Source organism: Nitrospira sp. (genome assembly GCA_037045225.1).
In the GTDB taxonomy this organism is placed as follows: domain Bacteria; phylum Nitrospirota; class Nitrospiria; order Nitrospirales; family Nitrospiraceae; genus Nitrospira_A.
The window spans coordinates 3,381,681-3,439,351 of sequence record JBAOHZ010000009.1 but is presented as its reverse complement, the minus strand read 5'-3'; the positions used below and the strand labels follow the sequence as shown (position 1 = coordinate 3,439,351).

Genomic DNA, 57,671 nt, shown 5'->3' with positions numbered 1-57,671 from the left:
GAGGGTCAGTAGGATTCCCCCCATCACGTCATGCGGCTTGAAATCTTTCTTTGGACTATTGGGGTGCGCATTATGGCAACTTACGCAGGTCTGGGACAGGGCCCTGTCCGGGTACAGCGCCTGGAAGACGGGCTTGCCCCCCTCGGTCGTCACACCGGTATGGGGACGATCGGGATTAACCAGGATCTCGGTCAGACCGGCCCGCTCGAAGTCGGTGACCGGCCGATTCGTTTTGTTGATCGCCCAATTACTGATCAGCCGGAATCGAACTCCATTGTGTCGCTGGGCGACGAGCCGACCCGATTCAATCAGGAATTGAGCAGGAAGGGGGAGCCTCGATGTCTCTCTCCAATTTTCTGCGGCGAAGACAATCCCCCGCAACTGCATCCGCTCCACGATGTCGGTAGCGTAGAACTCCCGATCGGCCTGGATCACGCTATGCACATAATCAGCGACGATGTCGGCCGGCAAACAGGGGACCGCCTTCGCCTCCTTGCTCGCAGCACTGAACACCCACTGACTCAACAGGATGGTTGTCAGGATGCCGACTACGAGGCCGGTGAAAAAGCCTTTACCAGTCATGCTGCACCCACCTTTCTTGTCCCCACCCCTGTGGTTGCCTCACTCCTCGAACACAGCCAAACGCCTCCCGGCCGGAACCTGCGCGTCGCCGCACGAAAAAGCATACGCCTACAAAACAGATAAATCGAGATCATGGACCGGCCTGCGTGCAAATCGTTACAATGTTCGTGACGATGGCGTCTGAACAACGTGATTCCACTCCGTCGGGAGCGGATTCAGCACTCGCTTCTTCGGGAGATGCAGGCCATGACGGGCAGACTTGATCCGGGATCCCATCAGTGGGCCAGGCATGAGCGGGTCATTGTATTCGACGGTGTGTGTAATTGGTGCAATGCCTGGGTGAACTTTGTGATCGCGCACGATCCCCACGGGCAGTTCAAGTTCGGCACCCTTCAATCCGACCAGGGGCAGCAGATTCTGCATACGCTGCAGCTTTCAACCGAAGACTTTTCCACCTTCCTCCTACTGGAGCAGACTCACGTCTACACCAAATCCACGGCTGCGCTGAGAATTGTCCGACACCTCTCAGGCGTTTGGCCCCTATTCTCGCTCGGCATGCTGATTCCACGCCCCCTGCGTGATGCCCTGTACGACTATGTTGCGCGTCATCGTTACGAGTGGATGGGGAAGACCGACGCATGCCGGCCCCCCTCCACCGATGAGCGCGGACGGTTCGTCTAAGAGCTGAGCAGGAAATTTCGCCGCACGCAGCACACAGCCGTAGCTTGAACCATTCACGGGAACCGCGTAGACTTTTCCTTGTGATGATCATACCGGCGCAGATACTCACCCCTACTCTCAGATGCCATACAAGGAACCACCCTATGAACCGCATGGTTTCAGCATCCATATTCGTCGCAATCGCGACGGCCCTATCCGTTCCATCATCGGCGGTCGCGCAAACCTTTCCAGCGTCGGTCACAGAAAAGATTCAAGCGGCACAGAAACAGGTCAAAACGATCGGCATGGAGGAGTATCGAAAAGTCGTCGCGAGTCCCGGCGAGGCATTAATCATAGATGTGCGCGAGCCGCAGGAATTCGCGGCCGGACATGTGCCGGGCGCGGTCAACATTCCCCGGGGACTGCTCGAATTCCAAATCTGGAAACAGGTCGGGTTTCCGGACCACCTCGACACAAACAAACCTGTCTACCTGCAATGCCAAAGCGGCAATCGGGCCTCCCTTGCGGCCCAATCCCTTGCGGAGTTGGGGTTCACCCATACCACAGCCGTCGTAATGGGGCTGGATGATTGGCAAAAGGCCGGCCATCCCTTAGTGAAGTAAGCCGTTTCTCCGCCAACACTTCACCTGTCACTGTCCAGGCTGACGCCGCACCCATAGCTGACTCACTCGTCGTTCCAGCCTCGCGTTGTCTGCTTCAGACACATCAACAGGGCTTCGTCATGCCGCTGTTGATCTTGTGGTCCATCCTGATCTGGGGCTGGGTTCTAATGCATCACGTGTGACGCCTGCCATCTAATCCCTGTTCTAGGTCTCGCCGCGAAACCTGAACCATCCTCTACCGGGGCATGCTCATTTCAAACCTTCATTCTCGATTTTCGCACCTCTGCGGTATGCTCTCTTGTGAGAAACGGGACGCCATGGTTGGCATGGCCCCCCCCCCACAGCCATCGATGAGAAAGGGGTACATGTTATGCGATTCGTGAAAGTGAAGGATGAAGAGCGTACCGGTGAGGTGGCAATCAATCTCGATCTCGTCCGGGAAGCGCATTTCGGAGGGGGCTTGCTACATATCTATTTCGAGCGCAGCTCTTCCGCACAGGACGACATGACGTTTACCGGGGAAAATGCTCAGAAAATTTGGGCGGCCATGGGATAGCGCAAGCAAGAGTGCCTATGCGACGACACATGTTCGAGGCTCACTCGCCCCACAGCACCCCGGAAATATTGGTCCCTGCAATCACGGTAAACGTCTGATTGCCGAGCGTATAGGCTCCGGCCGGAAGGAGGCCTGAGAAGGAACCGCTCTCAAGGATTTGTGCGCGCGCATGTTCAATGCTCGCTCGCTGGTCCCCGGCAAACGGCATCGCCGACGGAACCAGCTCCGGGCCGAACGGTTCGCCTTCCTTGCCTTTCCCTGATCGCTTTGACCGTGGAGCGATACTGACTGCCCCATAGGTCTTGTCGATCGCCGTGAGTTCATCGTCCACCGCTTGCAACTGTGGATCGTCTGCCGTCGAACCGGCCGCCATCAGCGCCGTTCTCGCACGTTGCGCCAATGATTTGTACCGGCGGATATCACCCAGGTTGCGGGCTGCCTGCGCGCCGAGAAAGTGAAGATTCGCGGGATTCGGCGCAAACACGAATGCCTCCTCTCCCAGCGTTTCAATCTTGCGATAGGCTCGCTATCCACTCCCGACCAGGCATTTTTCGCAGCAAGCAGGTTCATCTCTTCGGTGAGGCGTTGAACCTCGGCACGCACCGCATCGGCATTGTCCCCCTTGCTCCTGAACAAACGAGGCACAGACCCGGCTCCCCCGAGGCGATACTGGGCCACGTGCGCCAATTCGTGAGCGAGAAGCGCGCGACCAGCCGATGTCTGAGGCGCATAGACACCTCGATCAAACACAATTTTCTCCCCGATTGAAAAAGCGCGTGCGTTGACCGAGATCGCAGCGTTCTCCGCGCGAGCGTCCGCGACAATTCTTACTCGCCCGAAGTCCATGCCGAAACGCGGCTCAAACAGCGCCTTGGTCGCCTGAGTCCAGAGGGTCGCCTCCTGAACGCGAGACCTGCTTCACCGCCACGGAGGGTCCTACCCGCACCACATCCTGTAACGATCCCTGCCCACGCATTCTGTCCCTCACGCCACGACCAAGACCAGACATCTCCTGCGGCCCCTGTGCGAGATGGCGCGCGACCTGTTCGGCCTCCTGTTCAGCAAGGCCGGTCGGGCTACCGACGAACAGAGGCTCCCCCGCAGCAGCAGGACGATGAGGAAACACCGGTATCCGGCCGAGGTCATGGTGAAGCCGAGGCCGGTCTTGCCGGACAACATTCCTTTCTCCCGGAGGTGGATTCGCTTCAGCGCGTGAGGAAGGAGGTCGTCCGATCACCTGACCGGTGTCGTCTCCCCGCTGCTGCAACTGTTGATGGCCGGGCCCTGCCAGCAATGCCCCCTCTTTGACAAGCTGCGCCACTGAATCCACGTGGCACAAGACTCACAATGCCCAGCGTGGGAGCTCGCCGCAGTTCTTTCCCTCCCACGACCCGTCCTGGAATTCCTTCAAGACGATTCCAGCCATCTGTTCCAACTGCCCCGGCGTTTGTCCATTCGTCGGATCCTGCTCATCCACAAAAAGTTCCTGGCCGGGATCCCATTTGTAGATTCTGGCTGGTTTCGCACGATCGTGCGGCTGAAAGGACACGACATCGCATCCGGAATCATACCGTATGTCGTGAGTCTTACCCAATCGCCCCTGAGACTCTTCCACGATGTGTTCCGGCGAGGGATCCACGGCTTCCGGCTTTGCGCTTGCCGCTCGACTCGCCGCCGGTACCGTTTCCCCCCTGACGCTGCCCTGGCCTTGCAGATCGAGAGTCTCCTCTTCTCCGCACATGTTCACCACAGTCATCAGCCTCGGAGTAATCTCCAGAATTCTCCATGGGCCGATCCAGAAGTCATGCTGCCGCTGGTCGCCGTACTCGCAATCGGGACGCCCTTCAATCAGATGATCGGCTCGAAAGACGCCGAAGACGATTGGGATCGCTTCTCAGGCTGACCTGCGCAAAACAACAGGCGGGGCTTTGCGGATGGTAAATGGCATCGAGCCAAAACAGCTGCGCAAAAGGGATACGGCAATCCGGCGCGGGCAATCCGGCGGCAAGGTCACCGGACGGGTGGGATATCCCGCTCTGTGTCGACTCGGCAATTTTGACCTCGCCAAATCCCGCACGCTGTAAAATCGGGGCACCGGCCGAGGCGCCGCCGCCACGACTTTGTTGCACCACATGCGTCAATTCATGAGCCAGCAATCCTCGCCCTATCCTGGTCTCCGGCGAGAACTGCCCGTTGCCCATCACGACGTCCCGACCAACCGTATAGGCCCGCGCCTGAACCGCCGTAGCGGAAGCCGCCGCCTTCCCATCGTGATGCACACGCACCTTCCCAAAATCATGCCCGAAACGTGACTCCATCTGCGCACGTAGTCCGGCCTCCAGCGGCTCCCCCGGCAACGCGAGCACCTCGTCGACGACGGGTGGGATGGCGCCAGTCCAGCTGTGCGGGAACCTGTCTGTCACCTGTCTGGCTCGACAATCCTGACAGGTGTTGCCGCAGGAGCAGGATCGATCACCGCGCCGCCCGTCCGACAATACCGCACTTCTACTGGAGACACTCCCGGAAGGACGTGACTGAGTTTGCATCCCGGTCATCCCGCACCTCCGATGTCACGGATCGAATCTGAACTGGCGCGCATACCAGCCGAGATAAAACTCGATCCCATTCTGTTCGATCATCAGATCGATCCGCGCGCGCTCCATCCCGGCTTCTTCCAGCTCCCAATACCTGAGAGCTGCATCTCGCGGCAGGTCTTCAGGAGTAATCTCATCGAAGAAGATCGGCTCTCCGCCCGTCGGCTGTACGTAGTATTGTTCGCGATCCAGATCCACCCCATATTCCACTTCTCGCCACGTGCCGTCCGGTGCCTGGGAATGAATCCATTTCTGGATTCTCGCCTTCGCCCGACCCCGGCCTCCGCGTGTGCTCAATTGCATGTCCTTACCCGATGGATTCACATAGCCAGGCTGAGCCGCTGCGCCAGGATGGCTGTGGGCCACCATGATCCACGGCTGGCTGGTATCCCCCGGATAGACGAACTCACCCCCCCCACCCACAACCACCACGTAGGTCCCTTCCGGATAATCCGATGTGCCTCTGCTCCGGAGCAACGCCACCTCGACATTGGCGCCCGCTCTGTTTTCCGCCCAACCGAAATAGACTTCGCGCAGGCTGCTCTTCCGAGACGCAAACGCCACCACCGTCCCAGGCGCCTGATGTCCCGGCTCTTGGATCAGGACGGTACAATTCGTCGGCTTATCCGAGAACCGGCACCAGGTGCCATTGGGCTGTTCTCTCCAGGTGTGGCCATTGCCCAAATCCACCTCATTGACATACTTTCCATCGCCCCCGCTGGTGGGCCGCTTCGTAGAACGTTTCACGACGGCCAGTTCCTGATCGGCCAAGTCCTGCGGGAGGGCATCGGGAAACTCAACCTGATTGCCGGTTCTGGCCAACAGCGCCTGTTCCTCGCGCGTGAGGTTGGGCAACCCCTGAGGGAGTCGTGCTGCGACCGAGGGACTTGAGTTGGTGGACGCATCCGGAACTGCAACATGGCCCGGTGCCTGATCGGGAAGCCGCGTCGCTGAAGGTGTGGATGTGTCGGGCAAATCAGGAAAGACCAGCGCGAAATCGCGGAGCATCCCAGCCACACGAGGAACCTGCCTCATCGCAGCCAACGACTTTTGCATTATTGCCATGGGACCGATTTCAATGCCGACCAACGCGAGCAGGAGCTCGATAATCGTGGGGCCAATCAACTTGCCGACCTCATAGGCGAAGATCGGCAGGCTCTGCTGCAGAAGTGTATCGAGGACATCCGCCTGGCTTCGCCCGAACTCCTCCCCCAACGAAGCGGCCAATTCCTCTCCGTCCGGATCGCTCAGCAGCAGAATCGTCTCGCGCGCCGCCGCTTCGATGGCCACCCACTGTTGGGGATTCAGCCATTGCACGAGCTCAAGCATTTCATCGACCAGTCCACGAACGGCCCCGATGGCAAACGGGGTCGGGAAAACCATATTGAGGGCGGCCATACGACGAAGCCGGGCCGCCAAGGCTGTAAAATTCGCCCTCTCCAGCCCCACAAGCATGCCGTTCACAAAGGCCGACGCGTTCTGAACCTTCGACACCAAGGGATCTTCAAATTCTCCGCCGGTGTGGGAGAAGAGTTTACCTGCGCCAGGCGGTGACAGAACCCCGCCGTCCTCCGTCACAAACGCTTCGACTTCCGTCCGGCCTTGCACGTTGGAGACGGAATAGTTGCCTCGCTCGTTCGTCCCCTCGTGAAATAGGGTCTCGGCGTTGGTGAATCGGGAATAGCGGCCGGAGAGCCCTTCCCATTCCAGCCGATACAGCCAGAGACGACCATATTCATGGAGAATGACAATCGGCTCGCGCCGCGCAATGGCCTCCACAATCGCGTGGCTACGTTGTGTGTCAGGCACACTCACCGCAAGCCGCTCGCGCGCGATCAAACTCGCCGGCCACGAATTTCCCCAGGTGCCCACCTCTTGGCCTGCAAAGAGCGGTGGACGATCCGCGAGAAACTCTTCGGAACCTGGTTCCTCGTCGGTGTAGAACATCGGCGCAATGGTCGAATGGGTCTGCACCTGAATAGAGGCGCCGGCCGCAAACAGGCTCGCGACACGACCGGCTTCGGCTTCCGCCGGATCGCGACGGGACGCCAGTCCTCGCCGCTCAGCGATAGGTGCTGGAGTCTGACGATATTGCAGGATATGCGCGACTTCGTGCGCCACCACACGCGGGGAAGGATTCGGTGAAACGAAGACCAGCGTTTCCGGCCAGGCAGCAGCTCGGGCACCGGAGTCTCTCAGGAGAGCGGAGGCGCCACAGTAGGCCCGTACACCGGACAGATCGGCGGAGAAGGCTCGCTCCATGCCGATCCGGTAGGGAACCGGGCCTGACGCCCCACGTGGATATATTCCGAATCGGCTCGGGTGGTACGTAAACCGAGGTGAGAGGGAACCGGACGCTCGTGTGCCTGCGTCAGAAGTCTCGTCGAACGCAGGAGAGGCCACCGGGGCATTCCGGCGCAGCGTCGCCCCGCCTTCCTGCTGCACGGACGCTGCTCGTGCCTGATTGACCCGCTCCATCGATGTCTCAGACGCGGACGGCCACAGCCGTTACTTACCACGCCCCTTCCCCCGTATCGGGCTCGGAGGCGTGGGGTGCTCGCCGAATCGCTTGTTATCTTCCGCAATGAGTTTTTCCAGGGCCGTGATTTCAGACTGATACCCGGCCACCTGTTGATCGATTTGCCTAGTGATGGTCGCCTTGGCCTCTGTCAGGTTGGCCACCCGCGACTTCAATTCCGCCACCGTGCTCTCCCGGGCAGCAATGGTCGCGGCCTGCGTCGGGGGCTTTTGGAACGCTGCCTCCAGCGAGGACTTGGCTTCGCCGATGAGTTTCGCCTGCTCCGCCAGCATCTGAGTTAAGGTCGCCATATGAGTTCTCCTTTACCCCACAGGTGTTATGGTCGATTAAAGCCTGAAATTGAGGATGGAACGCCGCCGAAATTCGCCGGGTTGGCTTGAGCCAGGTTGCCCATATAGACCGCGTCTTTTATCCCGTGAAAATCCACGGACGGAATCGGCACATTCGTCTTGATATGGTTGCCCATCACGATGGCGCTCCGTGCCGCGACGGACACCGTCGCCGTCCCCTGCGCGGCCACGCTGGCATGCCAACAGAAATTGTTGCTGAAGAACAGTCGTTCGAAACGGCGGAACACATTGTCGATTACGGCCAGTTGAGCGATTTCGACCAACGCCGACCGGCCCGGCCCAATAAACTTATTATCCAGAACCTGAGCGCTGAATCCGAAAATCACCTGCCCCGCGCCGAAGGTGATCACCTGCTCCCACCAGCCACGCATCCAGAGCGCGCGATGTTCCTGATTCGCATCCAACAGTGCCGCGTTGGCATAGGTGACCAGATTGCTCTGCACGCGTGCCTCCAGAATCAGGTCCGCAAAGATTCCCCAGGCCAGCGGGCTTACCGTCGCATTATCCGGCGACACCCCGGTGTCCATCACCTCGCACGATTCCACACACAATTCTCCGATCTGCAAGGACGCCCCGATGCCGATGGACGGCGTTTCCTGATACCCGCAATGAAGCACGCGATTTTCGGTCACGGCGCATTTGGCAAATCCGATCAGGCTGATGATGCCCCACTGCCGCATGTCTTCGATGCGATTCTGGCTGCAGGTCAGGGAGGTGTGAAAGAGCACCGTGATACCGCCGTCGCCGCGCACGAGACTGTTCTCGACGAGGACGTTCGCCGTGCCGCCGCTGGCCGCGATGGGCCATAACGTGTTGGTGACACGATTGCCATGCAGGCGGACACGACTCGAAAACGCCAGGAGAATACCGAACCGAACCTCCTGCCCGTCACTTTCCACCCGGTTGTCCAGCACCTCAGCCCCCTCGTTGCCGATCACCGTGATGCCGTCCTGCACGCCCAGGACCAGGTTTGCGGCAATTCGTCCGCCGACGGAGCCGAGGCTACCGTTCTCCCCGAGGCGAGCCAGCAGGAGCGCGATCGGCCGAACCGAGCCCGCCTCTTTCAAGAGGGAGCGAAGTTGGTTGCGCTCGACGACCGGGTTCCTCCCGCTGACAGCGATACCGCCATACTCAGGTGAGTTGTAGAGCAGAATATTATCGCTGATCACGCAGTCATCGGCGGCCACGTCGATCCCGAAGGCCTTCACGGTACCGGCTTTCGCTTGCGTACCGAATCGGACGATGGAGTTACCCGCAATCGTAGACCCCGCAGCGAGCGACACCGGCACGCCGGTGAACAGGCCGTCGTTCAGCGCGATGCCGAACACAAATCCCAGGACGCGATTCTGTTCGATTCTCGCCGGGAAGGACAGGTCCTGCAGCAACAACCCCACGATTCCACCGTCGTTCTTCTGCCTGTTCGTGGCATCGAAGCGGTTTCCCACGACCGTGAGGCCCGTCGTATCGACAGCCGTCCAGAGACCGTAGTGCACATTGTCGACCAGACAGTTCATCACGCTCACGTCGTTGCAGCGGGCGATGATAATTCCGGCGATCGGACTCAACACCTGCGCATGGAGGACGCAGCGTTCGACGGTCGTATTTCGGCAACGATTCATTTCCACCAGGGCCTGCACACCCTGCCCCTGACTCCCCTTCGTCTCCAGTTCGAAGGAAATACCGCTCACCGTGACATGGTCCAAGAACAGGGCGTCAGGATGGGCGATACGCAACACTTCCGGGCCGTTCGTTCGCACGACCCGCGCGCCCAATGTTTCACCATGCAAGGAGACGTGTGATCCTTCGATGCGGATCGGCACCTGGATCTCGTGATCTCCGACCTTGAGGCAGACACAGCCGCCTTCATCGGGCAGCGAATCGATGGCCGCCTGAATATCTTCACCGGGCCGCACCACCACCGTGCAACAGCCAGGTGCCAGCTCCGTGAGCGGCGGAAAGACCGTCCGGCAGTCATGGATCTCACCGTTCGGTTCAATGATGGCGAGGTGCGCGTGGTGATGATGAATGCCGAGCGGTGGTGCTTGATTCAGGCGCTCGATGTCGGCATCCGCCGTCCTGGCCACAAAGCACCAGTAGTCGCCGCTGTGGACCGTGCCGCCTGCGACGACCGACAGGGTAGCTTGCACGCCATGTTCCAACACAAAACTTGGATTCGTTGTGGACAGTTCGATCAACCCGTCGGTGGTGAGGTCCAGGTTGACCAGCTGCGACCCGTCAGGTTTCCGTACGATGCCGGACTGGTCCCACCGAATCACGCGCAGATGTTTGGCGGCATCGACGACACCTTGCGGGAAGTCGGCCGCCGGCAGCGCAGGACTGAAGGTCAGTGTCTGGTTGGCATCATCCACCGTCACCTTGCGCATCTCGCCGGGAAGACCGGCGAACTCACGCTGGTCGCTCGTCAATTCCACCCAATCTCCCGTCTTGATCCGCAGGACATCGTCGCGCCCGAGGCTCTCCACCCGCACGGTCGTGCGTCCGGCGAGAATCTCCAGTAGCGTGGTGGCTACATGGGCGTTTTCACGCGACCATTTGACCTTGGCGGTAGTCGTCGTCGCGCTGTGCACCTCCACACGGTAGAGATGGTTCTCCAGGCCTCGGTACCCGCCGGTCGGCGGCACAAGACAGGGATCCGGCTCCGTGGTCACAGCCACCGTCGTGGTGGTCAGCCTTGCCGACGAGGAACGGTTGCCGGCCGGCCAGCCCGGAATGTCGCTGAGCGGGGTTTCGCACGTGATGTCCGGCGGAATCTTGGCCAATAACCTCACTTGCCAGGCGGTCTGATGACGCGTCGTCGAATCGACGTTGACGGCCGGCTCGATCAGGTCCGGTGCCTGGAGGTGGGTCACTTCCCGCCGCCAGACATCCAGATAGACCAACGACCGTGTCTGAGGCGGCACCGTGACCGGCCCGCCATAGGGCTGATCCTTCACGGGCAACGCGGCGGTTCCATACCCTTCTTCGAGAGTCGGGTCGAATGTCGAGGCAGTTCCATGGTTCTCCGCCACATATCCGTCGACATACATGCGTCCCTGGCCGACCGTGAGTTCGCCGCTGCTCACCGCGATCTTGAAGCCGTCGGGCGTCTCAGCGGGCACACCGGAGCGGCCCACGACATCGATCGTTTCCGCTCGCCACCGGCGGTCCTGGAGATCGACGTACTCGTTCCAATCGGCATCGAGGTCGACCCGCCCCTGTTGCCGCAGCACGCCCTGGTAATGTTTCTCAGGGTTGAATCGTTTACGGCTGTAATCACCACTCATGTGTGCGCTCCTGCTCAATAATACGGTTTACGTCAATGGCTCAGGACCCGGTGGGAAGACTGGCCCCCCACCCCCTTGCACAACTTGCTTCGTCAAGTGGCGTGGAAGAGTCCCGCCTCCAGCCCGAACCTGAGATACTCCTGCAAGCGGATCGTGAGATTGTCTTCACGCTGAGGCCCGAACACATCGTGAAACACGCCCATCTCGGACTCGTCGTCCGCTCCACGACTGATTTCTTCGGGACAATGCCCGGCCAACTGACCATAGGCCGGTTGCCCGTATCGACGGACCGTGAAAGCCGGCCTCACGCGAGCCTGCGTCGCCACAGTAACCGCGAGTGTTTCCGGATCGGTGAGGCTGCCTTTGGGCTGATCGGCCTCCTGCAACACCGCATCCACGGCAAGATCCGGCTGACAGCGATACCGGCGCGGCACAATGGAATTCAACGGCACGAAGGAAAAACGGCAGCAGCCCTGCTGGTTTTGATCGGACAGCACTGGGTGGGCCCAGACATCGCTCGCAGCCAGCGCTGCGGCAAAGATCGTGTTGGAGGCAAGATCGAGACGCACCGTATGAACTTTCCCGATCACCGTGGTATTGACGATGGTTAACACCCCGCCGGCAGCCAGACCGTCAGGCGCCGCAAACGCCACGCTGGTCGGCTCTGTCGCATCAACCAACGTATTCGTGATGGAGACTTCCGTGCTGTCCACCGAGACCAGGCCTCCGGTCAGACAATGGTCGATCTCGACCTGTGTGCCGGCCCGCTCGACAACCAGGGAAGGTTCAGCGGGCGACACGGGTTCTCCCTCTCGCGTAAGGCCGAGTCCCGGGACGAGCGTGCAGTGGCGCAACCGCAGGATGCGCGTGCCGACGCCGCCGGCCGCAGTCACCCGCACCCGCCCCCCGGTAATGAGGAGCCCGTTCAGCGTCAATTCTGAACCGGGCGCCAGGCTGATCGACCAATCGCCCCCGAGAACGACGGTCGGCCGATGTTCATTGGCCGCGCGCACCTCCACCTTGGCAGCGGCTGAGACCGCCATCGTCAGAGTTTCCTGATAACGTCCACTGTCGTCGATTTCCACGATCCCACCGGCTTGAGCTGCCGTGAGTGCGACTTGCAAACTCTGCCCCTGTGTCACCACGGCAAACCCGCCGCCCAGCGCAAAGGTCTTGCTGCGTTCATATGACCCGCCGCCGGTCGGCATGCTGAAGCCATAGTGATAGGTCACCCGCAGGTTGACCGGCGCCGTGCCGGGAGGGAACGCGATCCGCCCGAGCACCGGATCGATCGACACCTTGCTCACCGGAAGATGCGCCCAACTCACACCGTCGTCGGACAGATTGCACACCTGTACATCGCCGACTGCCGTCGCCATGTTGTCCGCCTCGACGAACAGGCTCAACTGCGGCCCATAATACAGATCGAGATACCGGTCCAATACCCTGCGACTGATCGGCTCCGGCACATTGAGCGGTTCGGCAATGTGGGTAATGTCGGCCTCCGATTGAGGCCGCGTGAACAATTGGACGTTGCTCCCCAACGGACTGAACAGAAATCGTTCGTCATCGACACGAAAGGCCGGCGAACGACGGAGCGAAAAGGCGTCCAGGCGCCAGAGAAATAACCCGATGTTGGGAATGTTGTACCGTCCCTGTTGGGTGTCAATCCTCCGTACGTCCACGGAATGCGCTAGGCTGTTAAAGGCCGTGTCGCGCCGCTCCAAGGCCTCCCAGTGACGCAGATCGGGCGTGACAACATTGGTCGGCCGAACATGGTTCATATATTGGCTGGTCTCGAGCCACTGAAAAAATTCGACGACCCGAGCATTCCACCCCGTGACATCCCGCGCCAACTGTTCGAGCACCGTCGCCGTGCCCTTGCGACGCCGATAGGCGATCGTGTTTGCGACTTCCGCGCGGACGCTCCTGGTACGTGCGGTCACGCCATGCAGCGTCCGATAGCCGATCAGGTCGCCGATATACGGCGCCACCCAGTCGGCGCAGGTTTCGATGAACTGGTCGTCGTAGAGCCGGTCGAGATTCTCGCGGAGGACGGCGATATCTTCCGCCAGCACTGCGCACAAGGCGCGCAGGGGTCCGCCCTGTTCCGAGTCGCGAATACGATAAAGCGCCGGAAGCAGTTGGTACAATTTGTCGACTTCAGGATTCATTGGATCGCCTTCAGTTTTGTCAGTGACGCAGGATCGAGCAACAACAATTCCGCAGCCGGCACCAGACCATCTGCACCCATGGCAGGACGGTCCGCGATCAGGCGTGGTTGAATGGCAGGTGCCGACACGTCATTGCGAGTGAACGTATCGATGTCGACCGCGACCACTCCCGCGATGGACTGAATCGCCGCAATCGCCTCACTCAACGCCACCGGCTGGCCGAACGCTCTCGCTTCAAAGGCGTACCGTCGCTGCAAATCAGCCGACACCTCCGCCAACACGGTCTCGCTCACGTAGTCCGGATGCACCGTCACGGTCCCCGCGAGTTCGAACCAGGCCTGCCGGTAACTCTTGATCGTAAAGGGAACATAGGGGTCGCCATACGCACGGAGCGCATCCTGAAGCTTCGTGATGACAGACCCGTCTTCGGCGAGTACCTCTCCGCCAGGCCCGGCGACGGTCAGGAAAATACTGCGTTTCCGTCCATCCCACACCCACACGGCCTGCGCTTTGGCGACGCCCGAGAAGGTCCTGGCGAAGTCCTCATAGTCCTGCAGCGACACCGCACGCTCCAAGGTCAAGACGGTCAGTGGGGCATTCGTGCGCGCGTCGTCCCGCGACTCCGGGTCCTCGGCCCCTTGCGCCGCCTCCGGATTCACCACGCCCTTCAGCCCCAGCGGCCGGCTCATCAAGAGACTCAATTGGCCGGCCTGCACCAGCCCGCCCAACCCCGTACCTTTCCGATATTCCGCCCGCACATTGTTCTGACCGGTCGGCAGCCGCGCCCCGCTGAGTCCGTCACCAAAGCGGATCGTCGTGCGTCCCTCATCATCCTGCCTGGTGATATAGATGCGTTCCGTAGGACCATGGCCGTAGAAGAACGGCACCTCCTGCCACAGCACCTCGTTCACATAGACCTTGAGCGTCGAGGCCGAACCATCTGGCGTGTCGGCGCCGATATAGGTCACGGGTGGTTGTCGTAGCGTAAAGTGCTGATAGGGAACCGCTGCATCGCCACTGCCCAGCGGCTCCCTCACCGTCTCGCCATGCGTCGCGGCGGCCACGTTAGCATTGATGTGCACCGTCGTCCGCTCGTAGACATATGTCAGCGAGGTTGCCAGCTGGAGGGTCGTCCGGTCGCGATCATGGATGATGCTGGTCCCGATGGCGTCGTCGATGAAGACGATTTCTGAAACAGACTCGTCGTTCGCGTCAGCTGCGACCAGCTCGATGTCGCCCGCGCTGATATCGAGCAGACCCGTCAAGCCGTCACGATCCATCAAGGGCAGGCGCAACAGCGGCGGCACGCCGTCGATCAAGGCCGCGCCGAACTCCGCCGGTGTCATGGGCACAAATTCCAGCCCGATCCGCTGCGAAGGCCCGCCGAGCACATGCAGCACATCGCCGGGTGACAGCGTGACCGACCCGCCGTCATCCAACAGCAACATCGGAGGGAGCGGCGGCGTACCGATCGGTACCCTGGGTCCTCCAAACGGCACCGGACGGGGATGTCTGATTCGGATCGCCTGACGCTTCCCGCTCACGGCGAGCGGACGACCCGGCGCAAGTCCTTCGACGAGTTGCTCCAGCGACAGGGTCTCGCCATAGACCGGATAGGGCAGCGGCTTTTCCGCCAACGCGAGTTCCTCGCTCTGGGCCGTGACCGTCATGGTGCGCAATAGGTCCAACTTGGAGTCGACGCCTTTCGCCCAACCGGTACTGAGGTCGAGTCTGGTGCCGCTTCCGGCAAGGCCATAACGAGCCACCGACCGATGTGTGACCTCCGTCACCGTGCTGAACGTCCAGAGACGCGAGCCGTCATCCGGATTGTCCTGTTCGATCACGACGAAACTGTTCTTGAGAATCTTGTCGTTGCGGCTGCTGAGGGTAATGGCGCTCTGCACTTCGCCGCTATCCAGGGCCCACTCGCTGAACGTTCCCTGAAACACCCCGCTGCTGTACTGGGGCTGCAAGGGAGCATTGTGCCCGAAGGGCGAGGCCGCGCTCCGCATGACGTAGACGCCGGGCTTGCTTGCGGAGAGACTCCCCGCACTGGTCGAGATCGTGGCGAGTAAGACCCGTGTGCGGTCCGCCTCGCGAGTGGATTCCACGCCGGTCACCTTTCGGATCGACGCGTCATAACCGCCGCTATTCGAGGCGACGATCAGCAACAGATCGCCGACCGTCAGCGTCACGTTCGCGCCGGCAAGCCAGAGTTCCGTCATGTTCCAGACGAGTGTCTGTGCCTCAGTCAGCTGGGCACGGAATGCATTCCATGCCGGGCTCGCCTCGATGGCCTCGATCGTCTCAAAGGTTTGCGGCTGTTCATCGGGTCCCGGAATACTTTGCACCTTCGTTCCGATCGCCAGCGTCATCGGCTGAGCCGCTAACTCCGGCAAGCCCGGCGCCTCCTCCATGGTGAAGGCGAGATGCGTCGACGCGGCCAGTCCTGGTCCGAGCTGATACCCAAGCAACCGCGATTGTTCCAGGATCGACAGCCGTTCCGTTGCCGTGCGGAGATAGGACTCGTTGGCGATCCGCTCCTGATAGAAGGACACAATGTCGCCGGTCATTGCCCAGGCATCCAGCAGTGCTACCGTGAAATCGTCGTCATCGCGCGTCCGCAATCCACGCAGCACCGGCCAACGGCTGTCGGAAAGCCTGGCCTGGAGGCTCCGGCGAAACGTTTGATAGCTTCCGACACGATAGGCGATTGCTGAAAGACCCGGTCTGTTGATGAGCAGGGCGGGAGTTTCAGCGGCGATACCGGCACAGCAGCCGCATTCGTTCTGTGGCGATAGACTCATTTCCCGCCTCCCAGCATAATCGTCAGCCGACCGTGCTCCGCAAAATTGCGGTCGTTGTCCAGACGGGCGATTTCCAGCCGTCCGATGTCCAGACGGCCACTGTCCAACGCCGAACTTTCCGGCCGGCCCTGTCGTTGGAATGTGCGCACCTCCACCGACTCGACTCCTGCCACCTGATGAGCCGCCGCATACACCGAACTGAGATAGACCGGTTGCGCAAAGGTAAAGTTGTCGGGATGAAAGAGCCCGCGGCGGCCGTCTGGCAGGTCGTGATTACTGAGGACCTCGATCAGTTCGCGCTCCACGTCGCTGCGGAAATGTTCGGCCGCCACACAGACGTGCAGATCGAGCTCCAGCGAGACGAACTGGGGTCCATCGATTTCCACATCGTGACCAGCCATGCGATACCGCTCGATGTGTGTGCGGATGTCCGTCTTGAACGCGTCCGTCACGGCGGCACCGCCCCCGCGATCGGCCGTGACGAAGACCGTGTGCCAACTGCCGGTCCAGCGAAACGTGGCGGCAGCCCGTTGCACATCGGCGCGACGTTCGGTCACCTCGGCATAATCCGCCGGTGTCACCGCTCGCTCCTGGATGCGATACGCCACCGGCGCGCGCTGACGCACATCCTGCAAGGATTCCGGCTCCTGCCCGCCCAGGGCCGGCAAGGGATTCCGCACCTGTCTGATCTCCGGAATGCCGATCGCGACATGGACCAATGAGTCCGCCCCGATATGACCGGCGCGACCGTTGCCCACTCGATAGCGGGCGGTGAAGGCGGTCCCTGGCTCAGGCCGCCGGCCATGCACATCGTCGCCGAAGCGAATCACGCCGCTGCCGTCGTTCTCGATCTCAACCACATACTCGTCCGCCGCCGCATCACTATTCAGCAGGTCCCGCCGCGCCGTCCAGTTGGTGGTCTCCGACCCCTTGGTCCCGGTCAGGACGATCGCCGGTTGCGCCGCGCGTAAATCCCATTGCCTAGCGGACTGCGCCGACTGTGTATGGTCGTAGACAGGCCCTGCCTGCGTCAGGGGAACCTTGGTCAAACCTGGGCTGAAACGGGGTGGAATCATTTCCGGAGACAGAGACGCACAACGGTCGCCCTCCTTCGAACGCGGCATGGAGAGGAACGGCTCCGGGACCACCCCCAGTGCTTCTTCCGCCAGCGTTACGCCATGGTCGGCCAGCAGCAGATTCCCGCGCACTACGCTGACGCCGTCCCGGTATCCGGCGCTGGTCGCCGCTGAGAGACAGAAGGGAAACGGCAGCGCATCGCCGTCATGCCACGTAATCTCCGTGATGGGTTGGGCAGTGACAGGATCGGTCAGCGGCGTTCCACCGCTCGCCGTTGCGACAACACGATCGAGCCTCACCACATGACGCCGCGCGGGATTCGCATCGGCTGCCAACCCGGTTTCCGGGCCAAGCACTTCTTCGAACAACAGGATGGTTCCCGGCGTCAGATGAGGATAATGACCGGCCAGCGTGGCCGAGACTGCCCCTGCCGGCAGGCAACAACGTTGATCGCTCCAGGTATAAAACGCCAACTCATTGTGATCGGCATACAATGACTGGAGCGGCTCCATGGCTTCGAAAATCGTCTCGGCGCGTTCATAGATACGAGGATCGTCGGCGATGACCGTGAGTTGCCCGGGAATACGGGTGGTGAACCTGGTACCGACTGGAATCGCAGGATCGGCAGGATCGCCCCGAACCACATCTACCGACACCTGCAGCTGCAGCCAGGCCCTGGCGTTGCAGCCCTCACTCATGAAGTAATCCATGAGACGAGCGTGGCGGCGGACCGAGACACGTCGGCGGGCCGTCCCCAGATAGGCCTCGGTGGCGACCGCATCCTGCTGGTAACTCAGCTGGTCGGCGGTATAGGCCAACGCTTCCACCAACATCACGCCGACATCGGCCGGGTTACGCTCGGTCCATTGCGGCATGAGCGCAGCCATCCGATCGAGCATGACACGCCTGAAACTGGCATAGTCCTTCGCCAGGTAGTCGATGACCGGCAGGGGGCCGAGTTCTTCCGGACAACGATGCTGCGGTGCACAATCGAAGGGACTGGGACATTCGACCTTGAAGGAGAACTCGATGGCCGCCAGTTGCGGGTCGATCCCAGGAGGAACCGCGTCATTCAGCGTATCGGTCACCAGCCGCAGGGTGTAGCGGGAGAAATCGCCGGCTTGATCCACCTCGACGGTCAAGACGTCGGCGGAGGAGCCGCTCCCGGCGACCACCGTCAGAACCTGAATACCGACCACACGCTCCCCGCCGTCAATTCGAATGTTGGTTGCGGTCAGTGTCAACGCACCCAACGGTTTCACAAAATGCAGTTCGAGTTTCCGCTGTCGCTCAGCTTCCGTCGGCGCGGCACGGTCGATGACCTCGAGAAAATCGATCCCGTTCAGCGTCGGATGGTCACGGACGACCTGACGCCGCAATTCGTCACAACAGGAATACGTCACGCTACGCCTCCTTGCACGAAGGTCCCGGTGACGCGCGCGCCGGTGCGCCGGATGACGTATTGCACCGTGACCCGCAACGTCGACTCCACCGCCTCTACCCTCACGCCCTCCACCAGGATCACCTCACCCAGCCAGCGTTGCAAGGCGCTCTGCACCAACATCTGAGTCGTGGCGGCCAGGACGTCGCTATTGGGTGCGAACACCAGCTGGAGGAGGCCGCTTCCGAAGTCCGGCCGCATCACGCGTTCACCGGGGCTGGTGAACAGCACCTGCTCGATCAAATCGCGAATGTGATCGGCTTCGTCGGTACCGGCGGTGCGCCCTCGGGCATCGAACCGATAGGGAAAGTCCACCTGCATCATCCTCACACCCCCATAACCCTGGTTTGGGTGACTGATGCGAGCAGCGGCGTGCCGGACGGCGCACAAATCGCCTGACTGTCGATCAGGAGCAACGGCAAGCCGTTGCTGGTCACGCGTGTGGCCGCGGTAATGTACTGCGCGGTGACGCAGGGACCGTTCGCGGCGGGCGGCGGCGGCAACGTGCAGCCGGCCACGACATACAGGCTGTTCATCGGCACAGTCGGCTGCCCACTCACCAGCACACGCGGATTCGGCGCCACCGGTGTCGCCTGACCGGCATGGGCGCACATCACCGTCGCCCCGAGATGCAGCAAAAATCCTGGCATTGGCTCACCCTCCATCAATGGTTCGCAGGCTGCACACAACTATTTGCGCACACACGCCACAATGATTCGCTTCGGGCCGGAAGCGGCACATCCTTCCGCATGATGCTCAAAACGACTGTCCAGCAAGGCCGCAGTCAGTGAAGGCCCGAGGCGTACCCTTGCGGTACGTTGAGGGCCTGAACGCAACGAGAACGCCGCTGGCGGGCGTTTTCAGCATCATGCTAAATGATCGTGAGGGCGCCATTGTTGATGGTGACCGCAGGCCCCACCAAGGTGACCATCGCGCCCTTGCCGTTTTGAATGTAAATGCCGGTGTCGTTGACGATCAGCGTGGCGCCGGTCGCACTCTTGAGCATGATGCCGCCGGTCGGGCCTGGCACGTCGCTGATCACAATGGCGTTTTGAGCCGTCGTTTGAAGCACGATGTTCGGACTCGCGGGAATCCCGGCCAGCCCCAGCACCGGCACCTCGGCGGCGCTGCCGTACCAACAGCCGCTCCAGATGGGGTAATCCATGTTGCCCTGTTCGAACTCAACCCACACGCCTGCACCGATCTGCGGCAGCATGTACGCGCCCATTTGTTTGCCGCTGGCGGGAAAACAGGGCATGGCCCAGGAAGTCGGAATCAGTCCGGCGACGTCGGGCACCTGCACCAGCAATCGCCCCATCTGCATCGGATCGATGTTGTTCAACACCGTGCCACGATACTTGCCGTAATATTTCTGAGCATCACTCATACCGGCACCATCGGCGTAATGGAGACAAGCCCGTTGCGCGTGAGGCGAAAGCTCTGTTTACAGGCTCCGCGTTTGATCGTGGTGGTCACGCTGTCCACGTAATACAACCCGTCAAATGCCAATCCCGCGCCGCGTACACCGACCAGACCACGTGCCTTGAGGAGCCGGCCATACCTCGCGACATCCAGCGCCCCACTTCCCGTAACGGCCTCCATCGATTCACTCGATGCCTTCAACCCTTCGTTGAGCGCTGCGGGAGCGGAAAGTTTCCCCGTCGCCTTCAGCATCGATAATTTCGTCACCGGCGGCCCAACCAAACCCAGAGGCGGTTGCAGGGGATTGATGTCGGGGATCGGAATGGGAATAGGCACCTTCGTCAGCGCGTTATGAATCATCACGATCGGCAAGTCTTTCTTGGTCGAGTTGAATTGAAAGTTGAGCGACTCCACATTGCGATCGAAGTCCATATCGACGTTTAATGCCGGCTGGGGGATGCCCACCTTGAGCTGAGGCCCCCAATAGGCCGTGTTGGTGCCAGGAAGCGGGCCCGGATCAACGTAGAAGACATACCCTGCGTCTTCCGCCAGCTTGAGGATGTAATTGAGATCGGTGCCCTGCTGGGACGGAATCCGGATCGTGGGAATCGGAACATCGAAACCGATCGGTGGAATCGCCAGTGGGATCACGCCGAAGACCGCATATTTCGCGAGAATCGCCGTCACCCGCAGGTTGGCGGGCATGGCGGGAAAGGGCAACCCATCGAACGTTTGAAGGTCCATTATCTTGGTCAGATCTTCGCCGGTAATCGTCAGTGTCGATTCACCCGGTTGCTCGCCGGAGGTAATTTCCTGGTTTGTAATCACGCCGTCCATCAGCACGTGGGGGATCAAATTGATAGTCGCCACCAGAATCACGCGCATCAACGGCGTTCGCGTCGCGGCCACGAGAAAGGCCTGCTGCAGCGGCGACCGATTCCGAATCGTAAAGCGCAGCTGGAATCCGCCGGCCGTACCGGTCGCGCTGGTCACCTGTACTTCGGTCAGGGCGTCCAGTACCGGTTGGGGAACCGGAAACGGGATGACCGGCCCGGCCAGCAATGTCAGATGGACGCCTTTAAGCACCGGGAACTCCTGTCGCATCTTGCGGCAGCGCGATATCGATCACGCTGTCCAACCGTTCCATGAGCGCATCCGGACGCACCGCATCGTTGGCATCGCACAGCCGCCAGTATTGCTCAGGATCACCCAGATAGGTCGCAGCCAAGTGATCGATCCGCTCACCGGCCGCCACCCGGTGTTCCTGCACGACGGTGAACCGATCGCTCGCCGGCACAAAGCGTCGCCGCAAATAGACCTGCATCGTGCCGTCGGGAGCGAGTCGCGACGTGGTCGTGACATTGTAATAACGACTCGTCGGCGGAAAGGGATTCGGCTTCAGCGCACTGTCCAATAGAGCCTGTAATAGATCGCTCATTGTGACCTCCAAGTAACCGTCAGGTATCAGTTGTCAGGAATCAGCTTTTAGTTTTCAGCTTCGTCATGAACGAAGAAGCCATTTTCCTGACTTCGATGACGTGTCGTTCCAAGTCTGCACAGCTGACTTCATCAAGAATCCCAAGATCTCCCGCCAACAGTATCTGGTATTGCAATTCACTCGCCGAGCCTGCCGCGATAGACAGAAACCGAGCCATTTCCAGGTTGCTTTCTCTCCCGCAACCTTCAGCGATATTCGAGGCGATCGAGACACTGGCCCGTCTCATCTGACTGACGAGCCCGTAGGCTTCATCCTTCGAGAAAGATGCACAGTCTTTATAGACGTTCAGGGTCAATTGATGCGCCGTCTTCCATACAGTCAGCGTTTTGAAATCTCGCATGACATTAGGCTTCTAACGGTTAGAGTCTGAGTCCTCGTCATACCTGATGGCTGACCACTGAATCCTGATCGCTATCTTTACTGAATCCCCGTCAGGCCGAGCGCTCCCAGCGTGCCGCTCTGCGCTTTCGCGCGCAGGCCTTCCTTCTGTTGCAGATAACTCATGAATAAACTGCCCGCTTTGTGCGTGAACCCGACATCATCGATAGACAACACACGCATCCCCAGGCTGACTTTGGCACGAGTGGGATTCAGGTTGGGATCGAACGCTTCCTCGGTGACGCTGAAATCGGTCAACCGCACCGGGATGACCCGGTTCTGCCCAAAGACGAACAACGGCAAGGCGGTCTCCATCGGAAGAATTTCCAAGGTACCGAGACTGGACAGGGTGTGGTTCGTCGTCAATTGTCCCGAACTCGGATAAAGCAAGGTCTCCAATGCGGCCAATTGAGGGGCAATCCCCACCTCACCGACGACCGCCTCCCCCTGCTCCATTTCGTCCGTCGCATCGATTTCCGCCTCCAGCTTAATGGTCTCCACGGCCGGGCCTTTCAGCCGCAACGCCTCCGATCGATCGCCTCCCTCGCCGGCCCCCTGCACCTGCAGCGTGCGACTCAGCGAGTCCGGGTTGTATTGGAGCACGATGATCCGTTGCACCCGCGCCGTGGCGGGATCGATTAAGACGATGCCGCCTTTGAGGAGTTTGGGTGAGTTGGGAAAGGTCGTCATGTGATCGTTCCTCGGATTGAGCAGACTACGATGCAACTCAGCATCTACAGAGTAAACACTTTCGCGAACAAGACTTCGAATCCTTTGGCACCGACTTTCTCAATCAGATATGGCGCGTAGCCTCGCCCAACCACGTAGCTCCGCCAACTTTGATTGACGACGGTCTCTAAGGCCACTCGTGTCGAAGTCGCCCCTGCCGCACGAGCGGCAGCGATCGCCGCTTGTTCGAATCCGGCATGAACCAGTCGTCCTTGTCCCGCGACTGCTGATACGTTTTGTATGCCCAACCTCCGAACCAACAGCTCGCCGCCTTTGAGCGCCACTCTGACGTTGGTAAACGTGACGCCTTCGACCGTCATCGTTTCAACGGCTCCCGTTTCGAGCAAGCTGGCAAATTTGCTCGTCAGCTGTGCTTCGGCTGCGGCCACGACCGACGTACCTGCACGGCCGGCCGCACCGGCGGCTCCGCGTTTCCCCGCCTCCTTAGCCGTTCCGCTGAGCGCGCCGCCAGCAGTCAGAAAACTCGCCAGGGTTACGATGAGGCCCAACTTTTCCAACGTCTGAACGGCTCCCTCCGCCATGGCGTCAAAGGACTTCGTATATTGGGCTTCGGCTTCATTTAGAATCGTGCACAGGTTTGGGGCCGTAAGGGTATTCACTTCAGTGGGAACAATCTTGCCGCTCTTTCCTTCCACCCTGAACTGCACGGTCTGCGTCGTGAGATCCAAAACCTCCTTGAAGGTGGCGGTTGGCGGCACCACCGCCTGCCTGCCTCGTGGGATGAACTTGAAGGTGGCGGGGGTTTCGGTGGCTACAGGTAGATGCTCCTCAGGAGAGGTTCGATAATCCACGCCCTCGATTGGCTTTTCGATCCACTCCGGGATGAGGCCCAATCTGAGTGTACTCCCGTCCTGATAGTGAACAATGGCCAGTTCCGCCTGGTAAAAGTCGATGCTCTTCATGTTGTTGTCGATGTAACCCTGCTCGTTCATGATATCGGCGGCGGACATCTTGGCGAGCTCCTCCTCTTTTGGCGTCCGCTGAAGAAACGGCGAACCCACCTCCTGGATTTGAGACAAGCCTGATGTCGTTCCGACTGGGCGAATGGTCGATGCTTGTTGCAGGACATGGGTCAATTCATGCGCTAAGAGCCGCTGGCCGGCATGCGAACTTGGATCGAATTGCCCGGTGCGGAACACGACATGCGACCCAACCGTATAGGCTAAGGCATTGACGGCTTGCGCTGATTCAGAAGCCAACGCATCGGCATGGACACGGACATGGCCGAAATCGTGCCCGAAGCGCGACTCAAAGAAACTGCGGGTCGGGCGATCCAGCGGACGACCCGATGACGTCAACACGTCGTGCACGATCGGAGGTGCGGCGATCGGACCGGACGAACCCGAGGCCGCCCTTCGCTGCACAACTGCCGATGGGGCGCCCGGCGGGTGCGGTGCCGACGACTTCGCGCTCTTACACTCCCGCTTGGTGAGGACGAGGAATCCATCCGGACAGTGATAGTCATAAAAACACAATGGCGTCGCGGCCGGCGGCGTTTCCGTGGAGATTTGTCGCGGTCCCATGCCGACCACGATGTCGGTTGCCCGCACAATCACTCTGACCACCAAACCATCGCTGAAATACACGAAACATCCGTAGTTGCCATTGGAGACCGGCGGCTCACAGTCGATTTTTTCCACCCTCGCCTGCGAGGGCGGCGTGATGTCGTGTTGCACATAACTTTCGGCAGCCCGTTTGCTGATGCTCTCAGAATCGTTTCGCCAGCTCGGGCAGCGACTGCCGCCTTCGTCAGCCGCAGCGGCTTTCGGAGCAGCCCCGTCGGAGGCAGGCTGCTCGCTGACCGGTGTCAATTCCTCTCCCGTCGCCCGGCTGAGCATCGTGCCATCTCCGGCCAGGCGCCGTTGCACGATTGATGCGGCGGATCCGAAGCTGGAAGGTGTTCCGACACCCGGCATCCGCAGCACCTGGTCCGCGACCCGATCGGCTTCTTGCTCGTACTCATCGCCAGGCTCATTGATTCGCAGCTTGGTCTGCAGGGATTGCCCGAGCATCTTTTTCTTCTCACACTCCGAACAGCTGCCCGACAACCCACCGGATCCGCCACAGGCGCAGGTCCGCTGCAGAAAGCCTCGCGCCGAGGGAGCGCCCACGCTTGGAAGGGGCAGCACCTGTCCTTTGGACGATTTCATGGCTGCTGGCCCGCCTTGGGCCTGACGGCGATGTGGGACAACGGTCCTCCTGCCCTCTGATATAACCGGATGGTGTCCCCCATCTGCCCGCCCGCCATCTGATCGGCTCGCGCATGGAGGACAGGTTTCGACACATCACTCGGCTTGGACAGCCAGAATGAACCGCCAGGAAGTTTGAAGGCGATGTGGCTGGGGCCCTCGGAGGTATTGCGAAAACCGCTCCCATACAGCGCGAGATGAGCAGCCGACTCCGAATCGGTGGGTGTAGCCTCGAATTGCGCCTTCATGAAGAAGTCCCAGAGCGCCGGTGGAGGGAAACTACCCTGGGCTGCCTGTCGGCCATAGACCGTATCGGGATGTTCCCCTTCAGGGATGGCAACACCCAACGAGACCAGAAATGCCTCACGCCGGTCCCAAACGGCAGAAACCGGATCTCGGAAGGAAAAGGTTCCCATCGCCCAGCCGAGGCAATTCCCCAATGCTCTGCACATGACAAGAGAGTTGGGTTCCAAAATGAAAGCGTGTGCGCCGCTACTTAACGGAGGATACCGATCGAGTTGGTCGCGGATCTCGATGTAGAAAAAGTTGCTCTGCGCCTTGATGCGCGCAAGATCGGGATTAACTAAGAGGTCGTACGGCCTGCCGTCGATAACCACCTCATGGGTGCTCCCCAGTTCCCCTGTGAGTGCGAGCTCCTTTCCGCCTCCCGGTAATTCAGGATCAGTTCCGCTCGCACGTTGGAGGATTCCTTGCTTACCTCCTTGCCCCTGTTGAACGACATGAGTAAGCTCATGGGCCAGCAACCGCCTGCCGCTTGCAGTACCTGGGACGAACCCTCCGCCCCCGAACACCAGGTCGGTGCCGACCGTGTATGCCCTAGCCTGAACAACGCTGGCAGACTGAGCGGCATCCCGGTCAGCATGCACCCGCACGGCCCCGAAATCGTGGCCGAAGCGCGGCTCGAAGAAGGCACGCGTAGCGGAGTCGAGGGGTTGACCCTGTGAGTTTAAAACGTCATGGACCATCTGTGGCGCAAAGCCAATTCCGATGCTCGATTCCAAAGCGATGTGGCGCTGTACCACAGGTGATCGTGCTGGGTCGTTCCCCTTTCGTCCTCGTCTCGCTTCGGGCATGCTCATGACCTGCTCCGCCACCCGATCCGCCTCCTGCTCGTATTCATCGCCCGGCTCATTTATGCGCAGCTTCGTTTGCAGCGGTTGCCTGAGCAGGCTTGTCTTTTCACAATCTGAACAAGCACCGGTAGACCGGCTCGATCCGCCACAGGCACACTTGCGCCGGAACAGCCCACTGGTTGTTGGCGCGATCTTGGGCAGAGTAGTTGTCGCGGCTATTTTCGTCTTTTCACTCATGTCGTTTCAGAAACGAAACTCGATCAGCGGCCCACGCCGGCCGCCCGATCCCGTCGGCGGTGCCGGCGCGGGCACCGGTTGCAGCCACGGCTCTGGTGTTGGTTTAATAATCCGGTGCAATTCTTGATCAGTGAGGCGCAGGCGAAGTTTCGAAAAGTGAAGCTGTAGAAAAGGTGCGAGGACTGCTCGGTGCGTGTCGAGAAACTGGAAGCGGCGCAGTGAACGTTGGCGCAAGAGCCCTGGAGTGTTTACATATGCCGCCACCGCTTCGGGCAAATCTTCTGACGGATGCGTCGTCATATAGAGCGTCATCGGCTGCTCGACCCAAGTAGGCTCGTTCCAATTGGCCTCGGTGATTTTGTACTTCGCCGGCGGTGTCTGCCCGCCTTCCAACGCTGTCTGCACCTCCGCCGCACCGGCATCGAAAAGCTCTGGTTTCGCGCCGCTCGTCCAACCTGCGGCGAGTCGATAGTCCCTCATAAACTGCGGGTCTGGCGCTGGGTTTTTTCCCTGAGGCGTCAGCGCAGTTTCCACCAAGCCATGTCCCAGTTCATGGGTAATGGCCCCTGTGACTCCTTGTGCTTCCGTCGAAGGATTCAGCTGCGCCCGTACGCCGTCGGTGCTTCGGCCCGCCGGAATAAGAAAATTGCCCGCTTGGTCTACCGCTGTTCGATAGATCGCCATACGGCCACCGCCAAAATCCGCCGCCACATTACGCTTGGGAGCCAGAGTGCCATCGGCCGCGAGCTCATAGTCCACGGGGAAAAATCCGATTTCAGTGACCTTGGGAACACCGCCGAAAGTGCGCGCAAAGCCGCTAAACGCCGCGACGATCCAATCATAGACTGCAGAGTCATCGCCGGGACTCCAGGCCTTCCAGGCAGCCTTAGTGAGCAAATCTCCGGGTCTCGCTCCCGCGCCAAAATAGTTCAGCCGCTCGCGCTGCTGCTCAAAAGTTGCGGTGAATATCTTCCGCACGCCGAAAAGACGCATCTCGTTTTCGAAATGGTCGCGCGTCATAGGACTGCGATAAATTCCGATGGGCGCATGCGAGATCGTGACATGCTGGCCGGACTCTGCCTGACGCGCCGCTCGCTCAGCCGGATGATCTTGCGGCACGATGCCGGCATAGGTACCGAGCGCCGGATCTTGCGCAACCACATGCGAAAGTTCATGCATCAGCAAACCCCTTCGATCTGCCTGCAGGGCTCCAGGAGCCGCATAGATATGATGCCCCACGGTCACCGCGCGCGCCCCCAAGCCGAGTGCGACCATGCCGCCGTCGCGATCATCGTGCACCCGCACATGAGCAAACGAATGGTTGAACCTTTGCTCGGCTTCACGACGCGTAGAAAACGGCAAGTCGGTTCCAAGCAATTGCTGATCGACTGACTTGCCTACCCCTGAACCGCGAGCGAATGACCAGCCAAACTTATCTGCACCACGGTCGACGGAAAAAGCCGTGGGATCCAGTGTCAATCGGCCGCTCTTCATTTCAGTAGTCCCTCGCCGACAGCGTGCCCGGTAGCCACACCAACTTGCCGTAGTTGGGCGCCGGCCGCGACACGGACATTGCCAAGGCGCAAGTTGGGGACCGAGCCGAACTCGGCCACACGCGCCGCCGCATCCGGTATCGAGAGCGCGCGACTGATTTCCTCCTGCAGCCCCTGTGCGATCGCGTGCCGGTCCTCATAACGAAACCCCTTCAACACAAGGCTGTCGATATTGACGACGATACGCCTCATACCCACCCCCTGGTCTCGGCATCCGACAGGGGCCGGTCCCGCTTGCCCGCCTCGCTCTGCGCCGCCTGCAGCAGATGTCCCATGCGCAGGGGCTGCCTGGCCTGCGCCGCGAGAAAGGCAGCGTTGAGGGCGATGTTTCGGATACTCCCGCCGGCCATGTGCAGCCGCGCGAGCTTGGCGTAATCCAGTCCTTCGACCGGTGCCGACGCGGGAAACATGGTGCGCCAAATGGCTTCCCGCTGCGCGGCATCGGGAAAGGGAAAATGGACCACGAAACGTAACCGCCGATGAAAGGCCTGGTCGAGCGACGCCTTCATATTGGTGGTCAGGATGGCCAACCCCCGATAGGCCTCCATGCGCTGGAGCAAATAGCTCACTTCGATATTGGCATAGCGATCGTGGCTGTCCTTCACTTCGCTCCGTTTGCCGAACAGGGCATCGGCTTCATCGAACAGCAGAATCGCCCCGCTTTCATCCGCCGCATCGAACAGGCGCCGCAAATTCCGTTCCGTCTCGCCGATATATTTACTGACGACGGCCGAGAGGTCGATGCGGTAGAGATCGAGATTCAACTCGTTGGCCAGCACTTCGGACGCCAGAGTCTTTCCGGTTCCGCTTTCACCTGCGAAGAGAGCCGTGATGCCGAGGCCCCTGGTGCCGTGGCTGCCGAACCCCCAGTCCTGGTATACCGTCAGCCGATGCCGTACCTGAGCCACCATGGCACGCAGGGTCGTCTGTTGCTGAGTTGACACGATCAGCGCCTCCCAATCGGCGGCCGGTTCGATCCGTTGCGCGAGGTCATCGAGTTTGGATCGGCCCGCCGTTTGGCACGCCCGCCAGAGCAGCCCTTCCGGTCGTTCGTTCCCTGCCAATCGTTTGCGCACCTGCGCACCCGTGGTCGCGATCGTCCCGGCACTCAAGCGAAACTGCCAGGAGACGCCGTCGAGGGAGCCATTGACCAACGCGGCATCCTGGCCGAGTGCCTGCTCCCACAAGGCCCGTTGCTCCACCGCCTGCGGCCGGTTGACGACGTATGAAACCGCTTGCCGCACGAGCGGCGGCAAGTCCGAGCCGATCACGAACACCAGGCCGCTGAGTTGATCGACGAACCCTCCCACCTGCTTCGGCACCTCATGTTCCGTGCATTCGACGATCAACGCCGCATGGAGCAGAAACGCTTCCCGCTGCCATAACACCCCCAGCGCCTCGATCTCCGGCGCGCCGGTCGGCACGAGTGCCGCCGGAAGTACATACAATTGCAGTCCCAGTTCCGATGCCACGGAGGCCGCGATATCACCCTGCCCTTGCAGATCGTCCCCCGTCAGAAGAACGAGACCGGACGAGGACCAGCTGCCTCCAATCGCGGACAGAATCGTAGCGGCAGTCTCTCGATGAGCGGCGGCCAGCAACTCACCGGTGTGTCTGACATGGAGGAGGGGCCGTAGCCGCGGATCGAGATAATTGACGCCGGCCAGGTAGTGCAACACGCGCTCGTCGATACGGAGACGCGCATTCGCCACTCCCATGCTCTCATCGAGTTCTACCAGCCGCCAGCGACGCAACGGACTGACCGGGGTCAACGCGCTCCAATGCGGCTCTTCAAGTGCGGCCAGAGCCAGGCCGAAGGTAACGGAGGGTCGATGGCCGGGAGCCAGCGCCTCGCCGCAGATGCGCGCGACCTCGGCATTCATCTCGACTCCTGCGCACAGCAACAGCACATCGCGCTCGAATCGACTCAGGCCGAACAGATTGGTCAGGACATCAATGGCCGCCGGGGCCGATCCCGCCGCGTCGATCTCGTCGATATTGGACCCGACGGCCTCCGCTTGCCCCCCACCCGTGAGTCTGTCCTTCAGGCGGTCGAACTCGCGGACCAAACACCGTTGGTTGGCCTGAACCCACGTGTCATATGCGACGCGAGCGCTCATGTGATCGTCACCCGATAATTGAAAAATACCGGCGGTTCGGCCGCACGATCGATCAATGGACTGTCGATCCCATCCACGCGTAACCGCGCCAAATGATCGCCGACGGGCGCCTGGTCGAGGATAAACGTCAAGGAGTTCGCCGGGCTGATCCACGCTTCAGGCACGACTTCGCGGCTTCCGAGTAAGAGTGCCACCGATTGTCCTGCTCGAACGTCCGGCGCACAGGCCAACGTAACCGTCGCGCTCCCGCCTCCGTCCCTGGGCACCGTCATGGGAAGCGCAGTCGTGATACTGGGGCCGATGATGAGCGCTAGCTGATTGCTGATCCGGGGCTCCGTCTCCGTCGGACGAACGAGTCGCACCGCGACTTGGTACACACCGATGGCCAACGACGGCGGCACGACCACCTGCAGTTGCGAGGCCGACTCCCCGGCCAAGGCCGCCACCTCCTGAACGATGTCGAATCGAGCATTCGAAAACACCACCGTGCGGGCCGTGCCGTTGAGGTGATGTCCGGTCAGTTCGACGGTTGCCCCCACCGTCGCGGCCGGTTGTCCGTCTATTGCCTGCGCCGTCTGAATGGTTGGAAACGGCGGTAGGAGGTCGGCCTGGACCACCACGCCCCGCTCGAGTTTCGTCACTGGATCCACCGGCCCGCGAGTGAGCACCGGCAAAGTGGGCTTGGTTGGTTTCGACGATTCGATCAACACGACCGTCGCCACATAGGCGGCGGTGGGTCGGTAATGGGACTGCACGGCCGTCCAGAGTTTGGACATTTCTTCGGTGCTCAGGGGATCCGGAACCAGCTTGATCTGTTCCACCTGATCGGCTAACCCGCATTCGGCCAGGGCCCGCAAGGCCGGCGGTAAATTGTTATCCACCCCAGGGGAAGGGTTCAGCGCGGTCGTAATGGCCTTTCGATCCAGCACCGGCGTCTCGTGCAGCAACTGCATGGCATAGCCGAGCAGAATTTCACTCCCCAATTCTTCGGCGCTATAGGCGCTGACCAGGTAATGGAGATCCAGCGCTAGTGGCGGGGTACTCAGCCGTTGCGTGCCCGATCCGTCGCGGGACGGTAACGCATGATTCCGCCAACCCGTATTGAATGTGACCTGATGGAGAAACAGATTCAGCTGGGTGTTTTCCGTGCCATTCGCGGGGACCACGCGATCCGGCGGAACCGCACTCACGGTCACGGTGCTGCCGAGCAACCCGCTCACATTGTGGTTGATCAGGCCGTCGTTCAGCAGATCGCGCAACACCGCGGTGACTCCGGCAATGGCCAACGCTGTGCTCATACCCGCCCCCCGTGGCGCCGAGCCAGGTAATCTTCCAACGACATCGCTGGGGGACGCCCAGGAGATTTTCGCTTGGGCGCTGGCGGCTCAGGTAGCGCGGTGACCTCGATGCGACCGATTGTCACATGCACGGGAGGCTCGGAAGACGGCACCCCTGCAGCATCGCCGCGCTGCCCCTGCTGTCCCGTTGCCATCAACGAAGACGGTGCGATGCCACGTGGCGTTGATGCCGTGTGTTGCGACTCGACCAATCGCGGCGGAGGCGTGATCGCTCGTGCGTGCCCGGCCGGTGTCTGACTGCGGCGTTCCTGCAGCCTTGCACCGTCGCGCGGGGATACGTCCGTCGGATGCCCGTCCGATTTCACGCTCTGACTGCGCAGGGGCACCGGCGGCTCCTTCGCCATGCCAACGCTTGGAACGGCCATCGACTTGACGATGGGCGATTCACCCGGCGGCTCCGACTCTCTCAACCCTGTTCCAAGCGATGTTGCAGGCGAAGCATTCACAGGCTCTTCGACGCGGCGCTGTGTATCGAGGGAGGCCGGCAATGGACGCATCGAGGTGATCGACTCCCGCGGCACGTCAGGCGATTGATGCGTCTCTCCAGACGAGGTTGCTGGTTCGATTGCCAGAAGGTCAGGCGTCGGCGAGTCCGGCCGGTCTCCCGCGGGGGCAAACATGGAACGGGTGCGCGGTTGAATCGTGGCGAGCGTTCCGCTCTGTCGTTGGACGAGCCTGGTGAGGAAATCACTCATGAGAGTGCCATCCCCACATAGAGGCTTCGCCGTTGATCGGTCATGCCGAGGATCTCGCCCTCCGTCCAGCCATAGACGCGCGCCAACAGATCGACCTCCTGCAACAACCGCCGGCTTCGCAGGTGGATCTCGTTCCAGAAAAAGTTCGCGATATCGAAGACCGTCTGCCACGCGTGCCCGCAGGCCGCGCACCTCAGATCGATGAGGATCTCGGCCAACGGATCGAGCTCGCTCAGTCGTGCCGCCAGGGCTACCTGCAACTCGTCTGTCCAATCAGGTTCGTCCACCGCTGCCGTTCCATTGCGTACACAACGCGAAAGAATGACACGGCGCGCCCGATCTACGTCCGGGGCGGCGACGGCGGCGGCAAGATCACGGCTGTTCGGACCGCGCAGGTCCCACGAGTAACCCGCCTGCTCCACCTTGTGCCAGGTCGAGTCCGTCGTCGAGGCCAATCTCAGCAACCCCTCGCAGGACAGTTCGAATTCGAGACCGTTGCCACAGACCGGACAGGCTGCATACCCTTCGATACAGTCGCCGAAGGTGCTGCTGCGGGCCGCCAACAAGCGCGCATCGCGCTTCCCCACCGTCCACTCACACAGGGTTTCGAACAGTTCGTCGGGACAGGCGTGCCGCAGCAGCAACAACGCCTGGTCGAGGGGATGCCGACCCGCCCCCTGCTCCCAGATGTCGATCACTGCCGCTGCGGAGAGTCCGGCGTGGAAACTGTGCGCCATCATCACGGCTCCGTAAAGGTCGGCTCCGACGGTTCTGTCACTTCGTAGTCGCGTTCCCAGCCTTCGTTTTCGAGCTTGAGCGTCTGGATCGCGACGGCGTTGGCATTCGCATCGAGATCCGGCTGGGCCTGATACTCCGAGACCCAACAACGGAACACCTTGTAGGCGATGGCCAACTGTCCGGACTCGTTATACAGTTCAATGATGAGGTCCTTCCGGAAGTCTTTGAGCGAGACTTCCGCACCCAACCCGGAGCCGAAATTCCAGACCTTGTTGGCCCACTGTTCGAAGGCCGTATCGTGCGTGACGCCCCGTTCGAGCGTAATCGCTTCATACTTGGTGCGGCCCGGCGATTTGCGACTGGTGCTGGGGTCGCCACCTTCGCGATGTTCGACCACCTCGGTGGAACGCTTCAGGGACCCGACCTTGCTGACGCCGGCAACGTAGCGCCCGTCCCATTTGACGCGAAACTTGAAATTCTTATAGGGATCGAATCGATGCGTGTTCACGGTAAACTGCGCCATGTTGTCTCCTTCTGTTAGGTCGCAATCTGGCCGGCCATCTGCTGGAACTTGATGATGACGAACTCAGCAGGTTTGAGCGGGGCGAATCCGACGACGATGTTGACAATGCCAAGATTGATATCGTTTTGTGTGGTCGTTTCCTTGTCGCACTTCACGAAGTAGGCGTCCCGCGGCGTGCTGCCTTGAAAGGCCCCCTGCCGAAACAAGTTGTGCATGAACGCGCCCAGGTTCAGCCTGATTTGCGCCCAGAGGGGCTCGTCGTTCGGCTCGAACACCACCCACTGCGTGCCGCGATAGAGACTTTCTTCGAGGAACAGGGCCAGGCGCCGGACCGGCACGTATTTGTATTCATCCGCCGCGGCATCGGCACCGCGCATCGTCCGGGAACCCCATACCACGCGACCGTGGACCGGGAACGTCCGAAGACAGTTGATGCCCAGCGGATTCAAAAGACCGTTCTCTGCGTCGGTCATATCGAGCTGCAGCCCGGCGACGCCGCCCAACGAGGCATCGAGCCCAGCCGGCGCCTTCCACACCCCGCGTTGACTGTCCGTCCTCGCCATCACACCGGCTATCACTCCACAGGGCACGAATGTCTCCACTTGTCCCCCCAGTTGTGAATCCGCCTGCTTGATCCGTGGGAAATAGATCGCCGCATTCCGCGCCATGTCGCCGTTCAGATTCATGCCTGCCACCCCTGCTGCGATAGTGCTCACCGCCCAAGCCGCCTTAGGGTCGACAATCAACAGGGCACGACGCTTGACGCAGTATCCGAGCGCCTCCTGATACACGTCATCCGGCACGTCTCCTCCGCGCGCATCGGGCAGGATGCAGAGCAGGTTGAAGAGATCGATCTTTTCCAACTGATAGAGTCCGGTTTTGCCGGATTGGCTTCCTTTGTAGGCCGCCCCATCGAGCGCTGCGCTATCGACGGCAATGTCCGCCGGAGCCGCATTCTTCGCGGGCGTCGATTTCGTTGTGGAAGTCCAGACGTCGGCATCCGCCAGACTGCCTGCATGCGCGGATGGTGATGAATTCGACGGCAAGACGATCGTCACGCGAACGAGGCTCGACTCAGCCGCAAGCACGCGATCGGCACGACGTGCGCTTTCTTTGGTCGTGAGATTCAGAAACGTTTCCGTGATCCCGGTGCTCCCGTCGCGCACAATCAAGTCAAACAGGTCGGCAGGTGCCACTCCGAGCCGGGTGGCAACGGCGATCAGATTCGCATCGGTCACAACTTTCTTCTCAACTCGCGCGCGGACCTGCATGCCCCACGCGCCTTCGGATGCGGCCTGTAACGTCAGGTTCGGCACCTCATAGGTCGCCTTCGCGGCACTCCCCACGACTGCCTTGTACAGCCGCACGACCACAGCCTGCCCGCCACCGTTCAGAAAGAAGTCACGCACGGCGTAGCTCAGGGTCATCTCGCGATGTAGTCCGCCGAAGATCCGCTCGTAATCCGAGAAACTCGTGATCGTCACAGGTTGATCGGCCGGGCCGCGCACGGCCTTGCCTAGAAACCCTGTGATCGACGTGGCGACTCCGGTGATGGTGCGCACCCCACTCGGCAGTTCCTCGATGTACACACCCGGATAGGTCGGTTGCACTGGCATGCTCATCCTCCTCGGCTTAGGACGTTCACCTGTCGTTTCCGTCCTGTGTCAGAAATGTTCGTATCTCCTCCAGGCGCGCATGATTCAGGCTGTAGATCGGCTGGCTCGATGTCTCGCGTTTCAAGACCCAGCCTTGCGCAACCAGCTTGTTCAGCGCCTCGACCGCGAGGCGCTCCGCACCATCATCCAGGCACGGTGCGGCAATCCACCAATTCAGCACTCCTTCCTGCGTGTCCTTCGCACCAGGGTGACGAACCAGGTAGTCGAGAATGCTGCGTTTGAACTCTGCATCCTGCTCTTCCATCCGGCTTGATCCCCGGAGCCCCGTTTCATCACGGCACTCTTGGGGGAAGCAGCAAAAGCAGTGCCACTCGGATGCATGCTCGGCATAGCGTTTTAAAGGGAATCCCACTAGTGGAATTGCAGGTGCGGCATTCCAGCCGCAGCAACATGGCGGTGCGAAATTTAAAACGGCCTTCAATATCAGGACGATGGCGAGTGCGGCACAACTGCCGCGCCGATGAGGAACTTACGCGCGGCCGTCGAAGGGGGTCTGAAAGGACGGGGGACAATCATGCGATGGACCGGTCGGATCGTTCTGAAACGCTTCTCGTTCGATCCCGTATTTTCGAAGCAGTCGTTGAAAACTGCGCCGCTCCTTGCCTGCCGCTTTGGCCGCATGCGTGACATTTCCTCGAAACGTCACCAGCGTTCTGACAAGGTAGGCCCGTTCGACATCCATGGTCGCGGAGGTTTTGGCCGCGCGCAGCGACCCATCCAGACAGAGCGGCTTGGGCGTCTCCCCCGCGCACTCGATATCCTGCGCGTGAATCGTCTCGCCCGCGCACATGACGACGGCCCGCTGGAGCGTACTCTCCAACTCCCGCACATTCCCCGGCCAGGCATACGCGATCAATTTCTGGATGGCATCTTCGGACAGTCGTCGCGGGCCCTGCCCGTCCGCTCTCCGGAAACGCTGGAGAAACCGATTGGCCAACAACGGAATGTCTTCCACGCGCTCCCGCAAAGGCGGCACCACCAGCGACAACACATTGAGCCGATGAAAGAGATCTTCGCGAAACTGCCGGTCCGTCACGGCCTGCCGGAGATCATGATTCGATGCCGCAATAATCCGCACATTCGCCAACTTCGTGCGTGAACAGCCCAGCGGGCGATACTCCCGGTATTGAACGAAACGCAGCAGTTTCGCCTGCGCATATGGATTGAGCGCATCGACCTCGTCAAGAAACAGCGTTCCTCCCTCGGCCTCAAGGACCAGCCCGCCCTGCTCGCCGGCCGCGCTCGTGTACGCGCCCTTCACATGCCCGAACAATTCATTTTCAAACAACTGATCGGGGAGCGCCGCACAATTGATGGGAATGAACGCATGGTCCTTCCGGGCGCTGGAATAGTGCAGCGCACGGGCAAACACTTCCTTCCCGGTCCCGGTTTCACCTTGCAGCAGCACCGTCGCATCCACATCGGCGAAGAGGGGAATCTTCTCAACCTGTGCCTGAAACACCGCGCTCTCCCCCACCAGCGAATCAATCCTCACGCGGTGAGACCGATCGATACCACACGGTTTCGATCGCTGCCCGGCTGCGAGGACCCGCCCGATTCGCAGGGCCAATTCGTCTCCGTCGACGGGGCACAAGACAAAATCATGCAACTCCGCCGGAATGTCGTTCAAGAGTTGTGGCCATCGGCCATACTCCGCGGCGAACAATCCGAGTATCGGCACGTCCGGCCAGCGACCGACTACATCAACAAGGCACTGCGCCAATGAACGATCTGAAAGTGGTGGGTGAAACAGCACGACGTGCGGGGAATATGAAACGGTGGCCGAAGGATCCGACACCCGGTAGAACTCTACGTATCCTCCAGGCAAGAGGCGTTGCAGAACGTTGACAATGTGAGGCTCATCGAACCAGGTACGATACTCATCGTCCGAAGTGACCAAGAGGATTCTGATACAGTCCTTCATCCGACTCACCCTTATGCTGTGAGAAGCTTTTCTGCGCGCCTGCCTGGGAACAACCGACAGGAATAAACCGCCTTTCTCAGTAAATGTGCACCATTCGTACCATCCAAGATGCGCTGCGCCCACCCGCTAGATCAGAACGAGACACCATCGACAAACTCCGCGCACGATCCATATTCTGAATAGCCCAACGTTGCGAGGACGAGTGGCTTCACTCGCAGATGGCCACGCTGCCGGCACCCGCCTGTATGTGATTCGATACAGTCCCTAATGATATTGGATACAGTTCATTGCGTAGACCCGCAACGTAGGCTCTTATAACACAGGACGCCGAACCTGGCCATGCGCCATCGCCATCGGTGGGGCACATCCTGGTTACTCCGTCCCAATCCACTGTCTGGCTCTTGGGAAACATCGCGCTCTTCACCAGGCCTCTCCGACGTCGACCGCCTCACACAACCACACGCGAGTTGATCCGAGTGCATCCTTGCTCAACGACATCGGCGTTGGTTCCCTCTCTGGCTCCCTCTGCTGTCGGCCATTGCTTCTTCCCGCCCTTCCTTGACTGGGTCGGAAGCGGAGCGCGAACGTCGCGCCAAGGTCATCCATGCCGAAGGTGAATTCGAAGCCTCGCGGCGCCTGGCCGATGCCGCCGAGGTGATCAGCCGAAACCCGGCAGCCCTGCAACTCCGTTACTTGCAAACCCTGGTGGAAATCGCGGCCGAGAAAAACTCGACCACCATCTTCCCTATCCCTATCGATACGATCGCCCCGTTCTTGAAGCAGTGGGGCAAGACGATCGAGCCATAACCAGACGAGAACACCCTGGACGTCTCGTCGTATACCCAGGTTGCTCACGAGCGACAGCATCACCGTCGCCGTAATACGTGTATTCCCCTCTGCTCCTCAAGGAAGCGCTTGCCTGATTTGTGCGGTTATGGGATAAGCGCAACCAGGTCGAGACGGTCATGGTGCGAACTACCGTCTCTCGTCCCTCGTGAATCGTCGCTCGTTTCGGAATCGCGCCACGTGGCGCTTCACGAGGGACGCACGATGAACTACATGACCACATGAATCAATGACGCTCGGTCTGACGAGCACAGTGGGAGCACATCATGGCGCAAAAAAAATCCGGTGCGGTAAGCTGGTCGACGGCAGACGGCTGGGACGTTCGTGCGACGGCTCAGACTCGTGGAGGGAGAAGAGCAGCGGGCGAGGTACCCGATCCCTTTCTGGAAAATCTCACGGCGACGAAACGCTGGCAGGTCGAACAAAGCCTCACCGCCACCCCCAAAACCAGACGAGGCGAGGCGGCTCCGGCTCCCCTCACGCTGGATGTCGAAGGTGGTCCCGACGATGCCTATATCGTGATGACCCGATACGCGTCCGGAGCCATCCGTTTCCATATGCCGACGGAACCGGCCCGGCGCGGCACAGGCCGAGGAGCAAAAAGGATCTATCGGTTTTCGATTCCGGTGCCGGCCGCGCCCATCCCCGACGCAGGCGGCCGACGCGGATTCATCAGTGCGGCGATCAAAGCTGTGGTCTTAAAGGTCGCCGGGAAGATCGCCGACTTCGCCCTCTCGAAACTCGCGCTCCTCTGGGAAACGGCCACCTGGAAACTGAAAAAACAACGGGAAGGGTGGTTGTCCTTGACCGCTGAAAGTCTCGGCGGAGAGGCAAGCCTGCCGGCCGCAGACTTGAAGACGTTGAGCGCGTCGGAGCGGAATCTCCTGTTTATCCACGGCACCTTTTCCAGCACCAAAGCGGCCTTCCGCTCGCTGGCACAAACGCAAGGCCGTAACGGCAGGACCTTCTTTGACGAACTGCAGGCGCTGTACGGCAATCGCATGTATGGATTTGATCACTTTACCCTGAGTCGCACGCCGCAAGACAACGTGCAGATGTTGCTCGAAGCCCTGCCCAATCGCCCGACCACCTTCGACGTAATCACCCATTCGCGCGGAGGGTTGGTGTTACGGCATCTCGTGGAGCGCCGGGAGTTGTTCGGCTCGCTGGCCGATCGGTTTGTGATCGGCCGTGCCGTGCTCGTCGCCAGCCCGAATGAAGGCACTCCCCTGGCGTCACCGGACCATGTCACCCAATACACGAACTGGCTCTCCAACGTCCTGGAACTCTTTCCCGTCAATCCCTTCACCACCGGCGTCGAATTTGTCAGCGAAGCCCTCTCCTGGATCGCGCGCCGCCTCGTGGGCGGGTTACCTGGCCTAGCCTCAATGGACAACAAGGGCGGCATCATCCAGGCCTTACAGGCTGCGCCCAACCCGCCGAGTCAGGCCTATTCCGCGCTGGTGGCGAACTTCGAACCTGACGCCGGCACGTTGCAGCGACTCCTCGACGCGGGCGCGGATCTCTTCTTTCCAACGGCAAACGATCTCGTTGTTCCCACCGAAGGCGGCTGGCGGGTGGATGCCGGAAGCGGCGGAGGGGTCACGATACCAGGTGATCGCATCGGATGCTTCGGGTTGGGAGGAAACCTGCCGCAACAGAAGGCGGTGAACCATATGAACTTCTTCGACGATCCCGGCACGGTAGACTTCTTAGTCCGCGCCCTCCGTGGAGAAGCTCAGCCCGCCGCGCCTGTCGACATCGACCATGACCTGCCGTCCGGCAAGCGACGGGGCGCCGTTCGCGTCGAAGCGCGTCTCACCCTCGCAGCCGGTGCTGCGCATGAGCAACCGGCGACCGCCTCCCCGGCCATAACTGCGGCTCCCGCCTTACGGGCCGTCTCGCCTATGGGATCGCTGCCCCCGAACGCCGAGCCTGACGACGTGTTCCAACTCGCCCTCATCGATCCGGACCCGAACGATTCGATTGCCACGCTCATCGCCACCTTCCGCAACGCGCGAGTGATGGAAACCGTGCACATCGGGACGGGCAACCAGGCGAGTAACACCCGCACCAAGCCGGACCACGCATCGACGCAGTGGCAGGACATCGATGCCATGCAACAACACATCCACGGCTACATCGACGGCGATCCCCGTTACCCTCAACTGCCCGGAGAGAAAGACCTCCAGAAATTCGGCGGCGCCCTGTTCAACGCGCTTTTTCCGGACCAGATTCGACGTCTGTACGATGCGGCACGGTCTGAACAGGTCACGCAACGGCTGAACCTGATCTTTACCTCCGACAATCATTGGCTGGCCAGACAGGCATGGGAATTCATCCACGATCCGGATCGCAAGACCTTCCTGGCGCTTGAGGAAGTGAATTTCACACGCAACGTGCTCACATCCATTCCAGCCGAACGTATACCGGCTCGAAGCGGCCCCATGCGCATCCTGGTCGTTGTCGCACAGCCGCTGGGATTGGCTGCCTTGTCCGTCGAGGAAGAGACAGACGTCATCCGGAGCGGATTCCGCCGGCTCCTCGATGCGAAACTGGCGGACGTGGAACTCCTGCTCGATGCCACACCTGAACTGCTACATCGCGCACTCGAAAGCGCCCCCGCCCCGTTCGACATCTTGCACTTCATCGGACATGGCGACTATCGGGAGCAGGACGACTGCGGGTATCTCATCTTCCAAAATGCCGACGGCGGCGTGCAGGAACTGGATTCCACCACGCTCCGGCAGATCGTGTGCCGACGCGGCATTCGTCTGGTGTGCCTGAACGCCTGCGAAACCGGACAGGGCGGGCGCGAAGACTTCAACCGAGGCGTGGCGCAGGCGTTGATCGCCGGCGGCGTCCCTGCCGTCGTCGCCAATCAATACCCGGTACTGGACGTGTCGGCCACATCTTTTTCCCGCCATTTCTATTGGGCGCTGGCCATGGGGCAGTCCATCGGCGATGCCGCACGTGAAGCGCGTGTGGCGGTCAACTACGCGATTTCCGGAGAGGCCATCGATTGGGCCGTACCGGTCGTCTTTGCACGCAACCCAGCTCAGCGCATTTGTGTACCGAGACCGGCAGCCGAGTATGATCGCACCAGGACCGCCTCGGTGCGGCAGCGCAGACGCGCCATGCAGGACCGGATCAAAATCGGCATGTGGAATGCGCATCGCATGATCCCCCACTTGCCTGAAATTTGCGATCACCTCACAGACGTGCAGAATGTCTATTCGTTTGAAACCGTCTCGTTCCCGGCGCCGATCGGCACCTGGCGACGTGAACAGGATGAGAACCAGGCCTACGTGGTCGCCGAAACCCTCTATGAGCGGCTGAAAAACAAACCCAAAGAACTGGGCTTGGATCGACTGGTGTGCATGATCAACTTCCCGCTCAAGAGCGGGAACAAAAAACATCTCTACTATTGGCCGCTTGAACCGGGAAAGAGCGAACGCCTCTCCATTGTGTCCACGTTCGACCTCCTCGATCAGTTGACCGGTGGGGAATTTACGGTCGAACGGATGATGGCGCACCTGGCGGCTGCCGTGGTGGCGGACCTCATTCCCCATCTCCCCGACGTAGGGCCGGCCGATTGTCCGTTTTTCTATAACAAGAAGCGCGACATCAGCTCAATTGCCGGCCGCCTGCGATTCTGCGCGGCTTGTCGGCGACAGTGCAAGAAACCGGAGGACCAGGATCGCCTCAGGATCGCCGAACAGCTCCTGGCGGCTTATCCGTGAGTGTCGGGGTTATCGTGCTGGCAGGTTGAACTGACGCACCGCTTTCGCAAGATCTTCCGGCGTGCCGATGTCGATATAGGTATCATGGGGGAACATCACGCTCTGTACCAACAGCCCTGCCTGTAGGGCGGCCTGCAAGACCACCCCCATGGCTAAATCCCCGCCCGGATCATGGGCGGTATTCGCTAATTGCGCCAAATTGCGGTGCGTCTCCTCCGCGCGCAGAAAGCGGTGGAGAAATTCCGAGAAAGCCGGTGTCCAAACCGCGCAGCACCAGCCGTAGGTCAACGTCGTCGCCGCCGGTTTCATCACGATGTTCCGCACGAGGCCGTCGGGATCGCACTCCACCATATCCCAGACCCGATGGTCGTACACCCGATGCAGTCCCAAGACCACATCCGCTCCGGTTCGCTCTTGCGTCGCGATTAACTGCCGATAGGCATCGTCGGGGCCAAAGAGAATATCGGGAAAGCCGAAGGCCACACGCTTCTGCTCCAAAAATGGATACGCGCGATCGATGGTATCCGGCGGTCCCAACGACCCGGCGATCACAATGTAGGCAAGCGACACGTCGACAAACCCGCCGTCTCGAAAGTAGTTCGGGATGTCCCATTTGCCGTCTCGAATCACCAGATAGGCCTTCGTGATTCCGGCGGCACTGAACTTCTCCAACAGGTAGTGAGCCGCAACTTTCGGCCTTGGTTTCCCGGTCTGCCGATCCAGCACGAAACCGACCGGATAGACCTCCTTGCTACAAGGAAAGGGCTGCAAGCGTTTCGCCAACCCGGCCGCGGGCACCAGACCGACCACTTCCTGTACGGCCGATGACGACGCGTCCGGCCGGTCGATCGCAGGCGTCATCACAGGGACTCCTTCCCGCCGACAGGCTGTTCTCCGGTAATTTCCTGATAGTAGGTTTCCAGCACAGCAGCGCGGGCCGGCTCAATCACGACCAATTGACGCTGGTCGAAGCTGTTGGCGCAATAGAGATAGACGAACAGCCCTGCACGCCCCCACTCCACATGCAACTGCCGCCCGTCCGGCTCGGTGCGGGTGACCTGGCTGGTCACGTGTTTCGCCGGGAGCGAGAGCCACGCCTGCTCCGCCGAACTCTGATGGTTTTCATAGAGCGGTTGGTCGTCTTGTGCCTGCATCGATCCCATAGCCGCAAGATCGAGCGGGGGCATGCCATCGGCCTCCGGTAACTCATCCCACGGCAATGCCCGCTCCGAGGGCACGACTCCCACCACATACAACGGACCATCGTCCGCGACTTCCTCCACGGAACGATACCGCACCGGCTCCGGCGGTGCGAGTAATCGAAAGCCGCGAGCGGCAAGCGCGCGCTGGAATGGAATGCGGCGGGCGAGTTGTCTCGTTTTTTCGAAGACTACCATGCGGCCACCGAGAGCCAACCCGGCACGAAGCCGATCCAGCCTCACGCCCACGCCGGTCCGCTGTTCGAATTCTCGCTGCGCCTGCGCATCTCCTGAGCGCGCGAACGTGCTCCAGTCTCGACTGGGCAGACCCGGCTCCTGCTCCGCCTGCAGCAACGTATGGGTCGCGACGATCAGGTCGAAAGACCCGGCGAGATCCTGTCGATCCAGATCCCGGCATTCGAAGCGCACATTGGTCAAACCCAGCTCCTGCGCCCGCTGTCGAGCAAGATCGATGGACGCCGGCGAGCGATCGATCCCGACAATGGTCGATGCCGGACAACGTGTTGCATAGAAGGTCGTCAGGATACCGATGCCGCAGCCCACATCAAGTATCGTCGAAGCATCACGGAGCTGACCGGCCACCCGTGCGCCGACCTCCAGATAATATTCGTACCGTTGACTATAGAGCGCAGGAACGGAGCGGGGTTGAGCGGTTAGATCGTAGAACGCGATTTCAGCAGCAGACCCCTCGGTGGCCTGCCGTTTAGCTTCGATATGCTGATGGAGTGTGGCGAGTTCTTGAAGGGAAAATACGTCCCGTTGCCAGGCGAAATAAGCTGCGTCGGATTCGACGTGCCGGAGCCCCCACCAGGCTAAGTGATCGTGAAGCTCACGGCTCGATTGAATGTTCAAGGCTCAATGCTCGGTGTTCTAGCGTGCGCGACTGAGAATCGAACATGGACAATTGAACGTCTCACATCCATTCGTATCAATGTCCGCGCACCGTCCGCGCACCCTGGTTCCCGCGTTACGGCCTCTTGAGCATGATCGCGTCTTCGTAGGCCAGCGGCACCGGATGCGGATGCCGGAGTTGACCGCTGCCGAAGACGACATACTTTTCGCACGTGAGCTGCGTCAGGCCGATCGGCCCTCGCGCATGATGACGCGTGGAACTCAGTCCCACATCGGCGCCCAGGCCAAGACTGTCCCCGGCATTCAGGCGCGACGAGGCGTTGACCAGGACCGAACCCGCATCGACCTCTTTGCTGAACCGCATCGCAGACGCATACGATTTCGTCACGATGACACAGGTGTGACTGGGACCGTGCTGCGCAATGTGGGTCAACGCGTCATCGAAGCTGGGCACCATTTTGATCGCCATGGTCGGCCCTTGAAACTGCCGGTTCCAATCTCCGTCCTCGGCCGGCTTGACGGCCTTATGCCCGGTCATGTGCATCTGGCCCATGAGCGCCACGGTCTTCGGACAACCAAGAACATCGATTTTGAACTCGTCGAGCAAGCGCAGGATCAGCGCCGACAACAGCGGCCTGGCAATACCCTGGTGCACCAGCAGCGTGTCCAGCGAATTGGCCGCCGAAGGTAGCTGCACTTTGGAATTCACCACGATATTTTGAGCCAACGGGATGTCGGCGTCACCATCGATGTACACATGCGTGATGCCGCCGTCGTGGCAGAGAATCGGCATCTTGGCCTGTTCCTGCACCACCTTGCGAAGCCCCGCGCCGCCGCGTGGAATAATGGCATCCAATGCTTTGCCGGACTTGATCAATTCCAGCGCGGCTTCCTTTTCAGGACGCTCGATGATCGTACAGGCGCCGAGGGGAACCCCCGCATCGGCGGCAGCCTTCGAGAGACAAGCGGCAATGGTCTGCTGCGTCAGCGTCCAATCCGGTGACCCGCGAAACACACAGACGTTGCCGGATTTCAGACAGAGTGCCAGTGCATCGATCGTTTCGAGCGGGGCCAGTTCAGACACAATCCCGATCACCCCGATCGGCACGCGCATCCGACTGACCTGGAGCCCGTTGGATTCCTCATGACGTCCCAGCACCTCACCGAGTGGATCCGGCAGGTCGGCGATCCGGTGCAGTCGGTCCACCATGGCTTTGACGTCATCGGCCGTCATACGAACCCGCGCCACCGCGTCCCGCACCCGCTCCCGGTTCTCATACCCTGTCATGGATTTCCCGACGGCATCCACATCCTTCTCGTTGGCGGCAAGAATGTCTTCCTCCGCCTCCGCAATCGCTGCCGCCATCCCCCGCAAGGCCTTATCTCTGGCCGGACCCGTCATGAGGGAAAATGGCCGCACCGTCTCACGGGCTGATTTCAGGACCTTATCGAGATACAGCTTAACGGGAACTTCAACCATGGTGTTCCTATCTTTCGACGTATGCCCCGAGGATTCGATGATGTTCTAACAGGATGCGGAACATTCCGCCGGCGGCGTTCACTTACGTGACGCGCGTTCTTCCGCATGTGGTGAACCTCATCGGCTCACCGTACGGCACGAGAGATCACCTGTTCATTCGCTGTGGCCTTGAGGGACAGCCTTGTGTGCGCATCCTGCGGGTGATTCTGCTGCCGAGACGGCGCACGAGTGGATCATCACGCAATGGGCAACATTCAAGTATGTTCGCAACCTGCTCAGCAGGCAACCGGTCGCCGAATGAGCAGACCAGAAAACGGTCACTGCATCGCGCCGGACTATACCATGCGATTTTTTTGTGAGTCAAAGACCGAAGGGGCTCTCAGACACCGTCTCCCTCGACCGGAGTGCCGGGAGGAACCTGACCGGCGTCCAGCCGTGTACGCTGCTGCCGCGCCAGCCACCGGCCAAGCCAGGCCCAAAGAAACATAAGCGGAAGCAGAGCCCAGGAAATCTGCGCCGTCGTTACGCCGAGCGCCTTGATGCCCGATACCAGCCAGCCGGTGGACGCATCCCCGGCGCGCGAGATCGCCGTGTCGATGAAGTTCTTCGCTTTGTATTTTTCTTCGCGGCTCACCACCGTGAAGAGGACTTCGCGGGCGGGTTTGGAGAGGGCATATTCCCCTACTCGACGCAGCACGGAGAAACTCACATACACGACGAGCCCCGGCCACAGGGCAATGCCAAGAAACCCAATCAGGCTCACGACCGGCAGGAAGAGCAACGGGGCCACTAGGCCGAACCGGGCCACCACGCGATTCGTGATGAACAGCTGCGTCAGCCAGGTGAGCACATTCGTGGCGAAATCGAGCGTCGAGAACAGGCGCGTTCTGGCCTCCGGCGTATCGAAATGTTCCGCCACCAACCGGACTTGTTCGAAGTAGAGGAAGGTCGCCGTCATGGTCAGGAAGGTGAGGTAGCCGCAGATGCCCAGCAGATACGGCGAGGCCCATACCAGTCGAACACCGGCCAGGAAACCGCCGCCCAACGGCTCCCCGCTGTTTTCCCGGTGAGACAGGGTCCGGCCGCGACTCCATCTCTCCAGCTTGTAAATACACCCGATGCAGGCCAGGAGAAAGAGCGCCGAGACCAGCATCAACACCGGAACCGGAAAGAGATACGTCAGTCCCGTCGTCAACAGGGGACCGACCAGGGCTCCGGTGCTTCCTCCAGCCGCGATCATGCCGAACAGCCGCGCACCTTGGGCCGGTGTAAACAGATCGGCCATGAAACTCCAGAACACCGACACCACAAACAAATTGAAGACCGAGAGCCACACGAAAAACCCGCGGGCCACCCACTCGATGTACTGCCGGCCGGTCATCAGCAGGTACAGGCAGACGAGATTGGAGATGAAGAACAGATAGACCGCGAGCAGCACTCGATAGCGGGAAAAGCGGGCCGACAACCAGCCGAACAGCGGGGTCACGGCCAGTAACGTCAGAAAGGTCCCGGTCATCATCCAGGGCAGATTGTGCACGCCGCCTTGGATCGCCATTTCATCTCGCACGGGCCGAAGAATGTAGTAGCCGCAGAGGAGGCAGAAAAAATACCCGAACGACCAGGCCAGCGGCCATATCTCCTGCGGCTCCGCCTGAACGAACCGGGCAACTGAACGGCGCAATCTCTCCATACGTCTCCGGAGTGAGCGACTAGCTCGGACTATTCATGAATCCCTGCTCCGGCGTCCGATCCTCTCGCCCGGCGGGGCTGTTCTCGTTCGGCCTCCTCGACGGACTGCACGTACGCCTCCGTCAGCCTCACTTGCGCGAAGCCCCGGCGAGCGTCGGTCTCGAACACCTCGCGACGGCATTCATGAATAATCCGAGCCAGTGTAACAGGCCGACCATGCCCGGCAAGCAGAAAATTTGTTACAATGCCGCGCGCCGAACATCCGTCGAGAGCAAGCACATTCGTGGCAAGCACACCTCAACCCATCATCGATCTCAGGAGCGATACGGTCACAAAACCATCGCCCGCCATGCGCGACGCCATGGCCAGGGCCGAAGTGGGCGACGATGTATATGGGGAGGACCCGACGGTCAACCGTCTCCAGGAAGCCGGCGCTGCGTTAGTCGGCAAACGGGCCGCGCTTTTTGTTCCCTCGGGCACCGCAGGCAACCAACTCTGCCTTCGCGCCCAGACGGAGCCGGGACAGGAGGTGATTGTTGAAGGTCACTCGCACATCGTCCGCTACGAGCTGGGCGCGGCGGCGGCACTGGCCGGGGTGCAGCTCCATTGGGTCACCGGTTCGCGGGGACTCATGACGGCGGAGCAGGTCGAGGCCGCCATTCGCCCCAACGATACGTACAGTATTCAGAGCGGGCTCATCTGTCTCGAGCAAACTCACAATGCCGGAGGCGGCACGGTGTATCCCCTCGCGACGATCCAAGCCATCCGCGAGGTCGCGTCAGCCCACGGACTTCCGATGCACCTGGACGGGGCCCGGCTGTTGAATGCGGTCGTCGCCTCGGGAGTGTCGGCAGCCGAGTATGCGCAGCACTTTGAGACGGTCACCTTCTGCCTCTCGAAGGGGCTCGGCGCTCCGGCCGGCTCATTGATTGCCACCGACGATCGCGTGCTGCTCGAGCGAATCCGCCGATTCCGCCGTATGTATGGAGGCGCCATGCGACAAGCCGGTATCCTGGCTGCAGCGGGACTCTATGCGTTGGAACACAATATTCAGCGGCTCGCGGAGGACCATGCCCATGCGCGACGACTGGCCGCGCGATTACAACAGATTCCCGGGATCTCGATTGATCCCGCCACAGTCGACACCAACATTTTGTTCTTCGACGTGATCCGTGAGCAGGTGTCGGCGAAGGAATTCGTGGCGGCGCTCAAACAAGACGGCCTGTTGCTCAACGCCGTCGGCCCCGGCAGCTGTCGAGCTGTCACGCATCTCGACGTCTCGGCTGAAGCGATCGAGCAAGCCGCCGACAGAATCGCGCGTGTACTCGATCGCTAGCCCATCCTCACATTGACAGTCCGCCTCCCCCCTCATAAAATGCCTCGACCGTAAAAACTCCAAAGGGGGATGCGTGCCGCTCGAAGTCGTCTCGTTTCAACTGATCAGCCGGATTCTCGATGTGACGGACGGCTTGGGCCTCAATCGCGAGTGGGTGGAAATTCCTCTCTCACCGGAATCCCCCGGCCGGGTCCGTAAACTTCAGAACGGAAAACTTGAAATCATCGTCGATGCCGACCAGCCGTTCGAGGCCTGGCTCGGCACCCTCGAACAACAGATACAACGTGCGCAATCCAGCTGACACGTTGAAGGATAGACATGGAACCACAACTCGCGGCCTCCCCCGCTCAGTCGACCCCGGCGCTCCCTTCCTCAGAGGAGTTGCAGGCTGAGTTATTAGATGTTCCCGAACCGCCCGAAATGCCCCCGGCGGTGGCGCCACCCGGTTACGAGGATGCCCTCGTCGGCGCCGTGAAATATGTCCGCGCCAAACGTGGCGGCGACCTGGTCGGCATTATCCTCGTCGGATCCGGTGCCCGACGAGCGGTCACCGCGCATAGCGATATCGACCTGATCGCCCTGGTCAAAGGTCCGGCGGACGGACAGGAAATGATTCGCGTGGGCGATCGGCTGGTGGACATCCGCTACGGCGAACACAAGACCGTCGCCGAGAATCTGGCCTATTCTCCTCGCCTGGCGCCCTTGCTCCGCAAGGGACGGATCCTGTTCGACCACGAAGACGTCGCGGCCCAACTGATCGCCAAAGCCGCGCAGCGGTTCCGCCAGGGGCCCCCGACAGCCAGCATTCATGAACGCATCCGTCTCAAGGCGGAATGTCTGCATTCGCTCGGCAAAGTCGAGGACCTTCGCGACAAACCCAACACGGCGCAATATCTCCTGCAACTGTTCTTCGAAGACTGCGTCACGGCCTTCTTTCGAACCCGAGGCCTCTGGTTCACGGCACCGGTCGACACCCTCCGGTTCCTGGCCTCGCGCGACCCGGCACTCGGCGAGCTGGCAAGTCTGTTTCTGAGCGCCGCCACGCTGCATGACCGATTGACATTCGGCCGGCGTTTTGCCGACCTCCTGTTTCGCGACATTCCCCTTCCACCTCGCGTGGACTGAGCGGATCCGTCGCACGGTTCGAATGCGACCGTCGGCTTGCATCGGCGTCCGGGCGTGCGACCATCGGCAGTCCACCGGGCACATGTAGCAGTAGACCACTTGAGGACCGGTCCTCACCGACCGACGATCACCAGAGAGGATGACCTATGGAACTCGGATTTATCGGACTCGGCAAGATGGGAATGAACATGGTCACGCGCCTGCAGCAGGGACGGCATCGCATCGTGGCGTACGATCGTGCGCCTGAGATCGTGAAACAGGCGGAGGGGAAAGGTTGTGTCGGCGCCGCGTCACTCAGCGACCTCGTCTCGAAACTGTCCGCCCCTCGCGCCGTCTGGATTATGGTTCCGTCGGGGGCTCCCACCGAGGAAACGATTCAAGCCGTCGCCGCCCTGCTCCAACCGGGCGATACCATCATCGATGGAGGCAACACCCGTTTCCACGACGATACCCGGCGCGCCGCCGAGCTGAAAACGAAGGGCATCCACTATGTCGATGTCGGGACCAGCGGCGGAATTTGGGGGCTGACGGTCGGCTATTGCCTCATGATCGGAGGCGACAACGAGCCGGTTCAACGATTGACACCGATCTTCCAAACATTGGCGCCTGAACAGGGCTGGGCTCACATGGGAACACACGGTGCAGGCCACTACGTCAAAATGGTCCACAACGGGATCGAATACAGCATGATGCAGGGCTACGCCGAAGGCTTCGAACTGATGGCGAAAAGTGAGTACCGCCTCGACCTGGGCAAAATTGCCGACGTGTGGATGCACGGCAGCGTGGTACGATCCTGGCTGTTGGAACTGGCCGTCGGCGCCTTGAAACAGGATCCGAAGCTCGAAAAACTCAAAGGATACGTCCAGGATTCCGGTGAGGGGCGATGGATGATTCAGGATGCGATCGATAAGGATGTGCCGGTCCCGACCCTTACATCCGCGCTATTCACCAGGTTCCGGTCGCGACAGGACGAGTCCTTCGCGGAGAAAATGCTGGCGGCTTTGCGCAACGCCTTCGGCGGACACAGCGTCCGCCGTTGAAGCCTTAACCAACGGACCACCACACCATGTCTTCACCAACAACTCCCGTGGACATCAAGCCGCTCCCTGAAGCCATCACTCCCATTGAACCTTGCACCCTCGTGATTTTCGGCGGCTCCGGAGACCTGGCCCGACGACGGCTCATCCCGGCGGTCTACAATCTGCTCCTCGATGGTTTGCTGCCGGACAAATATGCGGTGATCGGACTGGGGCGCAAACCGATGAACGACGAGGAGTTTCGCAATTTGGTTCGGGAAGGCGTCATCGCCCATTCACGGCAAGCCCTGATCGAGGACCGGTGGCAAGAATTCGAGCGCCACCTGTTTTACATCCAGGGCGAAAACGAGGATGCACAGACCTACCACGCGCTCCGTGCCAAAGCCGAGCAAATCGAGCAAGCGATGCAATTACCCGGCAACCGAATTTTTTACTTGAGCATTCCCCCGAGTTCGTTTGCCTCGGTGTGCGAGGGCTTGGCACAGTCCGGTCTGGCGACCCAACCCGCCGGCGGGTCGCCGTACTCCCGCATCATCGTGGAGAAGCCCGTCGGTCGCGACCTCGCTTCCGCACAACAGATCAACGAAGTGACCGGCCGGGTCTTCGACGAGTCGCAGATTTTCCGCATCGACCATTATCTGGGCAAAGAGACCGTCCAGAATCTCATGGTGGTTCGGTTTGCCAACAGCATCTTCGAGCCGATCTGGAACCACCAATATATCGACCATGTCCAAATTACGGTCAGCGAAGCGGAAGGCGTCGGGACCAGGTCCAGTTATTATGAAGAGGCCGGCGCCCTGCGGGACATGATTCAAAACCATCTCCTGCAGCTGCTCTGCCTCGTGGCAATGGAGCCACCCTACTCGCTGGATCCCAACGTCGTGCGCAATGCCAAGATGGAAGTGCTGCGCTGCCTCAGGCCGATCACCGGCAAAGATGTGGAGCAGTACACCGTTCGAGCACAGTATGCAGCAGGAACGGCTCACAACCAGCCGGTGCCGGGCTACCGCCGAGAGAAGGGCGTGAATCCGAACTCCACCACCGAGACGTATGTGGCGGTCAAAGCGTTCGTGGAAAACTGGCGCTGGTCCGGCGTGCCGTTTTATCTGCGAACGGGAAAAGCCTTGCCGAAACGCGCCAGCGAAGTCGCCGTGCAATTCAAAGATATTCCACAAATTCTCTTCAACGCGAACCCTGCGAACCCTCAACCGGCGAATGTCCTGACCCTGCGCATCCAGCCGGATGAAGGCCTCTCCCTGCGCATCATCTCCCGCGTCCCCGGCACGCGCGCGCAGACGCATCCGGTAGAGATGGACTTCCAATACAGCGACGTGTTCGGATGCCCGTCTCCGGAAGCCTACGAGCGCCTCCTGCTCGATGTCATGGCCGGCGATGCCTCGCGATTCATGCGCCGCGATGCCGTGGAAGCCTCATGGGACTGGGTGACGAAAATTCTGGATGGGTGGACGCAGCAGAGATTGCGTTGGTTGCCCGAATACACAGCGGGAACGTGGGGACCCGTCGAGGCTGAACGGATGATCCAGAACGACGGACGCGCCTGGCGCATCCTTTAAGTCAGGCCAAGCTGTCTCTGGATCTCGTCTTTCCTGCCGATACCTCCGATAAACCGCACGAACTCGCCGCGTTCGAACAGCGCGAGTGCCGGCAATGAGCTGATCTCCAGCTCCGCGGGAATCTGATAATTCTCCTGCACATTCATCTTCACGATCTTCACCACCGAGGCCGTGTCCTCCTGCAACTGCTCCAACTGCTTCAGGAGGGCCAGACAGTGGCCGCAACCCGGCTGCCAAAACTCGACAAGCACCGGGAGCGATGCCTGTTCCACTTCGCGCGAAAAATCTCGATCGGTCACGTCACGGATCATGCGCCGGCCGGCCTGGCGGATGTCGAGGGGTAACCGGCTGCTGCAGGAGCAAACACCTGTTGGTAGAGGAGCCGGCCGAACAGTCGATAGCCGGCAGCCGTGAAATGCAGGCCGTCGTTTGAGTACGGTTCCGCGAGCATGAGGGAATCCGGTTCGGCCGTCGCGCTGAACAGATCGAAATAGGGCACGCGCTTACTTTCGGCATAGTCCGCGATCAACCTATTCAATTGCTGCCGCCGTTGAAGGTGTCCGGCCAGCCAGGACGCGCCATCGGGGTGATCCGTGCCCACCTCGACACGAATCGAGGGTACCGTCACCGGAACCGGAATGATAGAGGCCGCCCTCGCCAACTCATACATCTTGAGGAGGTTCCGCATAATCTCCGCCGGAGCGGCATTCCAGCCCAAATCATTCGTCCCTCCAAGAATAATCACCGTCTGAGGACGTCGCTCCAGCACCGCAGCACGAAATCGCAGCACCATCTCGCCCGTGACTTCGCCGCAGATCCCGCTGATCTCCACGTGTCCTTGCTCTCCAAGGTATTCCTGCAAGACATGCCCATAGGGGGTCTCCCCTGTCTGCGGGTCTGTCGGAGTAGGAATTCGATAGCCTGCCGTGAGGCTATCACCGAAGCAAAGAATACGCGGCGGTTGGTTCGAGGACATCAGGGACGGATTCTACTGTCCCGCACCCCACGACGCAATGCCGATGTCCCGTCATGAATCAGAGCGCCTCGACATGGCGGAGACCGGCAAGACGTTGCACAGACCGGCAATTTTCTTGACGAAGGAGGGACCTCACGGTACGACTGAACACATATGGAATCTCCAGCACCGCTCGAAGAGGGCGCTCCGCTTACGCCCTTGGTAAAGCCAGGGTCCGACCCGGCAGTGGCCACGGTCAAGCAGTTGCTCAAACTGCTCGATAAGGCTGCGAAATCGGCCCGCACCTACGGCACCAAGAACCCCGTGGCCCAGCGATTCTTCCAGCAGTTTTACGACGACCTCTCGAGGCATCTCACCCTTCACCCTCACCTCGCCCTCTTAGTCCAACGCAATCAATTGCTGTTCAGAAACGAAGTCGTCTATCAACCGGAGCGGGATGCGACCGGAGACAGCTTCGCCTTCAAGATGTACTCGGATGGGATACGAGAGTTGAGTTTCCATCAAGGGCTCCTACAGGACGATCTGGCTTTTTTCCTGGATGCGCTGTGGGGGACGCCCTCCGGTGAAGCCGGAGCAACCGAAGAGCCGGTCGACCTCGAAGAAGAAGACGACGACGACATCGTGACGCGCCTCTGGGCCAAGAATCTCGAGACCATCACTCTCGTCACCGCAGAGGAACTGGTTCGGTCCTCAGGATTCGGACTGGACGAGCTTGAACTGCAGACGCAGGGCTATATGAGCATGTCGGTGACGTCGCTGCGAGAGCTCCTCGACCGCGAGCGCGCGGCGGCGGCCGACAAAGACACCACGCCGGAGGCAGCCGGCCAGCGCACCGGCGGAGGCAGCAGCGGCGCAAACAGAAATCGTCGCCTCCAGGCCAACGTCGTCGGGTATGACGTCTCTCAGGAAGAACATGCCGTCTTGACCGAGGAGATCCAACGCGAAACCCAGCGCGATGCCACGGCGTATATTTGCGACATCCTCACGGCCGTGCTGGCATCTGAACCTTCTCCCGCGTTGCTGACGAAATTATTCCAGGTCTGGGATCATGTGCTCGACGTGTTGATTCGAAACGGACAATGGATACAGCTCGAAACCGTCTTGACCCTGTTGCAGGATGCCGAGTCGGTCCGCCCCGATCTTTCGGAGGCCCATCAACAACAGCTCGCAGGACTGCTCGATGGACTGAGCCGCCCCGAGCGACTGAAAACGATCGGCGTGTACCTCAATCGCACCTCACACGCAAACACAGAGGGGTTGCCCACCCTCCTGTTCATGATGAAACAGGATGCCATCCCCGGACTCTGTTCACTGCTTGCCGGCTTGGACAAGCCCTCGCATCAAGCCGTGGTGATGGACACCTTGCACACGCTCGCGCGTGACCATTCCGACACGATCGTACGCGGATTGACCGACAAGCGGCCAACCTACGTGAAAAATCTGTTGACGCTCATTTCCCGCTGGGGCGACGCCCACTTTGCCGACCCTATCGAAAGAACCCTTCGGCACCCCGAACCCACCGTCCGACGCGAAGCCCTTCGGGTCCTGGCCGCGATCCGGCCGTCCGGGAACGGCACGAAGTTGATCGGCCTCCTCAACGACAGCGACGAAACCGTTCGCCTGACGACCATGAAGGTGCTCTCCACCGGACAGTACAGTATCGGCTTCTCCGCCTGGGCCCCGTTCGTGACCGTCGATGAATTTCATGATCGGTCACCCGCCGAAAAACGCGCGTTCTTTGTCGCCATCAAACAGACCGCCGCCGATGAGGCCGTGCCCTATTGGCAGGGCCTGTTGACAGAATGGTCCTGGACCAACCGGAAGAAGAAGGAAGAACTCGCCATACTGGCGGCGGACATTCTCGGCAAGCTGGCGACGCCCGCAGCCTTGGCCGCACTCGAAATCGGAGAGAAGAAGGGCGGTACCGCCGTCCGCCAGGCCTGCAGCGCAGCGCTCTCCGCGGCCAACCGCCAGCAACGGCAATCGCTTCCTCCAGCCGCAAATTCCTGATTACGAGGAGCCGACCAGTGACCGATACACCCTCCCCAGCCAATCCGGTCCCGACCTCGAACGACGCCCATCCGATTCTCACCCATGAACGGTCCCTGGCGAATAAGATCGCGCAGGGATCCGAAGCCGGCGACATCCTCGCTCAGCAACTCGCCATGCTGGGGATTCAGCTCGTTACCCAGCTGAACGTCCTGATCAAGACCTCACGCATCCACGGACGCACGAACGCGGCTCTCGACAACCCCGTGGAGTCCATGATGACGCTGGTGAAAACCTTGGCCGCGGATCATCCGGTCGTCCTCCGACTACAAAACGACTTTTTGTTCGTCGGAGACAGCCACCTCAAGATGAGCTCCCAACAGATGGTGGTCTTTGCAAGCATTATTGAAGCCTTGAATAAGTGGAAAATCGGCGGGGTCTCGTTCGCATCGACGGCCGAGTCGAAAGATTTTCGTGAGTTTGCCTATCTGTTCGTCAGTCTGGACCCGGAGAAGCATGTCCTCACGGACCTTCAAGACGCCATGAAGACCGCAGGCATCCACGGCATTGAGCTGGAAGAACCCCGCTCTCTCCAACTGCAACATCTTAGTGACGCGACGTTGGCTACCGGCACCGACGGGGAAAGTCCCAATACCCTGCTGAATGGGCCGAAGGAGATGAAAGAGAAACGGAAAGCCCTGGCCAAATGTGGCTATGCCAAAGCGTCTGCCGCGCTCGGCGACCTCGTGAAGAATACGCGCGGCGGCGGCACGGTCAGCTTCAAGCAGGCGAAACGCGCCATTCAGAATATCATCGAGCTGATGATGCAGGATGAGTCGACGCTGCTCGGCCTGACCAACCTACGATGCCACGACCAATACACGCACAATCACTCAGTAAACGTCTCACTCCTCGCCATGGCACTCGGGAACCGAGCTGGGTATCCCAAAGTCGAACTGGCGGATCTTGGGTTGTCGGCCCTGTTCCACGATGTGGGGAAATGTGCCATCTCCCTCGACGTGCTGAACAAGCCCGGAGAATTTACACAAGAAGAGTGGGCCGTCATGCGGTCACACCCGATTGAAGGGGTCTTCACGCTGGTCAAGGCACGTGGCATTAACAATATTCCGGCCCGGATGGCGGCAGCCTCGTTCGAGCACCACATGAACTACGATTACTCGGGCTACCCCAAACTCAAGGTCCCCTGGACACAAACAGTCGGCAGTCGAATCATCACCATCGCCGATTGTTACGACGCCATGACGTCCTCGCGGGTGTACCGCCGGGAACCGATGTCACCCGCGAACGTGTTGAAATTCATGTTCGGGAAAAGCGGTCAGTCGTTTGATCCCGTGTTACTCAAGCTGTTTGTGAACTGTGTGGGCATCATTCCAATCGGCAGTCTCGTCAGACTCGACTCAGGCCCCCTCGCCGTCGTGATCAAACCGGCTCAGGACAAAATCAATGCGGAACGCCCGCTGGTCAAAGTCATTACGGATGAGACCGGCACGCCCGTTGAAGACGGCGCCGAAGTCGACCTGACGATTCAGGACGAGGCCGGAAATTACACGCACAGTATTCTTCAACTCGTCGACAATGCCGAACATCACTTCGACACCGCCCGGTACTTCGTGTAGCCCGGACTATCCATGAAAACCTGCTCCGGCACCCGATTCTCTCGCCCGGCGAGGCTGGTCTCGTTCGGCCTCCTCGACGGACTTCACGTACGCCTGCGTCGGCCTTGCGTGCGAGCAGCCTCGGCGGGCTTCCGTCTCGAACGCCTCGCGACGGCATTCATGAATAATCCTGGCTAGCGCCCCTGCCTCCTTGCCCCTCGCCGGTTCTCTGAATCGCTACCGCTTACTCTCGGACGGTGGCCAATCCATGACCATCTCTCTGCCACAATAAAAACAGACCACTCGATATTTGGCCTTGCGGCGCGGATTGGGCATCGAGATAAACACAACCGGCGTCTCGTCGAACGGACAGACCGGCTGCTGATGCATAAGATGGTTGTCGGCCATCAGTTCCAGGGTTGCGTTGTCCCAAGGTGGAGCAAGTTGCTCATGTCCCGCAACTGTATGGTGCCAATTGCACCGCTCACAGCGCAGGTCAAAGGTCTTTATTCGATCCCTCGTCTGGGACTGATCCGTGACTTCCACCGGTCCTGGGCATCCGTCGCGCCCACAGGCGATGGCCTCATGTTGCAGCGCGAGTACGAAAAGTCGATGGGCCGACTGTTGTTCCGAAGGGAGCATAGTATCCTTTCTCACCCGCTCGGCGGGAACACCGAGCGGGATGTCGAACGGTGGTAGGCGTTGTCAGGCTTATAGCCACCGGCCTCCCTCCTGTCAATTCGCCTGCGCCTTCGACGGCGCCCTCCTTGACACAACCACGACGGACGGCTATCCTCCCGAGGTTTGGAGCACGACATTTTTTCGGCGAAAGGAGTTCCGAAATGGGTGTGAAGTGGCAAGGAGCAGGCCGCCGCGCGGCAATAGTCGGAGTGCTCATCGCAGCAACTCTTGGCCTGTTCTCAACAAGTCCGGCGGCAGAATTTAAGATGGGGGTCATCGATCCCCAAGTCGTCCTGGAGAAAAGCAAGGCCGGCAAACGTGCGCTGGACGGGTTGCGGGAATATGTGGCGACACGCCAAAAGCTGCTGTCCCGGGACGAAGAAGAGCTACGCAATACGGAAAAGCAGATCAAGGAGCAGGCCTCCAAGTTGACCGAGACGGAGAAGAAAGACAAGGAAACCTCCTTCCGCGCCAAAATTCAGGACTACCAGAAGCGCGCCCAGGAGTTTAATCAGGAGCTGCAGGGCAAGCAAAAGGAACTGGTCGACGAGTATATGAAGAAAATCGCCGTGGCCACGCAGGCCGTCGCCGATAAGAACGGGTATCAGCTGGTGCTGGACAAGGGCAGCGAGCAGACCGTGAAGATCGTGATTTTCAACAAAGAC

Annotated in this window: 49 protein-coding genes (2 of these 49 cut by a window edge); 13 read left to right on the top strand and 36 right to left on the bottom strand. The window is 60.5% G+C overall.

Annotated features, from left to right (window positions below; all coding sequences use genetic code 11):
- A protein-coding gene (locus tag V9G17_17130; protein MEI2754318.1) for a DUF3365 domain-containing protein crosses the window boundary here: on the bottom strand, positions 1-582 show its 5' portion. It extends 15 nt beyond the left edge of the window; the window shows 582 of its 597 coding nt (coding positions 1-582); its start codon is at positions 580-582; the stop codon falls past the left edge of the window.
- Between the two features lie 246 nt (positions 583-828).
- On the opposite strand from V9G17_17130, the gene V9G17_17125 reads away from it, so the two are divergent.
- The 3 genes from V9G17_17125 to V9G17_17115 all read left to right on the top strand — a co-directional run bounded on the left by V9G17_17125 (position 829) and on the right by V9G17_17115 (position 2,421).
- The gene (locus V9G17_17125; GenBank protein ID MEI2754317.1) at positions 829-1,263 is read left to right on the top strand and encodes a thiol-disulfide oxidoreductase DCC family protein; all 435 of its coding nucleotides are present in this window, start codon (positions 829-831) and stop codon (positions 1,261-1,263) included.
- A gap of 143 nt (positions 1,264-1,406) precedes the next feature.
- Entirely contained in the window at positions 1,407-1,865 is a 459-nt protein-coding gene (locus tag V9G17_17120) for a rhodanese-like domain-containing protein (GenBank protein MEI2754316.1), read from the top strand.
- A 370-nt stretch (positions 1,866-2,235) separates the two neighbouring features.
- Entirely contained in the window at positions 2,236-2,421 is a 186-nt protein-coding gene (locus tag V9G17_17115) for a hypothetical protein (GenBank protein MEI2754315.1), read from the top strand.
- 40 nt (positions 2,422-2,461) lie between these two features.
- Here V9G17_17115 and V9G17_17110 read toward each other — a convergent pair whose 3' ends face one another.
- From V9G17_17110 to V9G17_16975, 28 genes are all read right to left on the bottom strand, one after another.
- Positions 2,462-2,905, bottom strand: a complete 444-nt coding sequence (locus tag V9G17_17110; protein ID MEI2754314.1) for a hypothetical protein — start codon at positions 2,903-2,905, stop codon at positions 2,462-2,464.
- Between the two features lie 858 nt (positions 2,906-3,763).
- Positions 3,764-4,177: a hypothetical protein gene (locus tag V9G17_17105; GenBank protein MEI2754313.1), complete on the bottom strand. Its 414-nt coding sequence runs from the start codon at positions 4,175-4,177 to the stop codon at positions 3,764-3,766.
- 88 nt (positions 4,178-4,265) lie between these two features.
- Positions 4,266-4,844 (bottom strand): DUF4157 domain-containing protein, encoded by a 579-nt coding sequence (locus V9G17_17100; GenBank protein ID MEI2754312.1) that lies wholly within the window; start codon positions 4,842-4,844, stop codon positions 4,266-4,268.
- 147 nt (positions 4,845-4,991) lie between these two features.
- On the bottom strand, positions 4,992-7,493 hold the full coding sequence (locus tag V9G17_17095) for a DUF4157 domain-containing protein (GenBank protein MEI2754311.1): 2,502 nt from the start codon (positions 7,491-7,493) through the stop codon (positions 4,992-4,994).
- Positions 7,494-7,523: 30 nt separating this feature from the next.
- Positions 7,524-7,844, bottom strand: coding sequence for a hypothetical protein (locus tag V9G17_17090; GenBank protein ID MEI2754310.1), 321 nt, complete (start codon positions 7,842-7,844; stop codon positions 7,524-7,526).
- A 26-nt stretch (positions 7,845-7,870) separates the two neighbouring features.
- A complete protein-coding gene (locus V9G17_17085) occupies positions 7,871-11,188 on the bottom strand; it encodes a DUF6519 domain-containing protein (GenBank protein MEI2754309.1) in 3,318 nt (1,105 codons plus the stop codon).
- 92 nt (positions 11,189-11,280) lie between these two features.
- The gene (locus tag V9G17_17080) at positions 11,281-13,362 is read right to left on the bottom strand and encodes a hypothetical protein (protein MEI2754308.1); all 2,082 of its coding nucleotides are present in this window, start codon (positions 13,360-13,362) and stop codon (positions 11,281-11,283) included.
- Entirely contained in the window at positions 13,359-16,169 is a 2,811-nt protein-coding gene (locus tag V9G17_17075; protein ID MEI2754307.1) for a putative baseplate assembly protein, read from the bottom strand. The genes V9G17_17080 and V9G17_17075 overlap by 4 nt, the downstream gene beginning before the upstream one ends.
- The gene (locus tag V9G17_17070) at positions 16,166-18,649 is read right to left on the bottom strand and encodes a putative baseplate assembly protein (protein ID MEI2754306.1); all 2,484 of its coding nucleotides are present in this window, start codon (positions 18,647-18,649) and stop codon (positions 16,166-16,168) included. The genes V9G17_17075 and V9G17_17070 overlap by 4 nt, the downstream gene beginning before the upstream one ends.
- Positions 18,646-19,011, bottom strand: a complete 366-nt coding sequence (locus V9G17_17065; protein ID MEI2754305.1) for a GPW/gp25 family protein — start codon at positions 19,009-19,011, stop codon at positions 18,646-18,648. Before V9G17_17065 ends, V9G17_17070 begins: the two co-directional genes overlap by 4 nt.
- Before the next feature lie 2 nt (positions 19,012-19,013).
- Positions 19,014-19,337, bottom strand: a complete 324-nt coding sequence (locus V9G17_17060; protein ID MEI2754304.1) for a hypothetical protein — start codon at positions 19,335-19,337, stop codon at positions 19,014-19,016.
- A gap of 221 nt (positions 19,338-19,558) precedes the next feature.
- Positions 19,559-20,074, bottom strand: coding sequence for a phage baseplate assembly protein V (locus V9G17_17055; GenBank protein ID MEI2754303.1), 516 nt, complete (start codon positions 20,072-20,074; stop codon positions 19,559-19,561).
- Positions 20,071-21,195 carry a hypothetical protein gene (locus V9G17_17050; GenBank protein ID MEI2754302.1) on the bottom strand — a complete coding sequence of 375 codons (1,125 nt, stop codon included), beginning with the start codon at positions 21,193-21,195 and terminating at the stop codon, positions 20,071-20,073. The genes V9G17_17055 and V9G17_17050 overlap by 4 nt, the downstream gene beginning before the upstream one ends.
- Positions 21,188-21,547 (bottom strand): LysM domain-containing protein, encoded by a 360-nt coding sequence (locus tag V9G17_17045; GenBank protein MEI2754301.1) that lies wholly within the window; start codon positions 21,545-21,547, stop codon positions 21,188-21,190. Before V9G17_17045 ends, V9G17_17050 begins: the two co-directional genes overlap by 8 nt.
- Before the next feature lie 40 nt (positions 21,548-21,587).
- On the bottom strand, positions 21,588-21,947 hold the full coding sequence (locus tag V9G17_17040; protein MEI2754300.1) for a four helix bundle protein: 360 nt from the start codon (positions 21,945-21,947) through the stop codon (positions 21,588-21,590).
- 77 nt (positions 21,948-22,024) lie between these two features.
- Positions 22,025-22,675 (bottom strand): hypothetical protein, encoded by a 651-nt coding sequence (locus tag V9G17_17035; GenBank protein MEI2754299.1) that lies wholly within the window; start codon positions 22,673-22,675, stop codon positions 22,025-22,027.
- Positions 22,676-22,719: 44 nt separating this feature from the next.
- A complete protein-coding gene (locus tag V9G17_17030) occupies positions 22,720-24,885 on the bottom strand; it encodes a DUF4157 domain-containing protein (GenBank protein ID MEI2754298.1) in 2,166 nt (721 codons plus the stop codon).
- Positions 24,882-26,024: a DUF4157 domain-containing protein gene (locus tag V9G17_17025; protein ID MEI2754297.1), complete on the bottom strand. Its 1,143-nt coding sequence runs from the start codon at positions 26,022-26,024 to the stop codon at positions 24,882-24,884. The genes V9G17_17030 and V9G17_17025 overlap by 4 nt, the downstream gene beginning before the upstream one ends.
- Positions 26,025-26,261: 237 nt before the next feature.
- Complete coding sequence (locus V9G17_17020) at positions 26,262-27,749, bottom strand: DUF4157 domain-containing protein (protein ID MEI2754296.1); 1,488 nt, start codon at positions 27,747-27,749, stop codon at positions 26,262-26,264.
- A complete protein-coding gene (locus tag V9G17_17015) occupies positions 27,746-28,000 on the bottom strand; it encodes a hypothetical protein (protein ID MEI2754295.1) in 255 nt (84 codons plus the stop codon). The genes V9G17_17020 and V9G17_17015 overlap by 4 nt, the downstream gene beginning before the upstream one ends.
- On the bottom strand, positions 27,997-29,928 hold the full coding sequence (locus V9G17_17010; protein MEI2754294.1) for an ATP-binding protein: 1,932 nt from the start codon (positions 29,926-29,928) through the stop codon (positions 27,997-27,999). The genes V9G17_17015 and V9G17_17010 overlap by 4 nt, the downstream gene beginning before the upstream one ends.
- Positions 29,925-31,226: a DUF4255 domain-containing protein gene (locus V9G17_17005; protein ID MEI2754293.1), complete on the bottom strand. Its 1,302-nt coding sequence runs from the start codon at positions 31,224-31,226 to the stop codon at positions 29,925-29,927. The genes V9G17_17010 and V9G17_17005 overlap by 4 nt, the downstream gene beginning before the upstream one ends.
- On the bottom strand, positions 31,223-31,981 hold the full coding sequence (locus tag V9G17_17000) for a hypothetical protein (GenBank protein ID MEI2754292.1): 759 nt from the start codon (positions 31,979-31,981) through the stop codon (positions 31,223-31,225). Before V9G17_17000 ends, V9G17_17005 begins: the two co-directional genes overlap by 4 nt.
- Positions 31,978-32,721, bottom strand: a complete 744-nt coding sequence (locus V9G17_16995) for a hypothetical protein (GenBank protein ID MEI2754291.1) — start codon at positions 32,719-32,721, stop codon at positions 31,978-31,980. Before V9G17_16995 ends, V9G17_17000 begins: the two co-directional genes overlap by 4 nt.
- Positions 32,721-33,242, bottom strand: coding sequence for a phage tail protein (locus tag V9G17_16990; GenBank protein MEI2754290.1), 522 nt, complete (start codon positions 33,240-33,242; stop codon positions 32,721-32,723). The genes V9G17_16995 and V9G17_16990 overlap by 1 nt, the downstream gene beginning before the upstream one ends.
- Before the next feature lie 14 nt (positions 33,243-33,256).
- On the bottom strand, positions 33,257-34,858 hold the full coding sequence (locus V9G17_16985; GenBank protein ID MEI2754289.1) for a phage tail sheath C-terminal domain-containing protein: 1,602 nt from the start codon (positions 34,856-34,858) through the stop codon (positions 33,257-33,259).
- Positions 34,859-34,883: 25 nt separating this feature from the next.
- A complete protein-coding gene (locus tag V9G17_16980) occupies positions 34,884-35,162 on the bottom strand; it encodes a hypothetical protein (GenBank protein ID MEI2754288.1) in 279 nt (92 codons plus the stop codon).
- Positions 35,163-35,387: 225 nt separating this feature from the next.
- Entirely contained in the window at positions 35,388-36,842 is a 1,455-nt protein-coding gene (locus V9G17_16975) for a sigma-54 dependent transcriptional regulator (protein MEI2754287.1), read from the bottom strand.
- Between the two features lie 558 nt (positions 36,843-37,400).
- Here V9G17_16975 and V9G17_16970 point away from each other — a divergent pair.
- Together V9G17_16970 and V9G17_16965 are read left to right on the top strand one after the other, a co-directional pair.
- The gene (locus V9G17_16970; protein MEI2754286.1) at positions 37,401-37,649 is read left to right on the top strand and encodes a hypothetical protein; all 249 of its coding nucleotides are present in this window, start codon (positions 37,401-37,403) and stop codon (positions 37,647-37,649) included.
- Positions 37,650-37,954: 305 nt separating this feature from the next.
- A complete protein-coding gene (locus tag V9G17_16965; GenBank protein MEI2754285.1) occupies positions 37,955-41,431 on the top strand; it encodes a CHAT domain-containing protein in 3,477 nt (1,158 codons plus the stop codon).
- A 9-nt stretch (positions 41,432-41,440) separates the two neighbouring features.
- Here V9G17_16965 and V9G17_16960 read toward each other — a convergent pair whose 3' ends face one another.
- The 4 genes from V9G17_16960 to V9G17_16945 all read right to left on the bottom strand — a co-directional run bounded on the left by V9G17_16960 (position 41,441) and on the right by V9G17_16945 (position 46,673).
- Complete coding sequence (locus V9G17_16960; protein ID MEI2754284.1) at positions 41,441-42,292, bottom strand: hypothetical protein; 852 nt, start codon at positions 42,290-42,292, stop codon at positions 41,441-41,443.
- Positions 42,292-43,503 carry a methyltransferase domain-containing protein gene (locus tag V9G17_16955; protein ID MEI2754283.1) on the bottom strand — a complete coding sequence of 404 codons (1,212 nt, stop codon included), beginning with the start codon at positions 43,501-43,503 and terminating at the stop codon, positions 42,292-42,294. The genes V9G17_16960 and V9G17_16955 overlap by 1 nt, the downstream gene beginning before the upstream one ends.
- Positions 43,504-43,618: 115 nt before the next feature.
- A complete protein-coding gene (locus V9G17_16950; protein MEI2754282.1) occupies positions 43,619-44,983 on the bottom strand; it encodes a glutamate-5-semialdehyde dehydrogenase in 1,365 nt (454 codons plus the stop codon).
- Between the two features lie 379 nt (positions 44,984-45,362).
- Positions 45,363-46,673, bottom strand: coding sequence for an MFS transporter (locus V9G17_16945; GenBank protein MEI2754281.1), 1,311 nt, complete (start codon positions 46,671-46,673; stop codon positions 45,363-45,365).
- Positions 46,674-46,955: 282 nt separating this feature from the next.
- Between V9G17_16945 and V9G17_16940 the strand changes: the two genes are divergently transcribed.
- From V9G17_16940 to zwf, 5 genes are all read left to right on the top strand, one after another.
- Entirely contained in the window at positions 46,956-48,008 is a 1,053-nt protein-coding gene (locus V9G17_16940; protein MEI2754280.1) for a low specificity L-threonine aldolase, read from the top strand.
- 73 nt (positions 48,009-48,081) lie between these two features.
- Positions 48,082-48,309 carry a hypothetical protein gene (locus V9G17_16935; GenBank protein ID MEI2754279.1) on the top strand — a complete coding sequence of 76 codons (228 nt, stop codon included), beginning with the start codon at positions 48,082-48,084 and terminating at the stop codon, positions 48,307-48,309.
- Positions 48,310-48,326: 17 nt separating this feature from the next.
- Positions 48,327-49,133, top strand: a complete 807-nt coding sequence (locus V9G17_16930; protein MEI2754278.1) for a nucleotidyltransferase domain-containing protein — start codon at positions 48,327-48,329, stop codon at positions 49,131-49,133.
- A gap of 146 nt (positions 49,134-49,279) precedes the next feature.
- Positions 49,280-50,173, top strand: a complete 894-nt coding sequence (gene gnd, locus V9G17_16925; protein ID MEI2754277.1) for a decarboxylating 6-phosphogluconate dehydrogenase — start codon at positions 49,280-49,282, stop codon at positions 50,171-50,173.
- Positions 50,174-50,199: 26 nt separating this feature from the next.
- Positions 50,200-51,744: a glucose-6-phosphate dehydrogenase gene (gene zwf / locus V9G17_16920; protein ID MEI2754276.1), complete on the top strand. Its 1,545-nt coding sequence runs from the start codon at positions 50,200-50,202 to the stop codon at positions 51,742-51,744.
- On the opposite strand, the gene V9G17_16915 is transcribed toward zwf, so the two are convergent.
- Both V9G17_16915 and V9G17_16910 read right to left on the bottom strand, forming a co-directional pair.
- A complete protein-coding gene (locus V9G17_16915) occupies positions 51,741-52,043 on the bottom strand; it encodes a thioredoxin domain-containing protein (protein MEI2754275.1) in 303 nt (100 codons plus the stop codon). The two genes, zwf and V9G17_16915, sit on opposite strands and share 4 nt — an antisense overlap.
- Before the next feature lie 8 nt (positions 52,044-52,051).
- Positions 52,052-52,720 carry a GDSL-type esterase/lipase family protein gene (locus V9G17_16910; GenBank protein ID MEI2754274.1) on the bottom strand — a complete coding sequence of 223 codons (669 nt, stop codon included), beginning with the start codon at positions 52,718-52,720 and terminating at the stop codon, positions 52,052-52,054.
- Between the two features lie 153 nt (positions 52,721-52,873).
- On the opposite strand from V9G17_16910, the gene V9G17_16905 reads away from it, so the two are divergent.
- Positions 52,874-54,730: a HEAT repeat domain-containing protein gene (locus V9G17_16905; GenBank protein MEI2754273.1), complete on the top strand. Its 1,857-nt coding sequence runs from the start codon at positions 52,874-52,876 to the stop codon at positions 54,728-54,730.
- Between the two features lie 17 nt (positions 54,731-54,747).
- Positions 54,748-56,346, top strand: coding sequence for an HD-GYP domain-containing protein (locus V9G17_16900; GenBank protein MEI2754272.1), 1,599 nt, complete (start codon positions 54,748-54,750; stop codon positions 56,344-56,346).
- Positions 56,347-56,562: 216 nt separating this feature from the next.
- On the opposite strand, the gene V9G17_16895 is transcribed toward V9G17_16900, so the two are convergent.
- On the bottom strand, positions 56,563-56,967 hold the full coding sequence (locus V9G17_16895; protein MEI2754271.1) for a hypothetical protein: 405 nt from the start codon (positions 56,965-56,967) through the stop codon (positions 56,563-56,565).
- Between the two features lie 200 nt (positions 56,968-57,167).
- Between V9G17_16895 and V9G17_16890 the strand changes: the two genes are divergently transcribed.
- Positions 57,168-57,671, top strand: the 5' portion of a protein-coding gene (locus tag V9G17_16890) for an OmpH family outer membrane protein (GenBank protein ID MEI2754270.1). Its footprint extends 54 nt past the window's final position; 504 of the gene's 558 nt are visible here — the first part of the coding sequence; it begins with the start codon at positions 57,168-57,170; the stop codon falls past the right edge of the window.

Bases quoted from the DNA above. Each gene is read 5' to 3' on its own strand.
- V9G17_17125 (MEI2754317.1), top strand. From the start codon at position 829: ATGACGGGCAGACTTGATCCGGGATCCCATCAGTGGGCCAGGCATGAG.
- V9G17_17120 (MEI2754316.1), top strand. From the start codon at position 1,407: ATGAACCGCATGGTTTCAGCATCCATATTCGTCGCAATCGCGACGGCC.
- V9G17_17115 (MEI2754315.1), top strand. From the start codon at position 2,236: ATGCGATTCGTGAAAGTGAAGGATGAAGAGCGTACCGGTGAGGTGGCA.
- V9G17_17105 (MEI2754313.1), bottom strand. From the start codon at position 4,177: ATGACTGTGGTGAACATGTGCGGAGAAGAGGAGACTCTCGATCTGCAA.
- V9G17_17095 (MEI2754311.1), bottom strand. From the start codon at position 7,493: ATGGAGCGGGTCAATCAGGCACGAGCAGCGTCCGTGCAGCAGGAAGGC.
- V9G17_17090 (MEI2754310.1), bottom strand. From the start codon at position 7,844: ATGGCGACCTTAACTCAGATGCTGGCGGAGCAGGCGAAACTCATCGGC.
- V9G17_17085 (MEI2754309.1), bottom strand. From the start codon at position 11,188: ATGAGTGGTGATTACAGCCGTAAACGATTCAACCCTGAGAAACATTAC.
- V9G17_17080 (MEI2754308.1), bottom strand. From the start codon at position 13,362: ATGAATCCTGAAGTCGACAAATTGTACCAACTGCTTCCGGCGCTTTAT.
- V9G17_17075 (MEI2754307.1), bottom strand. From the start codon at position 16,169: ATGAGTCTATCGCCACAGAACGAATGCGGCTGCTGTGCCGGTATCGCC.
- V9G17_17065 (MEI2754305.1), bottom strand. From the start codon at position 19,011: ATGATGCAGGTGGACTTTCCCTATCGGTTCGATGCCCGAGGGCGCACC.
- V9G17_17060 (MEI2754304.1), bottom strand. From the start codon at position 19,337: ATGCCAGGATTTTTGCTGCATCTCGGGGCGACGGTGATGTGCGCCCAT.
- V9G17_17055 (MEI2754303.1), bottom strand. From the start codon at position 20,074: ATGAGTGATGCTCAGAAATATTACGGCAAGTATCGTGGCACGGTGTTG.
- V9G17_17045 (MEI2754301.1), bottom strand. From the start codon at position 21,547: ATGAGCGATCTATTACAGGCTCTATTGGACAGTGCGCTGAAGCCGAAT.
- V9G17_17040 (MEI2754300.1), bottom strand. From the start codon at position 21,947: ATGCGAGATTTCAAAACGCTGACTGTATGGAAGACGGCGCATCAATTG.
- V9G17_17035 (MEI2754299.1), bottom strand. From the start codon at position 22,675: ATGACGACCTTTCCCAACTCACCCAAACTCCTCAAAGGCGGCATCGTC.
- V9G17_17030 (MEI2754298.1), bottom strand. From the start codon at position 24,885: ATGAAATCGTCCAAAGGACAGGTGCTGCCCCTTCCAAGCGTGGGCGCT.
- V9G17_17025 (MEI2754297.1), bottom strand. From the start codon at position 26,024: ATGAGCATGCCCGAAGCGAGACGAGGACGAAAGGGGAACGACCCAGCA.
- V9G17_17020 (MEI2754296.1), bottom strand. From the start codon at position 27,749: ATGAAGAGCGGCCGATTGACACTGGATCCCACGGCTTTTTCCGTCGAC.
- V9G17_17015 (MEI2754295.1), bottom strand. From the start codon at position 28,000: ATGAGGCGTATCGTCGTCAATATCGACAGCCTTGTGTTGAAGGGGTTT.
- V9G17_17010 (MEI2754294.1), bottom strand. From the start codon at position 29,928: ATGAGCGCTCGCGTCGCATATGACACGTGGGTTCAGGCCAACCAACGG.
- V9G17_17005 (MEI2754293.1), bottom strand. From the start codon at position 31,226: ATGAGCACAGCGTTGGCCATTGCCGGAGTCACCGCGGTGTTGCGCGAT.
- V9G17_17000 (MEI2754292.1), bottom strand. From the start codon at position 31,981: ATGAGTGATTTCCTCACCAGGCTCGTCCAACGACAGAGCGGAACGCTC.
- V9G17_16995 (MEI2754291.1), bottom strand. From the start codon at position 32,721: ATGATGGCGCACAGTTTCCACGCCGGACTCTCCGCAGCGGCAGTGATC.
- V9G17_16990 (MEI2754290.1), bottom strand. From the start codon at position 33,242: ATGGCGCAGTTTACCGTGAACACGCATCGATTCGATCCCTATAAGAAT.
- V9G17_16985 (MEI2754289.1), bottom strand. From the start codon at position 34,858: ATGCCAGTGCAACCGACCTATCCGGGTGTGTACATCGAGGAACTGCCG.
- V9G17_16980 (MEI2754288.1), bottom strand. From the start codon at position 35,162: ATGGAAGAGCAGGATGCAGAGTTCAAACGCAGCATTCTCGACTACCTG.
- V9G17_16975 (MEI2754287.1), bottom strand. From the start codon at position 36,842: ATGAAGGACTGTATCAGAATCCTCTTGGTCACTTCGGACGATGAGTAT.
- V9G17_16965 (MEI2754285.1), top strand. From the start codon at position 37,955: ATGGCGCAAAAAAAATCCGGTGCGGTAAGCTGGTCGACGGCAGACGGC.
- V9G17_16960 (MEI2754284.1), bottom strand. From the start codon at position 42,292: ATGACGCCTGCGATCGACCGGCCGGACGCGTCGTCATCGGCCGTACAG.
- V9G17_16950 (MEI2754282.1), bottom strand. From the start codon at position 44,983: ATGGTTGAAGTTCCCGTTAAGCTGTATCTCGATAAGGTCCTGAAATCA.
- V9G17_16945 (MEI2754281.1), bottom strand. From the start codon at position 46,673: ATGGAGAGATTGCGCCGTTCAGTTGCCCGGTTCGTTCAGGCGGAGCCG.
- V9G17_16930 (MEI2754278.1), top strand. From the start codon at position 48,327: ATGGAACCACAACTCGCGGCCTCCCCCGCTCAGTCGACCCCGGCGCTC.
- gnd (MEI2754277.1), top strand. From the start codon at position 49,280: ATGGAACTCGGATTTATCGGACTCGGCAAGATGGGAATGAACATGGTC.
- zwf (MEI2754276.1), top strand. From the start codon at position 50,200: ATGTCTTCACCAACAACTCCCGTGGACATCAAGCCGCTCCCTGAAGCC.
- V9G17_16910 (MEI2754274.1), bottom strand. From the start codon at position 52,720: ATGTCCTCGAACCAACCGCCGCGTATTCTTTGCTTCGGTGATAGCCTC.
- V9G17_16905 (MEI2754273.1), top strand. From the start codon at position 52,874: ATGGAATCTCCAGCACCGCTCGAAGAGGGCGCTCCGCTTACGCCCTTG.
- V9G17_16895 (MEI2754271.1), bottom strand. From the start codon at position 56,967: ATGCTCCCTTCGGAACAACAGTCGGCCCATCGACTTTTCGTACTCGCG.